The sequence below is a fragment of the Sphaerospermopsis reniformis genome (genome assembly GCF_005402885.1).
GTDB lineage: Bacteria > Cyanobacteriota > Cyanobacteriia > Cyanobacteriales > Nostocaceae > Sphaerospermopsis > Sphaerospermopsis kisseleviana.
The window spans coordinates 1-56,941 of sequence record NZ_BJCE01000001.1; the positions used below are offsets into that span (position 1 = coordinate 1).

At 39.5% G+C, this 56,941-nt stretch carries 64 protein-coding genes (1 of these 64 cut by a window edge); 20 read left to right on the plus strand and 44 right to left on the minus strand.

What is annotated here, in order from left to right:
- Window positions 1–252: 252 nt before the first annotated feature.
- Window positions 253–1,389, plus strand: a complete 1,137-nt coding sequence (locus tag FFR48_RS00005) for a glycosyltransferase family 4 protein (RefSeq protein ID WP_096570439.1) — start codon at window positions 253–255, stop codon at window positions 1,387–1,389.
- 314 nt (window positions 1,390–1,703) lie between these two features.
- Here FFR48_RS00005 and FFR48_RS00010 read toward each other — a convergent pair whose 3' ends face one another.
- On the minus strand, window positions 1,704–1,976 hold the full coding sequence (locus tag FFR48_RS00010) for a DUF7219 family protein (RefSeq protein WP_187041193.1): 273 nt from the start codon (window positions 1,974–1,976) through the stop codon (window positions 1,704–1,706).
- A 1,259-nt stretch (window positions 1,977–3,235) separates the two neighbouring features.
- On the opposite strand from FFR48_RS00010, the gene purC reads away from it, so the two are divergent.
- The 9 genes from purC to FFR48_RS00055 all read left to right on the plus strand — a co-directional run bounded on the left by purC (window position 3,236) and on the right by FFR48_RS00055 (window position 13,520).
- Window positions 3,236–3,973, plus strand: coding sequence for a phosphoribosylaminoimidazolesuccinocarboxamide synthase (gene purC / locus FFR48_RS00015; RefSeq protein ID WP_137665956.1), 738 nt, complete (start codon window positions 3,236–3,238; stop codon window positions 3,971–3,973).
- A 102-nt stretch (window positions 3,974–4,075) separates the two neighbouring features.
- Window positions 4,076–6,457: a BamA/TamA family outer membrane protein gene (locus tag FFR48_RS00020; protein ID WP_137665957.1), complete on the plus strand. Its 2,382-nt coding sequence runs from the start codon at window positions 4,076–4,078 to the stop codon at window positions 6,455–6,457.
- A gap of 130 nt (window positions 6,458–6,587) precedes the next feature.
- The gene (gene lpxC / locus FFR48_RS00025) at window positions 6,588–7,436 is read left to right on the plus strand and encodes a UDP-3-O-acyl-N-acetylglucosamine deacetylase (RefSeq protein WP_137665958.1); all 849 of its coding nucleotides are present in this window, start codon (window positions 6,588–6,590) and stop codon (window positions 7,434–7,436) included.
- 89 nt (window positions 7,437–7,525) lie between these two features.
- Window positions 7,526–8,041, plus strand: coding sequence for a 3-hydroxyacyl-ACP dehydratase FabZ (fabZ, locus tag FFR48_RS00030; protein WP_096570431.1), 516 nt, complete (start codon window positions 7,526–7,528; stop codon window positions 8,039–8,041).
- Window positions 8,042–8,387: 346 nt separating this feature from the next.
- Window positions 8,388–9,203, plus strand: coding sequence for an acyl-ACP--UDP-N-acetylglucosamine O-acyltransferase (lpxA, locus tag FFR48_RS00035; protein ID WP_096570429.1), 816 nt, complete (start codon window positions 8,388–8,390; stop codon window positions 9,201–9,203).
- Between the two features lie 323 nt (window positions 9,204–9,526).
- The gene (lpxB, locus tag FFR48_RS00040; RefSeq protein ID WP_096570427.1) at window positions 9,527–10,681 is read left to right on the plus strand and encodes a lipid-A-disaccharide synthase; all 1,155 of its coding nucleotides are present in this window, start codon (window positions 9,527–9,529) and stop codon (window positions 10,679–10,681) included.
- A 161-nt stretch (window positions 10,682–10,842) separates the two neighbouring features.
- Window positions 10,843–12,126, plus strand: coding sequence for a DNA cytosine methyltransferase (locus tag FFR48_RS00045; RefSeq protein WP_137665959.1), 1,284 nt, complete (start codon window positions 10,843–10,845; stop codon window positions 12,124–12,126).
- Between the two features lie 39 nt (window positions 12,127–12,165).
- Window positions 12,166–12,954, plus strand: coding sequence for an endonuclease (locus FFR48_RS00050; protein WP_137665960.1), 789 nt, complete (start codon window positions 12,166–12,168; stop codon window positions 12,952–12,954).
- A 2-nt stretch (window positions 12,955–12,956) separates the two neighbouring features.
- Window positions 12,957–13,520 (plus strand): Uma2 family endonuclease, encoded by a 564-nt coding sequence (locus tag FFR48_RS00055; protein WP_137665961.1) that lies wholly within the window; start codon window positions 12,957–12,959, stop codon window positions 13,518–13,520.
- A gap of 52 nt (window positions 13,521–13,572) precedes the next feature.
- Here FFR48_RS00055 and FFR48_RS00060 read toward each other — a convergent pair whose 3' ends face one another.
- Window positions 13,573–14,415 carry a prohibitin family protein gene (locus FFR48_RS00060; RefSeq protein WP_137665962.1) on the minus strand — a complete coding sequence of 281 codons (843 nt, stop codon included), beginning with the start codon at window positions 14,413–14,415 and terminating at the stop codon, window positions 13,573–13,575.
- Between the two features lie 190 nt (window positions 14,416–14,605).
- On the opposite strand from FFR48_RS00060, the gene nfi reads away from it, so the two are divergent.
- A complete protein-coding gene (nfi, locus tag FFR48_RS00065) occupies window positions 14,606–15,271 on the plus strand; it encodes a deoxyribonuclease V (RefSeq protein ID WP_137665963.1) in 666 nt (221 codons plus the stop codon).
- A gap of 136 nt (window positions 15,272–15,407) precedes the next feature.
- Complete coding sequence (locus FFR48_RS00070; RefSeq protein ID WP_137665964.1) at window positions 15,408–15,944, plus strand: FHA domain-containing protein; 537 nt, start codon at window positions 15,408–15,410, stop codon at window positions 15,942–15,944.
- On the opposite strand, the gene FFR48_RS29930 is transcribed toward FFR48_RS00070, so the two are convergent.
- Complete coding sequence (locus FFR48_RS29930) at window positions 15,912–16,034, minus strand: hypothetical protein (RefSeq protein WP_265586216.1); 123 nt, start codon at window positions 16,032–16,034, stop codon at window positions 15,912–15,914. The two genes, FFR48_RS00070 and FFR48_RS29930, sit on opposite strands and share 33 nt — an antisense overlap.
- A 45-nt stretch (window positions 16,035–16,079) precedes the next feature.
- Between FFR48_RS29930 and FFR48_RS00075 the strand changes: the two genes are divergently transcribed.
- Window positions 16,080–18,050 carry an FHA domain-containing protein gene (locus FFR48_RS00075; RefSeq protein ID WP_137665965.1) on the plus strand — a complete coding sequence of 657 codons (1,971 nt, stop codon included), beginning with the start codon at window positions 16,080–16,082 and terminating at the stop codon, window positions 18,048–18,050.
- 129 nt (window positions 18,051–18,179) lie between these two features.
- On the opposite strand, the gene FFR48_RS00080 is transcribed toward FFR48_RS00075, so the two are convergent.
- Window positions 18,180–19,358 carry a glycoside hydrolase family 10-like protein gene (locus FFR48_RS00080; protein ID WP_236103946.1) on the minus strand — a complete coding sequence of 393 codons (1,179 nt, stop codon included), beginning with the start codon at window positions 19,356–19,358 and terminating at the stop codon, window positions 18,180–18,182.
- 463 nt (window positions 19,359–19,821) lie between these two features.
- On the opposite strand from FFR48_RS00080, the gene FFR48_RS00085 reads away from it, so the two are divergent.
- Together FFR48_RS00085 and FFR48_RS00090 are read left to right on the plus strand one after the other, a co-directional pair.
- The gene (locus FFR48_RS00085) at window positions 19,822–20,550 is read left to right on the plus strand and encodes a GDSL-type esterase/lipase family protein (protein ID WP_096570417.1); all 729 of its coding nucleotides are present in this window, start codon (window positions 19,822–19,824) and stop codon (window positions 20,548–20,550) included.
- 111 nt (window positions 20,551–20,661) lie between these two features.
- Entirely contained in the window at window positions 20,662–21,096 is a 435-nt protein-coding gene (locus FFR48_RS00090) for a hypothetical protein (protein ID WP_096570415.1), read from the plus strand.
- Window positions 21,097–21,307: 211 nt separating this feature from the next.
- Here the strand turns inward: FFR48_RS00090 and FFR48_RS00095 are convergent, their stop codons facing one another.
- The 3 genes from FFR48_RS00095 to FFR48_RS29190 form a co-directional block, all read right to left on the minus strand.
- Window positions 21,308–21,874, minus strand: coding sequence for a DNA cytosine methyltransferase (locus FFR48_RS00095; protein WP_236103947.1), 567 nt, complete (start codon window positions 21,872–21,874; stop codon window positions 21,308–21,310).
- A gap of 31 nt (window positions 21,875–21,905) precedes the next feature.
- Entirely contained in the window at window positions 21,906–22,010 is a 105-nt protein-coding gene (locus FFR48_RS30460; protein ID WP_371851411.1) for a HindVP family restriction endonuclease, read from the minus strand.
- A 415-nt stretch (window positions 22,011–22,425) separates the two neighbouring features.
- A complete protein-coding gene (locus tag FFR48_RS29190; RefSeq protein WP_162501818.1) occupies window positions 22,426–22,779 on the minus strand; it encodes a hypothetical protein in 354 nt (117 codons plus the stop codon).
- 272 nt (window positions 22,780–23,051) lie between these two features.
- Between FFR48_RS29190 and FFR48_RS00110 the strand changes: the two genes are divergently transcribed.
- A complete protein-coding gene (locus FFR48_RS00110; RefSeq protein ID WP_137665967.1) occupies window positions 23,052–27,359 on the plus strand; it encodes a WD40 repeat domain-containing protein in 4,308 nt (1,435 codons plus the stop codon).
- 72 nt (window positions 27,360–27,431) lie between these two features.
- Here the strand turns inward: FFR48_RS00110 and FFR48_RS00115 are convergent, their stop codons facing one another.
- The gene (locus FFR48_RS00115; protein WP_096570409.1) at window positions 27,432–27,755 is read right to left on the minus strand and encodes a helix-turn-helix domain-containing transcriptional regulator; all 324 of its coding nucleotides are present in this window, start codon (window positions 27,753–27,755) and stop codon (window positions 27,432–27,434) included.
- Between the two features lie 5 nt (window positions 27,756–27,760).
- A complete protein-coding gene (locus tag FFR48_RS00120; RefSeq protein WP_137665968.1) occupies window positions 27,761–28,132 on the minus strand; it encodes a type II toxin-antitoxin system RelE/ParE family toxin in 372 nt (123 codons plus the stop codon).
- Window positions 28,133–28,213: 81 nt separating this feature from the next.
- Between FFR48_RS00120 and FFR48_RS00125 the strand changes: the two genes are divergently transcribed.
- Entirely contained in the window at window positions 28,214–28,597 is a 384-nt protein-coding gene (locus tag FFR48_RS00125) for a hypothetical protein (protein ID WP_137665969.1), read from the plus strand.
- A 39-nt stretch (window positions 28,598–28,636) separates the two neighbouring features.
- On the opposite strand, the gene FFR48_RS00130 is transcribed toward FFR48_RS00125, so the two are convergent.
- The 32 genes from FFR48_RS00130 to rplC form a co-directional block, all read right to left on the minus strand.
- Window positions 28,637–29,170: a hypothetical protein gene (locus FFR48_RS00130; RefSeq protein WP_137665970.1), complete on the minus strand. Its 534-nt coding sequence runs from the start codon at window positions 29,168–29,170 to the stop codon at window positions 28,637–28,639.
- Window positions 29,171–29,315: 145 nt separating this feature from the next.
- Complete coding sequence (gene prfA / locus FFR48_RS00135) at window positions 29,316–30,410, minus strand: peptide chain release factor 1 (protein ID WP_096572769.1); 1,095 nt, start codon at window positions 30,408–30,410, stop codon at window positions 29,316–29,318.
- Window positions 30,411–30,533: 123 nt separating this feature from the next.
- Window positions 30,534–30,767: a 50S ribosomal protein L31 gene (gene rpmE, locus FFR48_RS00140; RefSeq protein WP_096570404.1), complete on the minus strand. Its 234-nt coding sequence runs from the start codon at window positions 30,765–30,767 to the stop codon at window positions 30,534–30,536.
- A gap of 126 nt (window positions 30,768–30,893) precedes the next feature.
- On the minus strand, window positions 30,894–31,313 hold the full coding sequence (gene rpsI / locus FFR48_RS00145; RefSeq protein ID WP_096570402.1) for a 30S ribosomal protein S9: 420 nt from the start codon (window positions 31,311–31,313) through the stop codon (window positions 30,894–30,896).
- 2 nt (window positions 31,314–31,315) lie between these two features.
- On the minus strand, window positions 31,316–31,771 hold the full coding sequence (gene rplM, locus FFR48_RS00150; RefSeq protein ID WP_096570400.1) for a 50S ribosomal protein L13: 456 nt from the start codon (window positions 31,769–31,771) through the stop codon (window positions 31,316–31,318).
- A gap of 117 nt (window positions 31,772–31,888) precedes the next feature.
- A complete protein-coding gene (gene truA / locus FFR48_RS00155) occupies window positions 31,889–32,722 on the minus strand; it encodes a tRNA pseudouridine(38-40) synthase TruA (protein ID WP_137665971.1) in 834 nt (277 codons plus the stop codon).
- Window positions 32,723–32,832: 110 nt separating this feature from the next.
- Window positions 32,833–33,183 carry a 50S ribosomal protein L17 gene (rplQ, locus tag FFR48_RS00160; protein ID WP_137665972.1) on the minus strand — a complete coding sequence of 117 codons (351 nt, stop codon included), beginning with the start codon at window positions 33,181–33,183 and terminating at the stop codon, window positions 32,833–32,835.
- 32 nt (window positions 33,184–33,215) lie between these two features.
- Window positions 33,216–34,160: a DNA-directed RNA polymerase subunit alpha gene (locus FFR48_RS00165; RefSeq protein WP_096570394.1), complete on the minus strand. Its 945-nt coding sequence runs from the start codon at window positions 34,158–34,160 to the stop codon at window positions 33,216–33,218.
- A 470-nt stretch (window positions 34,161–34,630) separates the two neighbouring features.
- Entirely contained in the window at window positions 34,631–35,026 is a 396-nt protein-coding gene (rpsK, locus tag FFR48_RS00170) for a 30S ribosomal protein S11 (RefSeq protein ID WP_096570392.1), read from the minus strand.
- A 58-nt stretch (window positions 35,027–35,084) separates the two neighbouring features.
- Window positions 35,085–35,465 carry a 30S ribosomal protein S13 gene (gene rpsM / locus FFR48_RS00175; RefSeq protein WP_096570390.1) on the minus strand — a complete coding sequence of 127 codons (381 nt, stop codon included), beginning with the start codon at window positions 35,463–35,465 and terminating at the stop codon, window positions 35,085–35,087.
- Between the two features lie 115 nt (window positions 35,466–35,580).
- The gene (rpmJ, locus tag FFR48_RS00180) at window positions 35,581–35,694 is read right to left on the minus strand and encodes a 50S ribosomal protein L36 (RefSeq protein WP_013191489.1); all 114 of its coding nucleotides are present in this window, start codon (window positions 35,692–35,694) and stop codon (window positions 35,581–35,583) included.
- A 116-nt stretch (window positions 35,695–35,810) separates the two neighbouring features.
- Window positions 35,811–36,035 (minus strand): translation initiation factor IF-1, encoded by a 225-nt coding sequence (gene infA / locus FFR48_RS00185; RefSeq protein WP_006276978.1) that lies wholly within the window; start codon window positions 36,033–36,035, stop codon window positions 35,811–35,813.
- A gap of 171 nt (window positions 36,036–36,206) precedes the next feature.
- Window positions 36,207–36,761, minus strand: coding sequence for an adenylate kinase (locus tag FFR48_RS00190; protein WP_096570388.1), 555 nt, complete (start codon window positions 36,759–36,761; stop codon window positions 36,207–36,209).
- Window positions 36,761–38,074, minus strand: a complete 1,314-nt coding sequence (gene secY / locus FFR48_RS00195) for a preprotein translocase subunit SecY (protein WP_137665973.1) — start codon at window positions 38,072–38,074, stop codon at window positions 36,761–36,763. Before secY ends, FFR48_RS00190 begins: the two co-directional genes overlap by 1 nt.
- Window positions 38,075–38,143: 69 nt before the next feature.
- A complete protein-coding gene (gene rplO / locus FFR48_RS00200) occupies window positions 38,144–38,590 on the minus strand; it encodes a 50S ribosomal protein L15 (RefSeq protein ID WP_096570384.1) in 447 nt (148 codons plus the stop codon).
- Window positions 38,591–38,673: 83 nt separating this feature from the next.
- Window positions 38,674–39,198, minus strand: coding sequence for a 30S ribosomal protein S5 (gene rpsE / locus FFR48_RS00205; protein ID WP_096570382.1), 525 nt, complete (start codon window positions 39,196–39,198; stop codon window positions 38,674–38,676).
- Window positions 39,199–39,310: 112 nt separating this feature from the next.
- On the minus strand, window positions 39,311–39,673 hold the full coding sequence (gene rplR, locus FFR48_RS00210; protein WP_096570380.1) for a 50S ribosomal protein L18: 363 nt from the start codon (window positions 39,671–39,673) through the stop codon (window positions 39,311–39,313).
- 2 nt (window positions 39,674–39,675) lie between these two features.
- Window positions 39,676–40,224, minus strand: coding sequence for a 50S ribosomal protein L6 (rplF, locus tag FFR48_RS00215; RefSeq protein ID WP_096570378.1), 549 nt, complete (start codon window positions 40,222–40,224; stop codon window positions 39,676–39,678).
- Window positions 40,225–40,359: 135 nt separating this feature from the next.
- Complete coding sequence (gene rpsH / locus FFR48_RS00220) at window positions 40,360–40,761, minus strand: 30S ribosomal protein S8 (protein WP_096570376.1); 402 nt, start codon at window positions 40,759–40,761, stop codon at window positions 40,360–40,362.
- 20 nt (window positions 40,762–40,781) lie between these two features.
- On the minus strand, window positions 40,782–41,330 hold the full coding sequence (rplE, locus tag FFR48_RS00225) for a 50S ribosomal protein L5 (RefSeq protein ID WP_096570375.1): 549 nt from the start codon (window positions 41,328–41,330) through the stop codon (window positions 40,782–40,784).
- 118 nt (window positions 41,331–41,448) lie between these two features.
- Window positions 41,449–41,796: a 50S ribosomal protein L24 gene (gene rplX / locus FFR48_RS00230; RefSeq protein WP_096570373.1), complete on the minus strand. Its 348-nt coding sequence runs from the start codon at window positions 41,794–41,796 to the stop codon at window positions 41,449–41,451.
- Window positions 41,796–42,164, minus strand: a complete 369-nt coding sequence (gene rplN, locus FFR48_RS00235) for a 50S ribosomal protein L14 (protein WP_096570371.1) — start codon at window positions 42,162–42,164, stop codon at window positions 41,796–41,798. Before rplN ends, rplX begins: the two co-directional genes overlap by 1 nt.
- Window positions 42,165–42,207: 43 nt before the next feature.
- The gene (gene rpsQ / locus FFR48_RS00240; RefSeq protein WP_096570369.1) at window positions 42,208–42,459 is read right to left on the minus strand and encodes a 30S ribosomal protein S17; all 252 of its coding nucleotides are present in this window, start codon (window positions 42,457–42,459) and stop codon (window positions 42,208–42,210) included.
- Window positions 42,460–42,465: 6 nt separating this feature from the next.
- The gene (gene rpmC, locus FFR48_RS00245; RefSeq protein ID WP_096570367.1) at window positions 42,466–42,693 is read right to left on the minus strand and encodes a 50S ribosomal protein L29; all 228 of its coding nucleotides are present in this window, start codon (window positions 42,691–42,693) and stop codon (window positions 42,466–42,468) included.
- A gap of 3 nt (window positions 42,694–42,696) precedes the next feature.
- A complete protein-coding gene (gene rplP, locus FFR48_RS00250) occupies window positions 42,697–43,122 on the minus strand; it encodes a 50S ribosomal protein L16 (RefSeq protein WP_096570365.1) in 426 nt (141 codons plus the stop codon).
- Between the two features lie 108 nt (window positions 43,123–43,230).
- Complete coding sequence (gene rpsC, locus FFR48_RS00255) at window positions 43,231–43,983, minus strand: 30S ribosomal protein S3 (protein ID WP_096570363.1); 753 nt, start codon at window positions 43,981–43,983, stop codon at window positions 43,231–43,233.
- A gap of 68 nt (window positions 43,984–44,051) precedes the next feature.
- The gene (gene rplV / locus FFR48_RS00260) at window positions 44,052–44,414 is read right to left on the minus strand and encodes a 50S ribosomal protein L22 (RefSeq protein WP_096570361.1); all 363 of its coding nucleotides are present in this window, start codon (window positions 44,412–44,414) and stop codon (window positions 44,052–44,054) included.
- A 158-nt stretch (window positions 44,415–44,572) separates the two neighbouring features.
- The gene (rpsS, locus tag FFR48_RS00265) at window positions 44,573–44,851 is read right to left on the minus strand and encodes a 30S ribosomal protein S19 (RefSeq protein ID WP_096570360.1); all 279 of its coding nucleotides are present in this window, start codon (window positions 44,849–44,851) and stop codon (window positions 44,573–44,575) included.
- Between the two features lie 201 nt (window positions 44,852–45,052).
- The gene (gene rplB / locus FFR48_RS00270) at window positions 45,053–45,916 is read right to left on the minus strand and encodes a 50S ribosomal protein L2 (RefSeq protein WP_137665974.1); all 864 of its coding nucleotides are present in this window, start codon (window positions 45,914–45,916) and stop codon (window positions 45,053–45,055) included.
- Window positions 45,917–46,025: 109 nt separating this feature from the next.
- Window positions 46,026–46,340, minus strand: a complete 315-nt coding sequence (locus tag FFR48_RS00275; RefSeq protein ID WP_096570355.1) for a 50S ribosomal protein L23 — start codon at window positions 46,338–46,340, stop codon at window positions 46,026–46,028.
- Complete coding sequence (rplD, locus tag FFR48_RS00280) at window positions 46,333–46,965, minus strand: 50S ribosomal protein L4 (protein ID WP_137665975.1); 633 nt, start codon at window positions 46,963–46,965, stop codon at window positions 46,333–46,335. The genes FFR48_RS00275 and rplD overlap by 8 nt, the downstream gene beginning before the upstream one ends.
- A 59-nt stretch (window positions 46,966–47,024) precedes the next feature.
- Window positions 47,025–47,663, minus strand: coding sequence for a 50S ribosomal protein L3 (rplC, locus tag FFR48_RS00285; protein ID WP_137665976.1), 639 nt, complete (start codon window positions 47,661–47,663; stop codon window positions 47,025–47,027).
- Window positions 47,664–48,482: 819 nt separating this feature from the next.
- On the opposite strand from rplC, the gene FFR48_RS00290 reads away from it, so the two are divergent.
- Window positions 48,483–48,959: an NAD(P)H-quinone oxidoreductase subunit N gene (locus tag FFR48_RS00290; protein WP_096570348.1), complete on the plus strand. Its 477-nt coding sequence runs from the start codon at window positions 48,483–48,485 to the stop codon at window positions 48,957–48,959.
- Window positions 48,960–49,158: 199 nt separating this feature from the next.
- Window positions 49,159–49,698 (plus strand): DUF3172 domain-containing protein, encoded by a 540-nt coding sequence (locus tag FFR48_RS00295; protein WP_096570346.1) that lies wholly within the window; start codon window positions 49,159–49,161, stop codon window positions 49,696–49,698.
- 136 nt (window positions 49,699–49,834) lie between these two features.
- Here the strand turns inward: FFR48_RS00295 and FFR48_RS00300 are convergent, their stop codons facing one another.
- Window positions 49,835–50,599: an AMIN domain-containing protein gene (locus FFR48_RS00300; protein ID WP_137665977.1), complete on the minus strand. Its 765-nt coding sequence runs from the start codon at window positions 50,597–50,599 to the stop codon at window positions 49,835–49,837.
- 71 nt (window positions 50,600–50,670) lie between these two features.
- Window positions 50,671–52,890: a cation:proton antiporter gene (locus tag FFR48_RS00305; RefSeq protein WP_137665978.1), complete on the minus strand. Its 2,220-nt coding sequence runs from the start codon at window positions 52,888–52,890 to the stop codon at window positions 50,671–50,673.
- Window positions 52,891–53,458: 568 nt separating this feature from the next.
- Here FFR48_RS00305 and FFR48_RS00310 point away from each other — a divergent pair.
- On the plus strand, window positions 53,459–55,153 hold the full coding sequence (locus tag FFR48_RS00310; protein ID WP_096570340.1) for an ABC-F family ATP-binding cassette domain-containing protein: 1,695 nt from the start codon (window positions 53,459–53,461) through the stop codon (window positions 55,151–55,153).
- 343 nt (window positions 55,154–55,496) lie between these two features.
- On the opposite strand, the gene FFR48_RS00315 is transcribed toward FFR48_RS00310, so the two are convergent.
- On the minus strand, window positions 55,497–56,941 hold the 3' portion of the coding sequence (locus tag FFR48_RS00315; RefSeq protein WP_268932382.1) for a hypothetical protein. 355 nt of this gene lie beyond the right edge of the window; the window shows 1,445 of its 1,800 coding nt (coding positions 356–1,800); its start codon lies off the right edge, out of view; its stop codon occupies window positions 55,497–55,499.

The following is a 56,941-nucleotide window of genomic DNA, read 5'->3' on the forward strand; positions in this document are numbered from 1 at the left end:
CACACGAAGATGTTGCGATGTCTAGTGTCACAGATCAGTGGGTAACGGGCTGTAGGTGAATGGAGACAGATGGAAGGTGATGGGGGGATAGTGATGGGAGCTAGGGGACAGAGGTAAGAGACAAGAGGTCAGGTTCCAATAGCTCCTGGCCACTACCTCCGGCCGCCTGCCTCCTGCCCCCTGCCTCCTGCCCCCTGCCTCCTGCCCCCTGCCTCCTGCCCCCTGCCTCCTGACTCCTTGATCTCCTTTCTTATGAAAATTGCCCTATTCACTGAAACTTTTTTACCCAAGGTTGATGGTATTGTCACCCGTCTTCGTCACACCGTTGATCATCTGCAACGGGACGGAAATCAAGTTATGGTATTTTGCCCAGAAGGTGGCATCACAGAACACAAAGGAGCGAAAGTTTACGGTGTGACGGGGTTTCCACTGCCTTTGTATCCAGAGTTAAAATTAGCACTGCCTCGTCCTGCTATCGGTCACGCTTTAGAACAGTTTCAGCCGGATATTATTCATGTTGTTAATCCCGCCGTTCTGGGATTATCAGGTATTTTTTATAGTAAGGTTCTGAAAATTCCCCTGGTGGCTTCTTACCATACCCACTTACCTCAATATCTGCAACATTACGGTTTGGGAATGTTAGAAGGTTTACTTTGGGAATTACTCAAAGGCGCTCATAATCAAGCTGCATTAAATTTGTGTACCTCCACAGCAATGGTCGAGGAATTGGCAGCACATGGCATAGAAAGATTAGATTTGTGGCAACGAGGAGTAGATACAGAATTATTTCATCCTGATTTAGCAAGTGTGGAAATGCGATCGCACTTATCCCAAGGTCATCCAAAAAGCCCCTTATTGTTGTATGTAGGTCGTCTTTCGGCAGAAAAGGAAATTGAACGCATTAAACCGATTTTAGAAGCCATTCCTGATGCTCGTTTAGCCTTGGTTGGAGATGGACCAAACCGACAAAATTTAGAGAAACATTTTGCTGGTACAAATACCCATTTTGTTGGTTATCTGATGGGTAAAGAATTAGGTTCTGCCTTTGCTAGTGCAGATGTGTTTATTTTTCCTTCTCGGACAGAGACACTAGGATTAGTATTATTAGAAGCAATGGCCGCCGGATGTCCAGTAGTAGCAGCCCGTTCTGGTGGTATTCCTGATATTGTGACAGATGGTGTAAATGGTTATCTTTTTGACCCTAAAGCGGACATTCAAGAGGCAATTGATGTTACTATAAAGTTGTTACAACAACAACATGAAATAAATATTATCCGTGAAAATGCTCGTCAGGAAGCAGAAAAATGGGGATGGTCTGCTGCTACACGACAATTACAAGATTATTACAAAAAGGTGATTGGTGATGCAATTTTGGATTTTGGATTTTAGATTTTAGATGAAAAAATTTGGTACAAGCCTCGTCCTTCAGGACGGAAACAATCGTAGTTCCCCTATCCAACTCTTGAAACTGTCACCTGTCACCTGTCACCTAGCCTTCACAGATAACTTTTTCAGCAAACCCTATCTATCCACCTGGAACGTGCCTACAATTACCAAAAAACACCACCTCCAAATTCTTGGGATGGTGTTTGGACAATGGTTACAAAGTAGGGAATGGTGACTGGTGACTGGGAAGATGGGGAGAAAATTCTTTACCTGTTCTCTGTTCCCTATTCACTGTTCACTGTTCCCTTCTTTCCCTATCAACTATCATCAGCATCGTTATTTTGAAAGGGTTCTTCACCTATCCTAAGTTGTTTTTTTGATCGTTTTAATTGTTTCCACAAAGCCTTGATTTGTTCGTAAGCTTCCTCTGGTGGAAGTTTACCACCTGTTTCTAAGTTACAAATATAACTAACTCGCTGGGCAAATTCCTGTAAATTTGCGTTGAAAACTAAGTTTTCAGGCTGGACATGACCGTAGTAGCGACCACGAGGATAGAGAAAATCATCTTTGCTCACTATATTTTTCTCCATGTATTGAATTCTCCTCCTGATTTTCTTGTTTATAGTAAAACCACTAGTACAACACGGCGTAAATAAAGCTACTATTTAAAATAGGCAAAAACCTACCCCATCAGCTTTTGGACTTTTGAATGCGTGATTTCCGCAAAGCGGTAATAGGCAATCTTATTTCTAATTTATTAAGTCAGGAGAACGCTTAAGATTAAACCGTGATTATGGAAAAGTGTTGCAGCGATTGGTCAATTTCAACTTTGACAAAATAATCAAGTTGTAAGTTATTAAGCATCAGGCTGTCAAAAAAAGTTTATGTCAAAGTGACCAAAGCCATTCACGAGCGAACACCCGTTCTATATCTTTATATATCTTTTGTAAAGATTAATTGCAATTTCTTGGATGAATGTTTTACTACTTCTCCTATTTTTCTCAATTATTTCATCTTATTCCTAATTTGCAAAAAATGGGTTTTAATTAAATTCAACAAACTAAATTAGCTGATAAAGAATTAATATATATTTTTCTATAATTTTTAAAGAATTTGTTCACAAAAAATTACAAAAATTTTAAAAAAAACATAAAACTTTTATGCAGAGTTGACCAGTTTAACATCTAAATTAGGGGAATAGGGGGGTAGGGTCATTTTTTGACACTCTCCTGCCTAAAGGCGAGGAGATTCTTGGTTCAACGAGTCCACTTAGATTAGATCCCTTGCGGTGTCTAACAAGCGAGGTGGTTCTCTCCCCAAGCGTTAACTTAGGGAATGCCCTTCCCTAGTTGGATTACTCCAAATTTTGTTTGAGTTTAAATTCTGTGTCGTGTTTCGACTGCGCTCAACACAAGTCTAGCACCTGTAAATTTTTTACCTACTTCCAGGAGGCACTAGAACTACGAAGTAGAACCCGATAGATTTAGTTGTCAAGGTACAGATTGCCGTTAGGCAGTTAGGTTTTTATACAGGTTGATTACCGTTCCTGTGAGAATGATTATAGCACAGGTGACTGAGGCGTAAACGCCTCCTTATGCTTTCATCCCTTGCCTCAAGGACGGTTAAGTTTTTCCGCTACCCTCCAAAACTCAACCTCAAGGGTTTTCAGCCCATTTTCTTATAAGTTATAGGTTATGGGTTACCAGTTACATCACGTTGCGAGTGAATGAAGTACACATATTCATGTTATAAATCTTGCGGTATGGACAGGAAAGCCAGCCCTTGTGTAGCGTTCGGCTGATAAAATGGTTAAGCTGGAAACCATTGCCCTGCAAATGTATCTACCACCATGTCTGTTAATACCAAACTATACGAAGGCAAAGCCAAAATTCTCTACACCACAGACGAGCCTGAAGTCTTGTTGGCTGATTTTAAAGATGATGCAACTGCGTTTAATGCTCAAAAGCGGGGTAGCATCCAGGGAAAAGGTAGCATAAACTGCACCATTTCCAGCAAGTTGTTTGAACAGTTGGCAGCGCATGGCATCAAGACACATTATATTGATTGTCCAGCGCCCAATCAAATGCTGGTGAAAGCAGTTAAGATTGTGCCATTGGAAGTTGTGGTCAGAAATATAGCTGCTGGTAGTCTTTGTCAACAAACAGGATTGCCACTAGGTACAATTCTGGAACAGCCTTTGGTAGATTTTTATTACAAAGATGACCAATTGGGAGATCCTCTCCTCACACGCGATCGCTTACTGCTCCTGCAATTAGCAACTGAGGAACAAGTTGACAGTATTGCCCATCTGGCATTACAAATCAATGACTTTCTCAAAAGCTTTTGGCAAAAGTGCGGCATAACCCTAGTAGATTTTAAACTCGAATTTGGTTTGGACTCACAACAGCAGTTGTTGTTGGCCGATGAAATAAGTCCTGATACCTGTCGTTTATGGGATATGACAGAAAATGATCCTAACCGTCGAGTAATGGATAAAGATCGGTTTCGTAGGGATTTAGGAAATGTAGAAAATGCCTACCAGGAGGTTTTACAAAGGGTATTACAAGTAGTAGAGAGCAAAAATTAACTGTGTGTACATAGTCATTTTTCTGATATGACTAATGACTAATGACCAGTGACTCATGACGAATGACGAATGACTTAATTGTGTGTGGTAGTGAAGAGGAATATGAGTAAAAAGCATTTATCTCCTGTATTTCTGGCAGTTGTAGCCATCGCTGTCCCTGTTGACAACTCACTCAGTGCGACTGCACAAACTCCTGATAAAACCCAGCAAGTAACAGAGGTTGCCACGGTAGAAACCAACCAGCCACTACCACAGGAAACTGGTCAAAATGATGTTAGCGCAAATCAAGAAACTCCCGTCTTGGCAAAGGCAGTAGTTATAAAACCCGAATCTGACTCATCGACACCTGCTGTCAAAGTCTCACCAACGGCTAACTCAGCATCAATAGCAACACCAGAAGTAATCATAACAACGGCAACAACACCCTCAAAAACGGCTCAAATTCTCAAAGCTGCATCATCTCGCAACTCAGAACAGAAAGCAAAATCAGAAGTAATTAGATCAACGGCAACAACACCAGCAAAAACAGCACAAGTTCTAGAGCCAGAAGTAAATCCTGATACCAATTCTACCCAGGAAAATGCCGAGCCACCCACAGCACAACCGACTTTCCCTAGTAATTCAGAAACAACGGAACTCCGTGTACTAGTGTCAGAAGTAGCAGTAACATCACCAGATGGAGCAATCTCACCAGAACTAGAAAACCAAGTTTACCGAGTGATTCGTACCCAACCAGGACAAACAACCACCCGTTCCCAATTACAAGAAGATATTAATGCTATATTTGCCACAGGTTTCTTCTCTAACGTGCGAGCCGTACCAGAAGATACACCTGTGGGTGTAAGGGTGAGTTTCGTGGTTGATCCTAATCCTGTCCTGAGTAAAGTAGAAGTCGAAGCTAACCCTGGAACTGATGTTCCTTCTGTACTCCCAACTAACACAGTAGATAAAATCTTCAGTGAACAGTATGGTAGAATCCTCAACTTGCGTGACTTGCAAGAAGGAATTAAACAGTTAACCAAAGAGTATCAAGACAGAGGTTATGTACTGGCCAACCTCATTGGAGCGCCAAAAGTCTCAGAAACCGGAGTTGTCACCCTACAAGTAGCAGAAGGGGTAGTAGAAGATGTCAAAGTTCGCTTCCGTAATAAAGAAGGACAGGAAGTAGACGAAAAAGGAGAACCCATTCGGGGACGCACAAAAGAATATGTAATTAAACGGGAATTAGAATTAAAGTCTGGTCAAGTATTTAACCGTAATACAGTCCAAAAAGACTTACAAAGAGTATTTGGGCTGGGATTGTTTGAAGATGTGAATGTGTCCCTTGACCCTGGTACAGACCCCAGTAAAGTTGATGTAGTGGTGAATGTAGCTGAACGCAGCAGTGGTTCAATAGCTGCTGGTGCTGGTATTAGTTCTGCCAGTGGATTATTTGGTACAATTAGCTATCAACAGCAAAACCTGGGAGGTAGAAACCAGAAACTAGGGGCAGAAGTGCAGCTAGGTGAAAGAGAACTGCTGTTTGATCTGCGGTTGACAGATCCGTGGATTGCGGGTGATCCTTACCGCACTTCTTATACAGCTAATATTTTCCGTCGTCGTTCAATTTCTCTGATTTTTGAAGGTAAGGATGACAACATTGAAACCTATAACCCCAATAATCCCACTAATACAAATGATCAAGATCGTCCCCGGATTACCCGTTTAGGTGGTGGCGTTTCTTTTACTCGTCCTCTTTCTCCTAATCCTTATGAAAAGTCAGAGTGGGTGGCTTCAGCTGGGTTGCAGTATCAACGAGTTTCTAGCCGTGATGCTGATGGTAATGTGAGAAGAGAAGGGGCAAGATTTAATGATAATGGTCAACCAATTAGCGATAGGATTCCCCTAACCCAATCGGGAACAGGTGAAGACGATTTACTACTATTACAACTGGGCGCACAACGCGATCGCCGTAATAATCCCTTACAACCTACCAACGGTTCTTATCTCCGTGTCGGAGTTGATCAATCTGTACCCATAGGCTCAGGTAATATTTTCCTGACCAGAGTTAGGGGTAACTACAGCCAATATTTGCCTGTGAACTTTTTGAGTTTTGGCAAAGGTCCACAAACTCTGGCGTTTAACCTTCAAGGTGGTACAATTCTCGGAGACTTACCCCCCTACGAAGCTTTTACCCTTGGCGGTAGTAATTCTGTGCGTGGTTACGATGAAGGTAGATTAGCCACTGGACGTAGTTATGTACAAGCATCTGTTGAATATCGTTTTCCTGTCTTCTCTGTAGTCAGTGGCGCACTATTTTTTGATTATGGTAGTGATTTGGGAAGTAGTACCAGAGCAGCAGAAATTCTTAACAAAAATGGTAGCGGCTACGGTTATGGTTTAGGTGTGCGTGTACAGTCTCCACTTGGACCTATTCGCATAGATTATGGTTTAAGTGATGATGGTGATAGCCGCATCAACTTTGGGATTGGGGAAAGGTTTTAAGAGGTGACTGGTGACTGGTGACTGGGGATAAATATTTACCTCCTGACTCCTGACTTCTACTTTCAGGGTGTTTACTACATACAGAACAAATGAGTAACAAAAAGCAAAATCATATATTGGTTTTTAGGCTATGCACCAACACACATTAGCTGGGGAAATTATCCACAAAGGTGTGGGACTGCATAGCGGTGTAAATACCAGGGTGCGGATACTACCAGGAGAACCGGGAAGCGATCGCTATTTTGTGCGGGTGGATTTGCCCAATTCGCCGATAATTCCTGCTAAAATTGCAACAGTTAATCAAACTGTTCTCTCGACTCAGTTGGGGACAGATGAGATTTATGTTCGCACGGTAGAGCATTTGTTAGCGTCTTTGTCCGCTATGGGTGTGGATAGTGCGCGGATTGAAATTGATGGACCAGAAGTACCGCTGTTAGATGGTTCTGCTCAAATTTGGACTGATAGTATTGCTGCTGTGGGTTTGGTATCACAGTCTGTTGGTGATGAATCAGCGCCTATAGTTATCAAAGAACCTATTTCGGTTCATCAAGGTGATACTTTTGTCTGCGCTTTTCCCGCACCAGAAACCCGTTTTAGCTATGGGATTGATTTTGATGTACCTGCAATTGGTAATCAATGGTACAGTTTCTCATTATCTAGTAATCTAGAAAATACGGAAAATTCCTTTGTGACAGAAATTGCACCGGCTCGTACTTTTGGGTTATTACATCAAATTGAATATCTGCAAAAATCAGGATTGATCAAAGGTGGCAGCTTGGATAATGCTCTTGTTTGTGGTGCTGATGGTTGGCTAAATCCACCGTTAAGATTTGCAAATGAGCCAGTACGTCATAAAATCTTGGATTTAGTGGGAGATATTAGCTTATTAGGTAAATTTCCTGTTGCTCACTTCTTGGCTTACAAAGCTAGTCACAATCTCCATATTCAGTTGGCAAAGAAGATTTTAGAATTTTGCTGAGGAATTTGGCTAAAAATTAACTAAAATTTAAGATTGTACGCTATTTTCTAGCCTACTTAATTTCCAGATTCTTATAAAATATAGTACCAATGTCAACTCTCACCCAAGCTAATTCTACTCAAGTGACTACATCTGAAGGAGAACATCAGGAAACCAATACACCGGCAATTAAAACAACCTTCACGGTGGAAGAGATTCAGCAACTGCTACCGCACCGTTATCCTTTTTTGCTTGTCGATAAAATTATTGACTATGTTCCTGGAAAATTGGCTGTGGGTGTAAAAAACGTTACCTTTAATGAACCTCAGTTCCAAGGTCATTTCCCCGGACGCTCATTGATGCCTGGTGTACTCATTGTAGAAGCGATGGCGCAGGTTGGAGGGGTTATTATGACCCAAATGCCTGATATACCAAAAGGACTGTTTGTGTTTGTGGGTATTGATAAAGTCCGTTTCCGTCGCCAAGTCGTACCTGGTGATCAGTTAATTATGACAGTGGAACTGTTGTCTATTAAGCAGCGTCGTTTTGGTAAAATGCAAGGACGAGCCGAAGTTGATGGACAACTGGCTGCTGAAGGGGAGCTAATGTTTTCTTTGGTTAGCTAAGTTTAGCTAAGTTTAGCTACAACTAAGCTGAATTTGGCTTTTTAGATTTGGGGCATAGCCGTAAACTGCCCTAAGTCAATTATAAGTAAGAATAACTGTAAACACGAAAAATCACAAGCGTATTTACTGTTGGCTGGACTTTGATCAGACAATTTTGGATTTAAGGTTTAAGATTTGTTTCAATAATAAATTTAGGTACTTGTACCCTTTTGTTATTTTTAGATAGCTATCTTCAATCCAAAATCTAAAATCTAAAATCCAAAATTCGTTATCCTCACACATAACACACATAACTTATTTTGCCCGACACTTTTTTTTCAATGAACTCAGTTCTGGAGAGTCACCCTTGAAGACACTTATTCATCCAACTGCTGTAATACATCCTGATGCGGAACTCCACTCAACGGTGCAAGTCGGTGCTTATGCTGTGATTGGAGCGAATGTCAAAGTCGGACCGGAAACTGTAATTGGCGCTCATGCAGTTTTAGATGGTCTTTGTGAAATCGGGGCGGGAAATCATATTTTTCCCGGTGCTGTTATTGGTATGGAACCCCAGGATCTCAAGTATGTGGGAGAACCTACTTGGGTAAAAATTGGTGATAATAATGCTATTCGTGAGTATGTAACTATTAACCGCGCTACTGGCCGGGGTGAGGCGACGATCATCGGTAACGGGAATTTACTGATGGCTTATGTTCATGTTGGACATAATTGCGTGATTGAGGACTCGGTGGTTATTGCTAATTCTGTGGCTTTAGCGGGTCATGTTCACATCGAGTCAAGAGCCAGATTAAGCGGGGTTTTAGGTGTTCATCAGTTTGTACATATCGGTGGTATGTCTATGATTGGTGGGATGACTCGCATTGATCGAGATGTTCCTCCTTATATGTTGGTTGAGGGCAATCCATCACGGGTGCGATCGCTCAATTTGGTGGGGTTAAAACGCTCAGGAATGCCCGCTAAAGATTTCCAATTGCTGAAAAAAGCTTTTCGCATTCTCTACCGTTCTGATTTGCTGTTTAAAGAGGCTTTGGCAGAGTTGGAATTGTTGGGAGATACCGCACAGTTGCAACATCTCCGCCGTTTTCTGCTATTGTCGCAAATGCCAGGAAGACGCGGTTTAATTCCTGGAAAGGGAAAGAGTACCGCGAGTGATGAATGATGAATCATATCTAGAACAGAAGTCACTCGATTTTGGATTGAAGATTTTGGATTTTGGATTGACGTTAGCGAAGCGTACACAGCGCAGCGAGTATTTCTCCGTTTTGAAGGACTCAGACCTGTATCAAATTTTTTAATCTAAAATCTAAAATCTAAAATCTAAAATTCCCAGTCAGGAGTCAGGAGTCAGAATATTTGGTAAAACAGTAGATTATAATTGGGATGATTTTTGGCTTAACCTGGAAAAGCTAATTGCTTATAAATCTAAAATCTAAAATCTAAACTCTAAAATCTAAAATCTAAACTCTAAAATCTAAAATTCAAATGCGGATATTTATCAGCACTGGGGAAGTTTCTGGCGATTTACAAGGGGCGTTATTAATTACGGCGCTACAAAATCAAGCTCAAGCTTTGGGGTTAAATTTAGACATTGTGGCCTTGGGTGGTGAGAAGATGGCCGCAGCAGGGGCGACAATTTTAGGGGATACTAGCGGTATTGGTTCGATGGGTATAATTGAAGCTTTGCCGTATTTTATTCCTACTATTCAGGTACAAAAAAGGGCGATCGCCTATTTACAAAAAAATCCCCCTGATATCATAGTTTTGATTGATTATATGACTCCTAATATCGGGATTGGTAGTTATATGAATGAACATTTTCCCGATGTTCCTGTGGTGTATTACATCGCGCCTCAAGAATGGGTGTGGTCGATGAGTTTGGAGAGAACTAAAAAAATTGTTAGTTTTACAGATAAACTATTAGCAATTTTCCCAGAAGAAGCTCGTTATTATCAAGAAAAAGGGGCTAAAGTTAATTGGGTGGGTCATCCTTTAGTTGATAAAATGGCTAATGCACCGAGTCGGGAAACTGCACGGGAGATGTTAGGAATTAAAGAGGGAGAAATAGCGATCGCTCTTTTACCTGCTTCTCGTAGCCAAGAATTAAAATATTTATTACCTGTCATTTTTCAAGCTGCTCAAAATATTCAATCTAAGTTACCAACAGCGCGGTTTTTTATTCCTTTATCTTTGGAAAAATTTAGAGATAAAATTGAAAAATCTATTCAAAATTATGGTTTAAAAGCAACAATATTATCTGGTAAACAACAGGAAATTTTTGCTGCTGTAGATTTGGCAATTACTAAATCTGGAACAGCAAATTTAGAGTTAGCTTTAGCTAATGTTCCCCAGGTAGTAGTTTACAGTCTTAGTCCTTTTACTGCTTGGGTTGCGCGGAAAATTCTTAAAGGTTCAATTCCCTTTGCTTCACCTGTAAATTTAGTTGTGATGCGGGAAATTGTTCCAGAATTTTTACAGGAACAAGCAACAGTAGAGAATATTACTCAAGCAGGAATGGAATTATTATTAAATACTGAAAAGCGGGAAAGAACTTTATTAGATTATCAAGAAATGCGGCAATGTCTGGGAGATTTGGGAGTGTGCGATCGCGCTGCTAAGGAAATTTTAGAAATGCGGTGATTGGTAATTGGTAATTGGTAATTGGTAATTGGTGATAAGATTTATTATATTGTTCCCTATTCCCTATTCTCTAATTAAATAGAAAAAATAAGTCTGTAGGGGTTTAGCACTACTCAACCCTTACAATTTATAATGTTATATTGATAAACAATAACTAATCAATGATGAAAAAAAGACCCATAGCAGTTGATTTGTTTGCAGGTGCAGGAGGAATGACCCTGGGTTTTGAACAAGCTGGTTTTGATGTCCTTGCTGCTGTAGAATTAGACCCTATACATTGTGCAATTCATCAATTTAATTTTCCTTTTTGGAAGGTGTTATGTAAAAGTGTAGAAGATACCACAGGATTAGAAATTAGAAATAGTAGCGAAATTGAAAATCAAGAAATTGATGTTGTTTTTGGTGGTCCACCGTGTCAAGGGTTTTCATTAATTGGTAAACGGTCTTTTGATGACCCCAGAAATTCTTTAGTGTTTCATTTTATTAGGTTGGTTTTAGAATTACAACCTAAATATTTTGTCATGGAAAATGTTAAAGGAATGACAGTAGGTAAACACAAAGAATTTATTGCCGAAATTATTGATACTTTTGAAAATAACGGTTATAAAGTAAATCATAATTATCAAGTTTTAAATGCTGCTAATTATGGAGTACCGCAAAATCGAGAAAGATTGTTTTTACTAGGTTGTCGTCGAGATTTAGAATTACCAAATTATCCTGATAAAATCACCCATCCAGCTAAATTAAATACTAACTCAAAAAAAGCTGTTAAACTACCTGCAACCCCTACGGTGTGGGAAGCATTACAAGATTTACCAACAATTGAAAATTACCCAGAATTATTACAACAAGATTGGGTTTTAGCTGAATTTGGTAAACCCAGTAAATACGGGATGAAAATGCGTAATCTGTGCATTGCTAATAATAATTATTCCTACTCCCGTAAATTTGATCATCACATTTTAACATCGAGTTTAAGAACAAAACATAGTCCTGCATCTGAAGAAAGATTTGCGTCAACTCCTCATGGTAAAAATGAACCAATTAGCCGTTTTTATAAACTCGATCCTGACGGTTTATGTAATACATTAAGAGCAGGAACAGCTAGTAATAAAGGTGCTTTTACCTCTCCTCGTCCTATACATCCATTTACACCAAGATGTATCACTGTTAGGGAAGCTGCGCGTTTACACTCCTTTCCTGACTGGTTTAGATTTCATCCCACAAAATGGCATGGTTTTAGACAAATTGGTAATTCTGTTCCTCCACTTTTAGCGCAAGCAGTAGCAGCGGAAATTATTAAGGTTTTGAATGTGGAAGTTGAACAACCCACAAGTGTTAAAATTTTAGATGAACTTAGTTTATTAACACTTGATATGTCAGATGCAGCTAAATATTTTGGAGTGAACCCTCATGTTATAGAACCTAGAACAAGAAAAAAATGATTATCACTCAACGATGTTTTTTACCAAGGAATAAGTACCATGAAAGAAGGTTTATATAACTCGGTTATTATCGGAATTTTCCAACGTTATTACACAAGTGGATTGGAATATTTTGAATTTAATCGGAATGAACTACCTGAAATTGCTCAAGAGTTAGGTATTCAATCAGCTAAAAATTTAGGAGATATTCTCTATTCTTTTAGATTTAGAAAACCACTACCTAAAGTAATTACAGATACTGCTCCCGAAGGGTTAGAATGGATTATTGAATTAAATGGTACTGGTAACTATTGCTTTCGACTGGTAAAGATTAATCGGATTATTCCCAATCAAAATTTAATACCAATTAAAATACCGGATGCAACACCTGAAATTATTAATCAATATATGTCAGGTGATGAACAAGCTCTTTTAACTAAAATCCGATATAATCGTTTAATAGATATATTTCTGAGCATTACAGCATACTCTTTACAAAATCACCTCAGAACTAATGTTAAGGGTATTGGACAAATAGAAATAGATGAGGTTTATGTTGGTGTGAATAACAATGGTATGCAGTTTATCATACCTGTTCAAGCAAAAGCAGGAAGTGATCAACTTTCTGTGGTACAAACCAAACAAGATATTAGTTATTGTTTTGATAAATTCTCTAGCTTAGTTTGTCGTTCGATATCAGCACAATTTATGAACAATGGACTTATTACTATGTTTGAACTTTCAATATATGAAGGTGAAGTAAAAATAGTCCAGGAGAAGCATTATAAACTTGTCCCAGCAGATCAAATTACAGAAAATGATTTGCAAAATTATAGGAATTTTACATAATTATGACTGTCACCAAATCTTTATCACTAACACTAGAACAGTTTCTCAAATTACCAGAAACTAAACCACCAAGTGAGTATATCAACGGCGAAATTATTCAAAAACCCATGCCAAAAACTCGCCATTCTCGACTTCAAAGTAAAATCATTAATACCGTAAATCAAGTCACAGAACCAAATAAAATTGCTTATGCTTTCCCAGAGTTAAGGTGTACATTTGCAGGTAGATCAATTATTCCAGATATAGCCATTATTCGCTGGGAAAATATCGCCTTTGATGATAATGGTGAACCAGTAGATGATGTTGTGATCGCACCAGATTGGACTATAGAAATTTTGTCTCCAGAACAAAGTTCTAATAGAGTGACTGGCAATATTTTACATTGTATTAAATATGGTTGTCAACTTGGATGGTTAATTGATCCAGATGATAGATCAATTTTGATGTTTCAACCTCAAAAAGAACCAGAATTAAAATATGCAAAAGATGATTTAATTATCTTGACGGGAGTTGAATTAAATTTAACAGTAGAAGAAGTATTTGGTTGGTTAAAAATGAGTGAGTAATCAAATACCCAGATCCCCGACTTCTTCAAGAAGTCGGGGATCTTAATAAAAACTAATTTCTCTTCTGTCCAGTAGCTAAATCATTAGGATTAATATTAATCAAAGGAACAGCACCATTACCACCCATCACCATCGGGAAACGACCATCCCATTTTTCTATTGCTTGCTTTTGCAATAATTCCGGTGTTAAAGTCAATCTTTGTAATCTTTGTGCTTCAGCTTGACCTTTAGCACGGTTAACTTCTGCTTGTGCTTCTTGGGTCGCTTTTTGGGCAATAAAACTTGCTTGTTTTGCTTCTTGTTCCGCTATTTGTTTCGCTTCGATCGCTCTACTAAACTCTGGAGAAAAGGAAAAATTGACTAAAGATACATCATCTACAATTACACCGTAAGGTTCTAAACGACCTTTTAAATTTGCGTCGATTTCTTCTTTTAATTCTGTGCGTTTTGTGATGATTTCTTCAGCAGTTTTTTTAGCTGTAGCTGCTTTCAAAACTTCGGAAACTGCGGGTGTCATAATCCCATTAACAATTAATTCTTCATCTCCAACTTGTTGAAAAACTCGGTTCACTTTCAACGGATCAATGTGCCAGTTTACCGCTAATTCTGTGGTAATTTTTTGCAAATCTTTAGAAGCAGCACCAGCATTAAAACTATTTTGTTGCACGCGCACATTGAGCTTTTTAACTGTTGTGACAATGGGAATAATTGGGTGTAATCCTTCATCTAAAACTGTATCTTGCACCTTTCCAAATTGCATGACAACACCCCTTTCACCAGCATTGACAATGGCAAAAGGACGCAGCATCATCGCTAAAAACAAGAATAATAATCCTCCACCTAAATAAAATACAATTTGTGAATTGTGAAGGACATTGATGTTATTATTTCTCATGGCTGTATGTTCCTTAAATCAACTGTATGTGAGAGTAGCTATCAGATAAAAAAATCAAGATTTATACAGAAAACTTAGCAAAAAGTTACATGGGGTTGAATGTTTAGTCTATATATAGATAAGATACAAAATTAAAATTAGGCATTTCGGAAAATCAAGATTTTGATCACAATTTAAATAGACAAACAATATGCAAATTCCACAAATTCATCCTTGGCCATCTACCGTTGAAGAAGCGATCGAAATTCAAGAAACTTTACGAAATCAAGTTATTACCACAGATCAACTCAACACACCTATTCAATACGTTGCAGGTGTGGATATGGGTTTTCTAGAAGATGGTACAATGTGCCGTGCAGCGGTAGCAGTGTTAAGTTTTCCTGACTTGAAAGTTGTGGAAACAAGCCTAGCATACCGTCCTACATCGTTTCCTTATATACCTGGATTTTTATCTTTTCGGGAAATACCCGCTATTCTTGATGCCTTGGAAAAAATTAAAAATATACCTAATATAATATTATGTGATGGTCAAGGAATTGCCCATCCACGCAGATTTGGAATAGCTTGCCATTTAGGTGTTTTAGTGGATATACCAACCATAGGTGTAGCAAAATCTTTACTTATTGGCAAATATGAAGAATTACCAGCAGTTAGAGGAAGTTGGCAACCATTAATACATACAAATGAAACAGTAGGCGCAGTTTTACGGACTCGTACTGGAGTTAAACCTTTATATATCTCCACAGGCCATCGTATTAGCTTACCTACAGCAATTGACTATGTATTACGGTGTACACCTAAATATCGGTTGCCAGAAACTACCCGCATTGCTGATAAACTAGCATCTAACAGATAAAGTATAAAAAGTATACATGGTGAAGATAATCATTCTTTAATTTTAATTCTCAAGACTTGCTAAATGGCTACCAATCATGTTAGGAATCCCACAGCATAAAGTTGAATTCATTAAATATTAACGTTATCTAAAAATCATGAATGTACTAACTTTACAGTGGCAAGAAGCAGGTCAAAATAAAATTCAACAAATTTATGAAAAACATAACAGCAAAAACGCTGGTACTTGTCGCATTGGACGTGATCCAGCAAAGTGTGATATTGTTTTAACTCATCCAACAGTATCCGGTTTACATATTGAAATATTTTTTGATTCTCAAAAGCAACGTTTTTATATTAGAAATTTACGGGAAATAAACCCCCCACAAATAGATGGTAAATCTTTAGTTAAAGGGGAAATAGCTTTAAATGAAAAAAGCATTATTTATTTAGGACAACAACAACTACAAGTTACGGCAATTTCTGTTAGTAGTATTCCCTCTACCATCATAGTCCAACCACCAAAACAACCCGTACATCATCATCATAAACCGTCAATTCCAACACAACCAAATCCGGTGTATGGTTTAGACTGTCCTAAATGTCATAAAGTTTCCCCACCAGAAAATTTACAAATAGGTTGTCCTTGGTGTGGTACATCTTTAGCTGCTGCTGTTAGTGTACTTATTGGGTGATTGGTGATTGGTGATTGGTGACTGGTGACTGGTGACTGGTGATTGGTGACTGGTGATTGGTGACTGGGAAAAACCACTAATAACTAACAACTAATAACTAACAACTAATAACTAACAACTAATAACTAATAACTAATGACTAATTTACAAATTCAATTAAGTTGGGAAGATCCAACAACGGGAGAAAGACGAGAACCTAAATTAAATGTCCCTATTGCTTTTGGTCGAGAATTTGCCAAGTTACCAACAGAAATTAGGGGTCAGCGTGTTTCGCGGATGTTATTAAATAGTAATGAAGTTTCTCGTTATCATGCTTTAATTGATTGGGAACAAGATTGGGAACAAAATAATTTTGTAGTTATTGATCAAAATAGTGCTAATGGTGTTTATGTTAATGGACAAAAACAAACACGCTGTCAGTTAGCTAATGGTGATACTTTGCAAATTGGACCTTATATGATTACTGTCCAGTTTGGATTAAATACTGTTATTCCTACACCTAATAATCCTTCGACTATTCAATTTAATCCTAATACTAATCTTCCAGATCCTAATAGATCTCCAGTTCGTCCAGTTACACCTTTAGGAAGTAATTTTCCACCTTCGGAATTTCATAATCACAAAGTTGATTTACAAGCTATTCATGCTACTGGTTTACCTATTGATGAATGTGATTATTTAGCCGTTGGTGCTGGTTTGGGTAGTTTTATTTGGGTTGATTTATTAAGAATTAGTGGTGTTAAATCTGAAAAAATTATTGCTGTAGGATTAGAATCAAAACCTTATGCACGTTATCAGCGTTTATGTTTAAATTCTCAAATTCCTTTACATGAAAGATTGCGTTCTAATTCTGATTCTTGTCCTGATAATATTTGGGGATGGCCTAGTTATGCTTTGCGAGAATCTTGGCATGATTTAACAAAAGGTCAGATCAATTCAGCTTTTCAATATTTATGGCAAGTTTTTAATGAACCAACTTTTACAGAAACTTATACGCCCCGTGCGGGTAATGTTTTTGATTCTATAGATCGGGAAGCTAAACGTATTGGTTGGGATAAAATTTATCGTTATGGTAGAGTGAGAGCAATTAGAAAAACGGAAGATGGTAGATATTGTGTTGCTTATTCTCGTAGTCCGGGAAATTATGCTTTTTTAGTTTGTCGTTATTTACATTTAGCTACGGGATATCCCGCTATTCAATTTTTACCAGATTTACAAGCATATCGGGAAAAATATCAAGATTTTAAATCTGTAGTTAATGCCTATGAAGACCATAATCATGTCTATGAACAGTTAGAAAAACAAGGTGGTACTGTTTTAATTAGAGGAAGGGGTATTGTAGCTTCACGAATTTTACAACGTATTTATGAGGTGAGAAAACAAAATAGAAATATTACAGTTTTACATTTAATGCGATCGCCTAAACCCCACGGTAACAAATTTCAAAAAGCCCAACGTCCGGTTAAAAATCACTACGAGTTGCAACCTTTTAACTGGCCAAAAGCTTGTTGGGGTGGTGAACTACGAGTGATGTTAGAAAAAGCCACCCCAGAAGAACGTCAAAGGTTATTATCTGACTGGGGAGGAACTACTACCGCAGATCGTGGAGATTGGCAAAGAATCACAGAAGCAGGTATTAAAGAAGGTTGGTATCAAATTACTTTTGGTCAAGTTGTTAGTGTAGAAAGAGATGCCCAAAACCACACTATTACCCATATTCAAGAACAGGGTTTTGGGGAAATGAAATTAACTGCTGATTTTATTATTGATGCTACCGGACTTGATGCCAAAGTTAAAACTAATCCCTTATTAAAAGATTTAGTTGAACATTACAAACTACCTTTAAATCATTTAGAAAGATTAGTAGTAGCCAACAATTTTGAATTAGTAGAAATGCGAAATACTCAAGGTCAAATGTATGTATCTGGGGCAATAACTTTAGGTGGACACTATGCAGCAGTTGATAGTTTTTTAGGGTTACAATATGCGGCTTTAGTTGCTGTGGATGGGATGTATATTGCCCGTGCGCCTGGTGTGAAAAGGTTAAATACTTTTAGTTCTTTAAATCAGTGGATAAAATGGGTTTTTAATCAAGCACCATCATAGGTGACTGGTGACTGGTGACTGGTGACTGGTGACTGGGTAATCAATTTTATGTTTCCCAATAAACTATCAACTATCACTAATCACCTATCACTAATCACCTATCACTAATCACCAATATCCAATCAACAATTATTCTGCTGCTAATCGTAAAGCAGGATAGGGAAAAAGTTGTTTAAATCCTGCAAGACGGTCTTTGAATGACTCCGAAGCATTATTCCAAAGAGTTTCATAATAAAAGAAAACCACACCTAATCCTTGTCTTTGGGCAGTTCTCACTTGATTTGTAATTTGTTGCATTGATACGGGGCTAGTTCTTAAACCTGCCATTATTCCCACTCCAGTTGGGATTAGTTGTTGTGCTTCTTGCATTTCTGGACGGGAAATTTTAGCAGAAAAACTGTTTAAATCAGAACGATAAACTTGTACAATTAGTTCATCTACGATGTTTAATCTTACCCAATTTAACCAGTCTTGCAATTGTAATTTATATGCAAAATCGTAGTAATTAGGTGAAACTGAAAAAATTACTTTTGGTTTGATTTGCTTAATTCTTTGATTAAGTCTCACCATGAAATCTGTAATTTTATCTGCCCTCCATTTTACCCATTCTGGGTCTTGAGAATCTGCTGGGGGATCTTTTTCCATTTCTTGGCGATATAAATCAACTGTATATTGATCGTAACCAAATTCATGGGGTAAACTTGTATGATCATCAAACTGGATACCATCAATATCATAATTTGATGTTAGTTCTACCAAGAGATCGGTAATAAATTGTTGTACTTCTGGATGAAAGGGATTTAACCATGTCACTTCACCGGCTGCACTAACAGAAGTTTCGCTACCATCCCGCTTTTTTGTTAACCATTCTGGTTTATTTAATGCTAGTTCTGAAGTTTGGGGAGTCATAAAACCAAATTCAAACCAAGGAACTACCAGTAAATTTTGACGATGGGCTTGATTAATTACATCGGCAAGAATATCATGGCCATCTGAACCACGAAATACAAAAGGTTGAATTTCTAAATCTTTGGCTATCTTACTGGGATACATGACATAACCAGAATTCCAAACTACGGGATAAATAGTATTGAAATTGAGCCGACGCAATTTAGTAACAGCATCGTTAACTTTGGTGCGATCTTTAAAGACGTTAAGATCATTGTTGGTAATCCATACACCTCTAATTTCTTGTCTTGGTATTTGGGCGTTAACGGGTGTAAAGGTATTTGTTAATAAAACAGTGACAAAAGAAATTAAAACCAAAAAGGGAAACAACCTTTTAAAAAATTTGTGATGCCCACTCATTGTTTTTATATGTTGCCAATATGAAGAAAAAAAATTGAATTTCACTCTTGGGTAAGAGGTTTGAATTAACCATTTATGCAGCTGTCTAAAATTGCGAAGTAATTTATGATTCATATTTTCTGAGGGTGTGTAAAATGTAAGTATTCAGCTATCAGCAATCAGGAAACAGCTAATAGCCAGGATTCAGAGGTTTTAATTTCAGGTTAATTTCAGGAATGTTATTTATCTGCATCTGTGTCTTTTCATTCTTTGTATTTCATATTTCAGGTACTGACGGAAACCGACGGTTGAATGCTTACGTTTTTGACGTAACTACTTCAAATTAGTGCCTGGTTTAATAGTCCTAATTTGAAATTTTGGATTTTGGGTTCTAACTTTGTGCATAAAAGATAAAAAATATACCATACAATAGTGTAATAATGTCTAGAATATTGTAGAGATATCAATTACATTCTTGTTTAAGATGCAAACTGTAAAACCTTCCTCCTCAATGCTGTCTATTACGCCAAAACTATGTCAACCTTTAAAAATAGTCGCCTTGGGGGATAGTTTAGTATATGGATATGGAGACTATGAAAAAGGTGGTTGGGTAGAACAACTGCGCCGATGGTGGATGTTACCGGATAGTGTGGGTCATGTGCTTTATAATTTAGGGGTCAGGGGCGATCGCATTCAGCAAGTTTCACAACGGTTAGAAGTGGAATTTCGTCACCGGGGAGAAATTAGAAACCGAGTTCCTGATTTAATTATCCTCTCTGTTGGCGTTAACGACTCACCCCGTTTAGGTCGTCCCACTGGCAAAAATTATACAGATTTTGCGGAATTTGAAACAGCGATCGCCACATTATTAGATCAAGCACAACAACTTTGTCCAGTCCTCTTTGTCGGTATGGTCCCGGTTGATGAAAGCAAAATGCCTTTTCTCGATTGTTTATATTACAATCATGCTGACCAATATCGCTACAAAGAAGCTACCCGTCAAGCTTGTGAACAACGAAAGATTCCCTATTTAGACATATTTGATCAATGGATATCACACAGTCAAATCTGGAGAAGTGAACGCATGACAGCAGATGGACTTCACCCTAACACTCTTGGTTATCAAGACTTATTAGAAGCTGTCCTTAACTGGTCAGAACTATCTCAATATCATTGTCAAGTAGATTATCACTTGAAATTAGAACACACTTAATATTTAGATTCCTGACTTCTTAAACAAGTCGGGTATCTATTTTCAATCAACAAATTTATGATTTTATATATTCTGACTCCTGACTCCTGACTCCTGACTCCTTGAAATATTATGACTCCTACTTTATTTGGTCGTTGGCAAACTCGATTATTATTATTAGCAACTGTTGGTGTATTAGTATCTTTACCTTTTACACTGGGGTTAATAGGTTCTGGTGCAAATATTGTTTATTTTTTCATTCTTGCTTATGTTGCTATCTTTGGTTTAGGTTGGGATGTTGTTTATAATTATCTGCAAAAATCACGCTGGGATAGAGACTGGCCAGCAGCTTATCAATTTTTTGCAGGTATTTGGGAGATGATATTTGTGTTTTGTGGAGTAAAGATTTTTGGTTTTTTACCTATACCTATACCAAAAGAGGAATTATCAATAGGGGCGTTTTTATTACATTATTCTGTAGTTTGGTTGGCGGTTTTTATGAGTTCGCAAAGTTTAATGAGAATTATTTTTCCCCGTTGGCGTTTTCGTGGTGGACAGTGGTTATAAAAGATAGAGTTTTTTTTCACGCAGAGGCGCAGAGGAGTACGCAAAGTTTAATGGTTAAATGTTTATGTGGGTTATCTCAAATTTTATCTTCTAGATTATGATCTACCGACAAGTTAACAAAGAAACATGATAATTTTTGTGTTTATCCTGTTCTTGAATATACATCAGGAGACAATTAGCAACATATTCCGCTAACTTAACAGGTACAGCATTACCAATCTTTAATAGTTGTCGGTTTTTTAGATAAATTTGTTTCTAAATAAGGTTGTAGATTATTATCTTGACCACCAAGTTCTCCTATACAGAAAAATCTTTTTCTCTTCTGAGGAACACCACATAAACTAGCATCTAAAACTTTTTCTGTTAAACCATAACCAGCAGATGTGATAATTTGTCTAAATTCTTCATATTTCTTGGATTTTCTAAATAAATCTACATTTTCTATCACAAACCATTGACTACCAATATTAGCTACTATTGTCGCAAATGTAATACTTAAATCTCCTCTACCTAAATCTTCATTACGCTTACCAGCACTAGAAAAATCTTGATATGGTGGGCCCCCCATAATGATATCTGGTGAGAATTTTTTGAAAGGAGAATAATTATTATTTACCTGGCTCAAATCATAGTCAATAACTGGATGTTTAAAATTTTGTTGATAAACATTGATTGCTGGTTTCCAGTTATCAAATGCAGCAACAATTTCAAATCCACAGTTTTGAAAACCTAATGATAACCCACCACATCCAGAGAATAAATCTATAACTTTTAACATAATCTACTTGATGTATTCATTCATTATGTTTCTATAATATATCATCAAAAATATCAGGATTACTCAAGATAATAGCGTCAAATCTACGCTCAGGACTTAAAAAGTTTTGCCCTCCTCCCAAATTTGGCAGTATCAAAAGTTAAATCTCTAATAAATCGCATGATTGTTCCTACTTACTACTGTTCATAAGATACTTTATCACTTTATATTTCTAATGTACAATTTATTTTGCACGACTACTTAGTTTGTGTTTTGAGTTGGGACTTACTTGAGGTTTTAGTTGAGGTTTTGGTTGAGGTTTTGGTTTGAGGTTTAGTTGGAGATTTACTAACACGAAGCTGAGATATTTCCTCTTCTTCGTCTAAGTTATCTAGGTCATCTAGTTCATTGTTGAAATCGTCGTTTAATAGGTCGTCTAGCTCGTCGTCAATTTCATCTATATCTTCATTTTCCTCATCTAAATCAAGTAAATCATCGTCTAATTCATCATCTAAATCATCCAGTTCTGTTTCTGCAAAACCACAGATTTCGGCAATGTTGGAAGGGGTGAACTAGTTTTCGTCTTTGTCGGTGATTCCTTCTAGGTTTTTGAGCAGGTATTTACCACTGGTTCTGTGACTGGGGTCACTGGTAAGGTAGAAGCGATAGCCTCTAATTTCTTCATCATCATCTCCTCCTACGCATAGTTCTACGGTGATGGGTGCTTTGCCTGATGCTTGGCTGTAATTTTCTACACAGGCTTTAAAGTCTTCATGGAATTGAATAGAACCGTTTTCTAGTGATTGAGTAATGGCTTTATCGAGTGTGTTTTCTATATGGCGGAGTTTGCGGCGGTCTGTCAGGTTTTCCCAGGAGCGAGTTTGTGTCTGTTTTCGCTTTGGTTTGGTTGGTGTTTTGGTAGCCATAGTGACGATGACGCTGGTTGCCTTAGTTGGTAAGGTAACAGGGCTTTGTTTTTGATGGCATTGACCTTTTGGCTATTTCTTTTTTGTCCACTTGGCTATTTTTGATATTCGGTGTTACTAATGTTCACCAAGCTACTTTCTAAACACTCAGATACAAACAATTTTATTTGTATATTTGTAAAGATAATTTTATTACTATTGGCACTCTAGAAAACACAGAATAATATTGACTCAGAATCTTTTAACGAGTCATTATAAATATTTGTAAATATATGAACACAAAACTTAATCAAATTCAACATCGTTTAGCAATTGGAAATGAGCAAGAAAGACTGGCTGCTTTAGCAGAATTATTGGAATGTGGGCAACAAGGCTTTGACTGTTTCATGGAACATTCTCTAAAAGATAAATCAGAGAAAGTACAACAATCAGCGTACTGGATTTTACATGACTATAATCCTTATTTAAAAGGTTTTACAGAAGAAGGTAGGAAAATTCATCCTACAGATACTATTACTTGTTTGGCTATCAGTCCTAATAACAAAATTATTGTCGGAGGAACTTGGCAGAAAATCTGGGTATGGGATTTACAAACTGGCGAAATATTATATAGCCTCTTTGGACATTATCATTGGGTTTTATCTGTTGCAATTAGTCCTGATGGAAATACTCTTGTGAGTGGCAGTGCAGACCAGACAATTAAAATATGGAATCTGACAAACGGAAAGCTAACTAAAACATTAAATGGTCATTCTAGCTGGGTGAATGCTGTTAGTATTAGCAAGGATGGAAATACTCTTGTTAGTGGTAGTTCTGATAAAACTATTAAAACTTGGAATTTACAATCAGGTCAGTTAAAGAAAACCATTCAAGAAGACAGTAATTTGTCATCTGTTTTATGTTTGGCAATTAGCCATGATAATAAAGTCATAGTGGGAGGGTGTACAAATAATAAAATTGTTTTATGTGATTTAGAAACTGGTAATATAATTAGGTATTTAGATGGACATAATAGTTGGATTCAAGGAATTATTATTACTTCAGATAATCAACAATTAATTAGTGCTAGTCGCAATGGAGAGATAAAATTTTGGCAAGTGGTTTCAAGTTCAAAAGATAATTCTTATAAATTAAATCGGCGTACATTTTTCATACAAGGTGTGATAGATATAGTCAGTATCGGACTTTGTATTCTAATGGCAAGTAAAGCACGTACATTTTTTGACTATAGTCCTTATAGTTCCAATCAGTTACTCTCTATCCTAGTAAGAAGTATTGCAGATATATTAGCATCTGGACTATTTATTTTCGTAGCATTTCTAGGACGTGGAATATTTGGGATTATTGATGATAGCTCTTCTAATCAATTACCCATACAAAGTTTAGAATCTATTAAAACTGATAAATATGAACTGCCAATTTATGCTTTAAATGATTACCCACTCAATAGTCATATATTTATTTTTTGTAATGGTACAACGATCAAAGTTTATTCACGAAATGAAAAGAAAATTATTTATACATTGTTTGAAGAATCTAGTTTTATTGGTGCTTTAAAAATTAGTTTTGATGGACAAATTATAGCTAGTGCTGGAAATAATTGGTTAAGATTGTGGAATTTTAACACAGGAAAGCCACTACATCCATTAAAAGGACTTTCTTATCCAAGGCTAAGTGAAATTATTATTATTCAGTCTCCTCCAGAAATATTTTTTGGAGAGTCTCATTTATTCACTGTTAAGGGATTAGACCAAAACAAAAGAGAAATTGATATAGATATGAATCAGGTAAAATGGGAAGCTACAGGAGGTTATATTGAAAAAGGATTGTTTACTGCAAGACGACAAGAAGGAAATTTTGAAATTAAAGCAATCTTTGGGATTTTTGAAGCCTATTTGCCTATTAAAATTATTGAACCGCCTAGAATTACACACCTGATATTGTATACTACTAGCTTAACTCTAGAATTTGGTCAATCACAAAAAATTATAGGTCAAATATTAGATCAAAATGGTAATATAATGCCAAACGAGACTATACCTTGGACAGAAATTGCTGGTGGTGAAATAGATAAAGATGGATATTTTAAAGCTGGATATGTTGTAGGAAATTTTGAGCTTATTGCTGTTGTTGGTTCAATACGTAATATTGTAAATGTCCAAATAATTGAGCCTCCTAAACTCAGCCAATTAGTTATGGTTTCTTCAACTTTTAATTTATTTGTTAAAGAAAGTTTTTATTTTGTAGTTAAAGGTATAGATCAATATGGCAATGATATCACAATAAGTCAAGTTAGTTGGAAGGCAAGTCAAGGAATAATTGATAACCAAGGTTTATACACGGCAGGAAATCAAGAAGAAAAAGTAATAATTCAAGCATCCGTAGGAGATATCAGTACATCTATAGAAGTTGAAATTCGAGAACTTTCTCGACTAACAAGAATAGAAATTTCACCATCATCTATGATTTTATTACCAGGGAAAAGTTGTTATTTTTCTATCAAAGGTTATGATCAACGTGATGAAGAAATGTCTGTGAATAATATTACATGGAGAACAACAGATGGTTCAATTGATAAATATGGAAATTTTTCCACTTTTGACTATCAAAAAGGTATCTGTCAAGTCAGTGCTAAGGTAGGTAATTTAACTGCTATTGCTGAAGTGAATGTATCTGTTGTTTTAAAAGGTTTAGCAATTTCTCCACAAGAAATAGAACTTAAACCAGAAGAAGAATATCAATTTACTCTCATTGCATTTGATCAAACAGGTGAACTTTTAAATACTGAAAATGTTATTTGGAAAAGTACAAAAGGTGGAAACATTAATGATAGTGGTTTACTGGAGGTTGATTATAATACAGAGCTAGAAATTACCGTAAGTGCTACCATAGATAATATAAGTGTTAATGCTAAAGTAATTATTTTACCTGTTTTAAGACGTTTAGAAATTACTCCCGCTTTTGTGTATCTAAACCCTGGTGAAGAAAGATTATTTATTGTTAACGGAATAGACCAATTTGGTCAAGAAATTGATCCTGGAGAAGTCTATTGGCAAACAACAGGGGGTAAAATTGACCAGAATGGTAATTTTATTATAATTGCAGAAAATAATGAAGTTATTCTTGATAGTAAAGTAATCGTTTACTCAAAATCGGTATTTAAATATAGTCGTAAAAAAAGAGACTTTTTCCTATTTCTAGGTATTATAAATTTAATATTATTTAAATTAATTTCTTATGAAGAACTTATAAGTGATGTATTAAATCCTAATATAGAATCACCTGGACTAGAAGCAATAGACGTAGATTCTACAGATTACGACTCTCCAACATCCAATACAGAATCAAATGATAAAATAGCAAATATTAGGGAAATTATATTAATATTTTTTAGAGAAATTAGTGATTTTTTAGAAGGATGGATAGTTAAAAAGTCGAAAAGAATTTTAGCTAAGTTCTTTAAATCTTTGAGTATGTTCTTTTTCAACGAAGCATCTGCAAAATTATCAGCTTATGCTAATGTAATTGTTTTGCAAGCTGCCGAAAATCCCTATAAAGATTTTGAATGTCTTCAAATTCTTGAGCATCATTCACATTGGGTAGGTTCAGTTGACGAAAATCCCTATAAAGATTTTGAATGTCTCCAAATTCTTGAGTATCATTCACATTGGGTAGGTTCTTTAGCTATTACTCCTGATGGACAGAAACTTATTAGTGCTAGTTGGGACAAAACAATCGGAATTTTTAACTTAAATACATATCAAGTGATTGATGTATTAAAAAATCATACAGATGATGTTGAATGTATTGCTATTACTCCAGATGGACAAGAAATTATTAGTGCAGGTTGGGATGATACTATTACGTTTTGGGATCTTAATACAGGTTGTTTAATTAATACCTATGATTTTTCACATAGAGTTGTATTGGTAGCAGTTACACCAGATGGACAATACTTGATTAGTGGTGAGTTTTCACAGACTCTAAAAATATGGTGTTTGAAAAATAAACAAATAATTAATGTAATAAAACCTCGTTCGGTTGATAATGATCATCCTTTTTATTGGCATAAATGTATTACTATAACTCCTGATTCACAAAGAGTAATAGTGGCCAGAAAGAAAATCGAAGTCTATGATATATACACTGGCAAATTACAGAATATTGTAGGAGGAGATTTAGGATGGGTTTATGCTTTAGCTATTACACCAGATGGAGGTAAACTCATCAGTAGCTATGATAAAAAAATTATAGTGTGGGATTTAACAACAAAGTCTCAAGAAATAATGCTAGTTTTAAATAGTTATGCTGACAGAAATATTGATCTCGCAATTACTCCAGATGGACAAAGACTTGTATCATGTGGATTGAGAAATCATAACACCCCTGAATTAGATAATAAATCATTCATTGAAATCTGGGATTTAAACAATGGTGAACGCATTCATTACATCCAAGAGTATACCACAGAACATAATTTGATTTATTGTTTAGCAATTACTCCAGATGGAAAAAGAATTGTTACTGGTTATCAGAATGGAATTATTAAAGTATGGGGAAATCCAATTCTCAATTCATAACTGTAGTTCAACACTAATAGTAAATTCATAGAATCTCAATTTTTGAATACAATGCTGATAACAAACTTCTTATCAGGAAATAACCGTCGTCTTCACTTGAATATCAACATTCAGTTTTTTCCGCAAAACTTTGAAAATAGCAGTCAAATTATCCATCGTTGGATTACCTTTTGCTGATAACATCCGATGTAAACTCTTACTCGGTTTAGAAGTTTCAATTGCCAATTGTTCAAAACCTACCGTTGCATTGACAATATCTCTCAAAATCAATCTTGCTGTTTCTGGTTCACCATTCAGGAAAAGAGAAATAGCTTCATCAAGTAAAGCGATCGCAAACTCAGAATCTCTTTGCACTCGTGCATTAACGGTTTCTTTAAAGTCTCTAGTTAGTGCCATAATAACTACCTCTTCTCTCTATTATCGTTGTCAGTTGCTTGCTCTTTGCTAATTTCTTTTTTTCGTCTTTTGTACTCTTGGTATAATTCTTTAGCACGATTAATATCAGATTGCTGATTTTTCTTTGTTCCCCCACCAAATAAAACTATAAGCTGTTTACCATCTTGAGCTAGATAAATCCGATATCCAGGACCCCAATCAATCTTATATTCACCAATTCCATCAAACCATTTAACTTTTGATGTATTGCCTAATTCCAAACGAGACTTAGCAACTGTTACCTTCGCAGCTGCTTGGGCATCCAAGCTATCAAACCATTCTTGGTAAGGACTTGAACCATCTTCTTTAAGATATTCTTGAACTCTTATAATAGACATACTGCTATAGTAACTTATGTGTTACCATAAGTCAAGCAGTATGATTTTAAATAAACTTGTAGTAGTGTAAATTATCAAAAAATGAGTCAGATTCAAGAGTTACATAAACAGGCTATGGATTTAGCCGAAATGGCACAAGTTGCTAAACTTAGAAATAACTCAGATTTAGCTGCTCAATTATCCCGACAAGCATTTGAAAAAGAACGATTAGCAGCAGAATTAATAACCAATGATTTAACAGCAGAACCAACCCGTTCAATATTGTATCGTAGTGCAGCAACCCTAGCAATTGACTGTGGAGAAATTCACAGCGCAGAACGTTTAATTGCAGTTGCTTTATCAGGAAATCCGCCAACTGAAATCGCAGAAGAACTCAAGGATTTATTTGTGCAAATCAATATTCATAAATATTTTGCCCGTCGTGGTTTAGTATTTGATGAAGCTAAACTTCAGATTCTTAGCTAGAAATTAACTTAAATCAAAAAACCTCACTTTTATTTATCACTAGGCTGAAATTTTGTAAGTTAGAACTTGATTTATAATTTGCTGCTTTAACGAATCCGCCGCAACTGAAGCAATAATTTCCCAATCGTTTTCTGTCAACATTACTCCAAGCAGTTCGCGTAACACCTGATGATTAGAAATAAACTCCTCTCCAAAAAGTTCATCTCTCTGCAATACAGCTTGAATATGTTCTCTAACATCAGGTGTAGGTAATCTTAATCTTTCCAATAACTTCTCCCTTGCAGTAGCAGATGCTATAGAAGTTGCAGTTCCCAAATTCCAATCTTTGAGCAATAAGCGCACTTCCCGATTCAAAGAAATCCGCAAAGTTTTTAAACGATAAAACAATTCAGGATTCAGCAACAGTTGTTCAAAACTAGAACCCCAATCTAAACCAGCACCAATATTACCACTTACTTCTTCCTCACCTCGAATGCTTTTTCTCAACCATTCTTTATTCAGCAATAAATCCATCGGGTTAGCTAACTCTTGGTTAGAGGTGAACAGAATATAATTAAATTCTTGCTGACTCATTACTCACCCTCATTGCTTTTGCTATAAGAACGCCATACACCGTACTCAAAATAAACTAGATTATCTTAATCATAAAAAAAACCGCCTATTCCTGTAAAAAACAACAACAAAATAAGCGGTTTTAGCAAATATTTAAAGCTAAAAATTAATTATTAGCAGCAGCTAATTCTGCTAAACGTTCCTGTTGATCTTGAGAAATACAAGATTGAATCAAGGTTTCAATATCACCTTCCAAAACAGGATTCAAAGTGAAATTCTGTCCCAAACGATGATCAGTCACCCGACTATCTTTATAATTGTAAGTGCGGATTTTTTCTGAACGAGAACCAGTACCAACTTGCGATCGCCTCATCGAAGTTACAGCTTCCTGTTGTTCCCGCAACTTCATTTCATAGAGTTTCGCCCGCAAAATTTGCATCGCCCGTTCCTTGTTCTGTAACTGACTCCGTTCTTCAGTACAGAAAATGCGGATACCAGTCGGTTTGTGCATCAAGTCAACCGCCGTTTCCACCTTGTTCACGTTTTGTCCACCCGCACCACCAGAACGCGCAGTAGTCATTTCAATATCTTTCGGATCAATATGCACCTCTACATCATCCACTTCTGGCATAATAGCCACAGTAGCGGTAGAAGTATGCACCCTACCCCCCGCCTCCGTTGCTGGAACACGCTGCACACGATGAACACCAGCTTCAAACTTCAGCTTACTGTAAACACTATCACCTTGAATTTCCAGAATTACTTCCTTAAAACCGCCCATCTCACCCAGAGACTCGCTGACTAGCTTCACTCTCCAACCTTGAGTATCAGCATAGCGAGAATACATTCTCAGCAGATCACCCGCCCAAATACTCGCTTCATCACCACCAGTCCCAGCGCGAATTTCCAACATGATGTTTTTATCATCATTCGGATCACGAGGTAGCAGCAATATCTTCAACCTGTCTTCCAGATGTTCTATCTTATCTTCTAATTCCTTCACCTCCAAAGCTGCCATTTCTTGCAACTCTGGATCCCCATTAGACTCTTTAAGAATTTGACGCGCCCCAATTAATTCTTCCTGGGCAGTTTTCCAAGTTTCGTAAGTATTAACAACCTCTTCTAAAGAAGAACGAGACTTAGCAATTTTTTGATACTCATCAGGATTTTTCGCCGTATCTGGGTCTGCCAAACGGCGAGTTAATTCATGAAAAGTTTGTTCAACAGATTTTAGTTTCTCCAGTAAATATGATTCTGCCATAACGACTATACAAGCTCCTAAAAAATAACAAGTTGGCTCAAGCATAAAATGACAAGTGACCCCACAACCATGCAGGGTCCTTGTGGTGCGGGCATCATGCCAGCACAAGCTATAGCCAACCAGCTACTTTTTCTTTTTACTGCCTTGTTCGCCAGACATACCATATTTGCGGAGGAAGCGTTCCACACGACCCTCAGCGTCAATAATTTTCTGAGTACCAGTGTAATAGGGATGGTTTCCAGACCAAACATCTACGTGCAATTCCGGTTTTGTAGAACCAACAGTCATCACAACTTGACCGTTACAGTAGACCTTAGCCTCTGGATACCACTGGGGATGAATATCAGGTTTAGCCATTTTTCCTTTTGTGGTGTTTCTCTATCAAAATTATAACTAGGATTGGTGACTGGGGACTGAGGACTGGGGACTGGGTAAAATTTGGTATACCTCCTGCCTCCTGCCTTCTGCCTCCTGCCTCCAGCTTTATCGTTTGGAGTATTGAGGAGCTTTGCGAGCTTTGTGTAAACCGTATTTTTTCCGTTCTTTAGCTCGTGGATCACGAGTTAAATAACCTTCGATTTTCAAAGGTGAACGGTTATCAGGATCTAACTGACACAAAGCACGAGCGACACCCAAGCGAATAGAGTCAGCTTGACCGGTTAAACCACCGCCTTCAGCTTTTACTAAAATGTCATATTCGCTTTCTAGTCCCAAAGTCTCTAAAGGTGCTTTGATCGCTCCTAAGTAGTTGGCATTGAATTGGAAGTATAATTCTCCATCTTTGCCGTTAACGGTAAATTTACCTTCACCGGGAACTAAACGTACTTGTGCGACTGCGGACTTACGGCGGCCAGTACCCCAGTACACAGCGCGACCGCTATTAGCTTCTGCTACTGTTGCCATTATTAATTTTCTCCAGGAATTGTGTTAACAATTAGTTCTTTGGGTTTTTGTGCTGCGTGGGGATGGGTAGGACCAGCGTAAACTTTCAACTTTGTGAATAATTGTTTACCCAAGCTGTTTTTAGGTAACATCCCTTTCACAGCGTGTTCTACAATCCGTTCTGGTAAACGTTGTTGTAATTTAGCAAAGGTTTCTGTTTTCATTCCACCAGGACGGCCAGAATGACGACGGTAAACTTTTTGAGTGCGTTTTTTACCGGTAACTGCTACTTTTTCGGCGTTGATGACAACTACGAAATCACCAGTGTCTAAGTGGGGTGTATATTCAGCTTTTCTTTTGCCTCTGAGAACCATAGCAATTTCGCTTGCTAGTCTACCCAGGCGTTTATCGGTGGCATCTACTACATACCACTCGCGCTCAAGTTTTTCTTGAGGAGGAAGGTAAGTTTTACTACTCATTGTTATTTTTCCTTTGTCGGTTTTGAGTGGTCAGTAATCAGCTTTCAGTAATCAGCTTTCAGTAATTAGTGGTTAGTTTTGATCTTTCACTGTCACCTGTCACCTGTCACCTGTCACCTATTTATCCTGACCAAACACTAAATATGGTTGGGTGTCGTACCAAATTTCCTGGGGAAAGGGAAAATCAGGATATCCTACCCTTAACAAGCATAAGCCTTGAGGTGGTGCGGCGTATTTCACTTTTTCCCGGTTTTCTGTTTGCCAGATGTTGGTGAAATCTTCGAGCGATCGCACTCCAGAACCAACTTCTACCAGCATCCCTACTAATAACCGCACCATGCCATATAAAAATCCATTGGCCTGAATTTCAATATGGAGTAATGAACCTTTTCGATAACATTCTGCTGCTTGTACTTCAACCCAGGAATGCGATCGCGCCGATCCTGCACGATGAAAAGCCGCTAAATGATGTTTTCCCAGCAGAGGTTTCAGGGCAGCTTGAATTAAATTTTCGTCCAAGGGAGCATAATAATAATGCCAACTGAAGGAGTTCACAAACAAGTTTGGTAGAGCTTCAGTATAGATTGTGTATCTGTACCGACGATACACTGCATTAAAGCGAGCGTGCCAACGGTCATCTACACCCGCCGAAGCCCTGATTAATATATCTGGAGGTAGGTAACTGTTCAAAACTGTTGCCCACTTGTGTGCGGGTATATAACCTGTAGCATCAAAATGCGCGACTTGAGCAGCTGCATGAACTCCGGCATCAGTTCGCCCTGCGCCGTGAAGTGTCACGTGATACCCCAGAACAGTAGCTATAGCTGTTTCTATCTCTTCTTGGACTGTTCGCTGCGCCTTTTGCCGTTGCCAGCCGTGAAAATTAGTACCTAGATACTGAATGACCAAGGCTACTCGATAAGTTGGTGTTGGCTGGCGGCTTTCTAACATACTGGGTTTGGTAAAAGGCAAGAGGCAAAAGGCAAAAGGCAATAGCTCTATAATGTTTATATCTTCCCTATTCCCTGTTCCCTATTCCCTATTTCCTGTTCCCTTTGACTTTAAACTAATTCAATAATCGCCATTTCTGCATTATCACCGCGACGGGGTACGGTGTGCAGAATGCGAGTATAACCACCTTGACGGTTAGCATACCGAGTAGGTGCTTGCTCAAACAAAGCATGAACTAGGGATTTATCGTAGATATAACCCAAAGCTTCCCGACGTGCTGCCAAAGAACCATCTTTAGCTAGGGTGATCATCTTTTCCGCTTCACTCCGCAATACTTTAGCACGGATTACAGTTGTGGTAATACGACCATGACGGATAAGCTCAGTGGTGAGCGATCGCAATAAAGCACGACGCTGGTCTGTGGGTTTACCAAGTTTTTTGACTTTACAACGGTGACGCATAATAATGCACTTGAAATTATTACAAAATAAAATTAGTTTGGTTTAGAACCTCTTTCCTGCGGTAAAGTAATGCCTAAACGACGCTGTAAAGCTTCCACTACTTCTTCCGCCGACTTTTGACCAAAGTTTTTGATTTCCAAGAGGTCTTCTTGGGTATAATCCAGCAAATCTGCCACGGAATTAACTTGCGCTCGTTTGAGACAGTTATAAGCACGGACAGACAACTGCAATTCTTCAATGGGAATTTGAGCAGTTGGATCGTCTGGGATATCTGAACCCATATCTGTAGGTTCTAAGGAGATATCTTTTAACGGGTTAAATAAATCTACCAAAATTCCCGCCGCTGAAGATAGTGCTTCTTGAGGTGAAACGCTGCCATTAGTCCAAACTTCTAATAACAGTCGATCTTTAAGAGTACCATCACCACGGGCTTCTTCAACGCTATAATTTACTTTTCGCACCGGCATAAATACCGAGTCAATTTGCAAAAAGTCCAGGGAAGTGGCTTCTTCTCTACCCCGTTCTACAGTACGATAACCTTTACCTCTTTCAATGCGAAATTCCATTTCCAGTTTGCCACCTTCAGCCAAAGTAGCTACATACTGGGTAGGATCAATCACATCTACTTCACTAGGCAAATCAAAATGTGCCGCAGTGACTGTTGCAGGACCATTAACCAATAACCGACCGATCTGGGGTTGAGAAGAATAGCTTTTGAGGATCACTTCCTTCATGCGCATGAGAATTTCCAGCACATCTTCCCTGACACCAGGAACTGTGGCAAACTCATGACTAACCCCAGCTATCCTTACTGCTGTAACTGCCGTCCCTTCTAAATTGGACAACAAAACCCGCCGCAATGCGTTACCTACAGTTGTCCCTTGACCACGTTCTAAGGGTTCGAGGACAAATTTACTGTAATGGCTGCGACTTTCCTCTGTATTAGACTCTACACATTCAATTTGGAACTGCGCCACGGAGTAGCCTCCCTTTCAAGGTGCTGCTATCAGGCAATTAATTTGCCTATCAAATTCACTTTATGCTCTGATCTATGACTGTGGTGGATCAAACTGCCAACATATAAAATTAGTGATAGTTTGGTTTGCCAATTCAATCCGCAGGCATGTTAATATTCTGTTTTTCTGTTTTTTGAAAGTTGAGCAGCCTTCCCATTGGGAGGGCTGATATGCTTTTTAATCACCAATTGCTTCTGAAGTTTACTTTATATTTCCCAGATTGCCTTGGCGGTGATTTCCCTGAGCATGAACTTTCTGCCTGAGCGTGTTTAACAGTTAATGCTTAGTAAGCATTCAGCTATCAGCGGTCAGCTTCTTAACAGTTACGCCAAAAATTACTATTTGATCATCTACGGATTTCTCAAACTTTCTGACTCCTGTACAGACGTTCCGGTGGAACGTCTCTACTGACTCCTGAATTCTGACAGTGTTTAAACTCGACGGCGCTTAGGTGGACGGCAGCCATTGTGAGGAATAGGGGTAATATCACGGATTAGGGTAATTTCTAATCCTGCTCCTTGCAACGCCCGGATCGCAGTTTCTCGACCGGCTCCAGGTCCACTTACCATCACCTCAATTTGACGCATTCCTTGGTCCATAGCGCGACGGCCTGCACTTTCAGCGGCGGTTTGTGCTGCGAAGGGAGTTCCTTTTTTTGCCCCTTTAAATCCACTTGAACCAGCACTTGCCCAGGAGATGACATCTCCATTTTGATCGGTAATGGTGACAATGCTATTGTTGAAAGTAGACTGAATGTAGGCAATGCCGTTAGGTACGTTCCGTTTCTGCTTTTTGCTCCCGGTTTTTTTAGTTGGTTGTCTTGCCATATTTGTTTGGTGAATTTAAGGTAAAACTTGCTGTCATGAGCAAGCCTAGAAAGTTTATTTATTTACCAGGGGCTTTCTTCTTACCAGCCACTGTTTGTCTTCTGCCGCGTCGGGTTCTGGCATTGGTGCGGGTTCTTTGTCCTCTGACGGGTAAGCCCATGCGATGACGACGGCCACGATAACAGCCAATATCCACTAGACGCTTGATGCTCATCGCCTCCAAACGGCGTAAGTCACCTTCTACCTGATAATTACTTTCTATTTCGGCTCTCAAAGCCGCTACATCAGCATCACTCAGGTCTTTAACGCGGGTGTCTGGGTTCACACCAGTAGCCGCTAGGATTTCTTGCGACCTTGTTAACCCAATTCCATAAATGTAAGTTAGACCAATCTCTACGCGCTTATCGCGGGGTAGGTCTACTCCCGAAATCCTTGCCACAATGAATGTCTCCCTCTTTTGTTCTTGCTCGCATTTAGCAGATCGTGATAATTAATCACATTCTTGGTTTTTGATGGTGATTTTTTGCTGCACCAAAGCTCTGGTAATCAGAGTTTTATCCTTGACGTTGCTTGTGTTTGGGGTTTTCACAAATCACCATAACGCGACCACGGCGCTTGATCACGTTGCATTTTTCACAGATTTTTTTGACTGAGGCTCTGACTTTCATGCCTGTTCTAATTGACTCCAAATAGTAAATTATAGCATTTCTAGGGAAATTATTTCAGTTAAGCAAGTGGGTAAATCCCAAATTGGCTGATTTATGGTAAGATTCTCTACATAGTTTTATTTCTTCCGTAGTCGATAGGTGATTCGGCCTTTTGTCAGGTCGTAGGGAGTTAACTCCACCTTGACCCGATCACCAGGTAAAATTTTGATGTAATTACGGCGAATTTTACCGGAAATGTGTGCTAGAACATTAAAACCATTGTCCAAGTCCACACGAAACATTGCATTGGGCAATGATTCGGTGACAGTCCCTTCCATTTCAATCAAATCTTGTTTAGACAAATTTTTTCCTCAACTCGACAATTTTCTGTTCCGTTGCCACAAATGCAATCGGTAAGAATACACAAATTGCGAAATATATCAACAGTTTATTAATATATCTTAGCTAAAAGGAATTGGGGACTGGGGATTGAGGATTGGGATATTTGCTCCTCTATTTCCCCTGTTCATCCCCTAAACAGCTATGACCTTTTTTAATTCGGCGGTAACTTCTTCTTGGGACTGATTACCGTTAACAGTTAAAAGTTTATGGCGATCGCCATAATATTTAATGAGTGGTGCAGTATCTCGGCGATAAACATCCAGACGATGACGAATTACATCTTCAGCATCATCTTTACGTCCTCGTCCCAACAACCGATCTATAACAATGTCATCGGGTGCATCCAGGTTAACCACCTTTTCCTCGTCCTTCTCCATTTTTGCCAACAGTTCTCCCAAGAAAATTGCTTGGGCAACTGTGCGAGGAAAGCCATCAAGAATCCAACCATGTTCTGCATCTGGTTTTTGGAGTCGTTCCTCAACCATATCTTCTACAAGTTTGTCAGGAACTAAATCACCCTTATCCATGTATTCTTGGGCTTTTTTCCCCAAATCTGTTTGGTCTGTAATGGCTTGGCGTAAAATGTCCCCAGTGGAAATATGAGGAATATTTAAAAAATCAGCCAAGGCTTTAGCCTGAGTTCCTTTACCCGCACCCGGTGGTCCCAAGAAGATTAATCGCGTCACTATTGTTTCACCATTCCTTCATAGCGTTGAGAGATAACGTAGGTCTGAATTTGCCTTGCCGTATCAATTGCCACGCCCACTAAAATTAATAAAGAGGTAGCACCCAACCCTCTAAAAGTTGGCACGTTTAAAGTGCTTTCTACAGCCGTGGGAATAATAGCCACTAAGCCCAAAAAGAGTGCGCCTAAAAAAGTCAATCTGTTACTGACACGCTCAATATACTCACTGGTAGCCTTACCGGGACGAATACCGGGAATACTAGAACCCATTTTCTTCAAGTTTTGCGCCACATCTACAGGGTTGAGAATCAACGAAGAATAGAAGTAGCTAAAGAAGATAATGGAAACCATGTACACCAAAGCGTAAACCCAAGAACCAGAACCACTGGGACTTAGATAAGTATTAACGATATTTGCCAATTCAGCATTTTTAGTGAAATTGGCTATTAGCAGTGGCAAACTGAGAATAGCAGCGGCAAAAATAATTGGCATCACACCACCTTGGTTGAGGCGCAGAGGTAGAAAACTCCTCTGTTCTGCCAAAACTCGCCGACCTACCTGACGACGTGCAGAAATAATGGGAATGCGCCGCATTCCTTCCTGCACGAACACAATACCGATAATGGTAGCTATAAAAACCAGTACGAGGACAATCACACGACCGACTATTTCCCGGCCGCCAACTTGTACCAAGTCAATGGTATCGCCTAAAGATTTAGGTAAAGAAGCAACAATGTTGACAAAAATCAACAAAGATGCACCATTGCCAATACCTCTTTCTGTGATCAGTTCCGATGCCCACATGACAAACATTGAACCAGCAGTGAGAGCGATCGCCGTTTCTGCCACAAAAACTGGTCCAGGATTAACGGCAAATTGTTGTAAGAACAATGCTGAAAAAGCCGTACTTTGAACAACTGCCCAACCAACAGTCACATAGCGGGTAATTTGCGATATTTTCCGCCGTCCTGCCTCCCCTTCATTTTTCTGTAAGTTTTCTAAAGAAGGTATGGCGGCAGTCAGCAATTGGATGATAATAGACGCATTGATAAAGGGCAAAATCCCCAGAGCAAATACCCCCAGTGTAGAGAGTCCCCGTCCCGAAAATATATCCAATAAACCGAAAATGGAATTATTGCCGGATATAGCTTCTGCAAATCTCTCCCGATTAATTCCTGGAACTGGTAAAAAGATGCCCAGGCGAACCAAAATTAAAATACCGACTGTGACCAGCAGCCTTCCTCTCAGTCCAGCTGCTTGCGCCATCTGCATAAAAGTTTCTTGAGCCGTTGGGGCTTTGTCTCGACTGATCATAGAGTGCTACCTTTATAGTTAACCAGGCGCTGGAAGCGAGTTGACTAGCTGGGAGTGCTGTTTCCTGGCTCAGTCTAAGACTTCACAACTTCCGCCAGCTGCCTCAATTTTGCTACGAGCTTGGCCTGTGAAAGCTGCCGCTTGCACCTTGAGCGGAATGCCCAATTCCCCATTACCCAAGATTTTCAAGGGTCCTTTAACAGATGTAAGAATCCCAGCTTCCTTCAAAGAAGCCAAAGTTACTTCTGAATTAGCAGGTAGGGAGGCCAACTTCTCTACATTTATCGTAGTGTAAACTTTACGATTAACGACGGGAAACCCCTTGAGTTTAGGTATCCGACGGTACAACGGCTGTTGACCACCTTCAAAACCTGGTCTAGTGCTACTACCAGAGCGAGATTTTTGACCCCGCATACCTAGACCTGCACTAGCACCTTGACCGGCAGAAATACCTCTACCTACACGCTTACGGCGTTTTTTTGAGCCTTTTTGGGGCTTAACATCGTTGAGTCTCATTTTGATTTGGGATTTTAGATTTGGGATTGATAATCTCGTTGTGCTTATGGATTTTATATGAAAAATCCAATCTCAAAGCGTTACTAAATATAGAGATTCTCTACAGCAATACCCCTATCTTCAGCGACTTCCGCGAATGTCCGCAGTGTAGATAGAGCATTAACAGCGGCTCTAGCATTATTCAGAGGATTACTAGAGCCTAATTGTTTAGCGAGAACATTACGTACTCCTGCCAACTCTAATACAGTCCGTACTGCACCCCCGGCGATTACACCTGTACCGGGTGCGGCTGGACGCATGATAACTTTAGCACCACCGCCGATACCATCAATAGGATGAGGAATAGAGTTAGATTTGGTGATAGGAATTTCAATCAGATGTTTTTTGCCATCTGCCACACCTTTTTTAACTGCCCCGATCACATCAGAAGCTTTACCCACTCCTACACCAACTTGCCCGCGTTCGTTACCAACGATGACAATTGCCCGGAAGCTAAGTTTTTTACCACCTTTAACCACTTTACTAACACGACGGATTTGAATTACCCGTTCTTGCCAGTTGGTTTCTTCTTTTTTTGCTTTACTTGCTTTACGACGACCCGTTGCCATAATTCATGCTCTCTCAACGTTAGCTGTCATTGGTCATTAGTCAATTGCCAGTTGCCAGTTTTCAGTTTTCAGTTATTACTGTTACCTGTTCCCTGTTCCCTGACAGATGACTTTAGAAATCTAAACCTGCTTCGCGTGCTGCTTCAGCTAGTGCTTTGATGCGACCATGATAGAGGTTACCACCGCGATCAAAAACGACTTTGGTAATACCTTTTTCTAAGGAACGCACTGCTATCAACTTACCAACTTGCGCTGAGGCATCACAGTTAGCACCAGAAGCTAAGTTAGATTTCAACTCTGGTTCTACAGTTGATGCTGCGACAATGGTTTGATGTTGTGTATCATCAATGACTTGAGCATAAATATGCTCATTAGACCGGAATACAGCTAACCGTGGGCGTTCTTGGGAACCGCTAACTTTACCACGCACGCGCCGATGACGACGCTGTTTTGATTCTCTGCGAGTGAGTTTCATATTTACTTCTTACCTTTACCACCAGTCTTACCAGCTTTGCGTCTGACCACTTCACCGGCGTAGCGAATACCTTTACCTTTGTAGGGTTCAGGTGGACGGACAGCACGAATTTTAGCTGCTGTGTTACCTACCACTTCTTTGTCATAGCCACTGACGATGACATTGGTGTTATTTTCTACAGCAAACTGAATTCCGTCTGGTGGTTCAATTTGTACCTGATGGCTATAACCGATATTCAATACAAGGTTACGGCCTTGAACTTGGGCGCGATAACCAACCCCTTGAATTTCCAAGCGCCGTTGAAAACCTTGGGATACTCCTTCAACCATGTTGGCAACCAGGGTACGGCTTAGACCGTGCATTTGTCTGGAAGTACGGGTTTCATCCCGACGAGTTACCAACAAAGTTTCGCCTTCCTGAGAAACTATGACATTGGCGGGTAGATCACGGGAAAGTTCTCCCTTTGGACCTTTTACCACTACCTTTGTGCCATCTATCGCCACTTGTACTTTGGCGGGAACAGTAATTGGACGTTTACCAATACGAGACATGACTTAATTTTGTCCTTTGTCAGTTATGAGTTGTGAGTACGAGAATGAGTCGTGGTTAATAACCCTGAAAAAATTCTGAACTCCTGAACTCCTGATAGCGAAGCGTGGCGTTAGCCATACTCCTGATCTTCTTGATTACCAAACGTAGCAAAGCACTTCACCACCCAAGTTCTGACGACGCGCTTCACGGTCGGTCATAATCCCACTGGATGTAGAAATAATGGCAATACCGATGCCACCTAGCACTCTTGGTAATTCTTTTCTGTTGGAGTAAACCCGCAAACCAGGTTTACTTACACGCTTCAGTGCTGTAATTAAGGGTTGGCGATTTTTACCTTTGTATTTCAGGGAAATTACTAAGTTACGCTTGACCCCTTCTCCGGCTTCTGAAACTTCAGAAATAAAGCCTTCTTGTTGTAGTACCTTGGCAATACTACGAGTCATTTTTGTTGCTGGCACTTGTGTTGTTTGATGCCTTGCCAGGTTAGCATTGCGGATGCGCGTCAGCATATCTGCAATTGTGTCGTTAGCCGCCATCGTTCCCTCTTTAGATGAACTTATTGATCGCGAAAGGGCATTCCCATTTCTTTAAGTAAGGCACGACCCTCTTCGTCGTTTTTCGCTGTGGTAATGATAGAGATATCTAAACCACGGATTTGATCGATGCTGTCGTACTCGACTTCTGGAAAAATTAGCTGTTCTCGTACACCTAGAGTATAGTTACCTCGCCCATCAAAGCTTTTGGGGCTAACACCACGAAAGTCGCGGATTCTAGGTAATGCGAGGCTGATCAGACGGTCGAGAAAGGCATACATCCGTTCGCCTCTGAGAGTCACCATGATGCCAACAGGCATACCTTGACGAATTTTGAAGCCAGCAATCGCCTTTTTTGCTCTTGTCACTACTGGTTTTTGACCAGTAATCAGGGCAATTTCGTTTAAAGATGCTTCTAATGCTTTAGCATTTTGAGCAGCTTCACCCAAACCCCGGTTAACAGTGATTTTCACCACTTTAGGTACTTGATGTACGTTAGTGTACTGAAACTGTTGGGTTAGTTTGGGGACAATTGTCTCTTGATATACAGTTTTGAGTCTAGTTGTCGCCATAGTTATTTGTCCTGATTATCCCTGGGCTTGGTCAGGGAATTTTAGATTTTGGATTTTAGATTTTGGATTGAATATCTTTAAATCTACTCAAATCTAAAATCTCAACCTGGTTACAGGCTTATTTATCTAAAATCTCACCTGTTTTTTTCAACATTCTCACTTTCTTCCCTTCAGCGGTGAAAGTGTAGCAGACACGACTAGCGACGTTTTGCTTGGTGGAGTAGAGCATCACATTGGAACTATGAACAGGATACTCTTGGTTAACAATCTGACCAGACTCACCTTCTTGCTGAGGTTTAACGTGCTTGGTCTTAATGTTGACACCTTTAACAATAACTTTGCTGTCTTGGGGTAGTGCTTTAATCACTTCTCCCACTTTGCCTTTATCTTTACCGGCTATCACTTGTACAGTGTCGCCGGTTTTGACGTGCATTTTATGAAACACTTTAGGTTTTGGCTTTGCCATTACAGCACCTCCGGCGCGAGAGAAACTATTTTGGTAAAGTTTTTATCGCGTAATTCCCGTGCCACTGGTCCAAACACCCGTGTACCTCTGGGATTGCCATCTTTGTTGATGATGACTGCGGCATTATCATCAAAACGAATGCTCATACCACTGTCACGATTAATACTTTTCTTGGTGCGAACAATTACTGCTTCCACAACATCAGACTTTTTAACAGCCATGTTGGGGTTAGACTCTTTCACAACAGCGATAATTTTATCGCCTACGCCACCATAGCGACGATTACCTGCGCCTAATACGCGGATGCACATGAGTTTTTTGGCACCGCTATTATCTGCGACATTCAGATAAGTTTGGGGTTGAATCACAACTTAGTCTCCCGGTTAGAGTTGTTAATTTTATAACAACCATTTATGTTGTAGCTTTAGCGTTAAGGATTTCTGTAACTTGCCAACGCTTAGTTTTGCTCAGGGGTCGAGTTTCCTGAATCCGCACGCGATCGCCCACTTTGCAGTTATTATCTTCATCGTGAGCCTTATAGCGCCGGGTTTGAACTACGATTTTGCCGTACTTGGGGTGAGGAGCTCGGTTTTCTACAGCGACAACCACGGTTTTTTGCATTTTATCGCTCACTACCAAGCCAACTCGTTCTTTGACTGCCATAATCTCCTACTTTGCTTCTTGAGTCGATTGACTTGCTGCCCGTTTCCGTTCTCCCTCTACTGTCAACAGTTGAGCTAGGCGATGGCGGGCGTGTCTAAACTGGTGAGGTTTTTCTAGCTGTCTGGTGGCTTTTTGCAAGCGTAATTGAAATAGTTGTTTCTTAACAGCGACTATTTCCTCAGCTAGTTTTTCATCACTTAATTCTCTAGCTTCTGAAATCTTGGGAAGAGCCATAACCTATTCTTGCTCCTGTGGTTGAGAGCGCACAATAAACTTAGTTTTGATGGGCAACTTATAAGCCGCCAATCTCATAGCTTCACGAGCTATTTCTTCGGATACACCAGCGATTTCAAACAAAATCCGACCTGGTTTAACTACAGCTACCCAAAATTCGGGATTACCTTTACCGGAACCCATCCGGGTTTCTGCAGGCCGCATGGTAACGGGTTTATCTGGGAAAATGCGAATCCAGATTTTACCACCCCGGCGAATGTAACGAGTCATTGCCCGACGAGAAGCTTCGATTTGCCGGGAAGTAATCCAACATGGCTCTTGGGCTTGCAGAGCAAAATCCCCAAAGTTCAGGGTACTGCCACGGTGTGCTAGACCCTCCATGCGTCCGCGTTGTTGTTTGCGGAATTTCGTTCTTTTAGGACTTAACATGGTTTGCTAATTGGTAATTGGTAATCGGTAGTCGGTGATTGGTAATCGGTAATTGGTAATCGGTAATTGGCTTTTTACTGTCACCTGTCACCTCTCACCTGTCACCTATTACGCTTCATTTGAACGGTCTTCAAATTGTTGGCGACGGCGTTTTTGGTCACGACGACGGGGTTCGCGCTCCCTTCCTGATGGTTGTGGTGCTTCTTCTTGTCCAGGGATAATCTCGCCCTTGAATACCCAAACCTTGATACCCAAAATTCCGTAAATTGTTTGGGCTGTGCAGTAGGAATAATCAATGTCAGCACGCAGTGTATGTAAAGGTACTCTACCTTCACGAGTCCACTCTGTCCGGGCAATTTCCGCACCATTGAGGCGACCACCCACTTGAACTTTAATTCCTTGTACTCCGGCTCTTTGGGCGCGTTGAATCGCTTGGCGCACTACCCGACGGAAGGAAACACGGCGTTCTAATTGTTGAGCGATGTATTCGGCAATTAAATAAGCATCAGCATCAACTTTTTGCACTTCCACAACGTTAATGCGAATTTGCCGTTGACCACCTAACAAGTCTTGCAGTCCGGTACGCAGTGATTCTATACCTTGTCCACCCCGACCTACTACCACACCTGGTCTAGCTGTCCGTAACTCTAAGTCGATTTGGTCAGCTTTGCGCTCAATACGTATTTCGGAAATACCAGCGTTATTTTGAGCGGTTCTTCCCAGTTTTTTTTCTATGTATTGACGGAGTTTGTGGTCTTCTTGCAGCAGTGCTGGATAACGGTCAGGAACTGCGAACCAACGGGATTGATGTTCTTGTGTAATACCCAGACGAAAACCGACTGGATGAATTTTCTGTCCCACAAATGCTTCCTCTAAAATTTCTTACTGTACGCAATTAGTTGTGGCTGTATGAGTGCTTATTTGGCTGCTTATTTAGCAGCAGTAGCACCTGCACCGACAGCAACAGTAATATGACAGGTCGGTTTGCGGATTTGATAAGCTCTTCCTTGCGCTCTGGGTTGGAACCGTTTTAAAACTGGACCTTGGTCAGCATAAGCTTGAGTAATTACCAATTCTGCCCGATCTAAACCTGCATTGTGTTCAGCATTAGCGGCCGCACTTCTTAACACCTTTAATACTGGTTCACAGGCGCGGTAGGGCATAAATTCCAGGATGATTAGTGCTTCCCGATATGAACGCCCCCGGATTTGATCCAGTACACGACGCACTTTGTAGGGAGAAATGCGGATATAACGAGCGATCGCTTTAACTTCTGTAGTATCAGTTGCCATAATTTTCTCTGTTTTGGTCAGTGGGAATAGGAGTTCAGGAGTATGGCTTACGCCACGCTTCGCTATCAGGAGTTCAGAATTCCACGCATCAATTATTCTTTAACTTCCGCATTTTTTCTGTCACCTGTCACCTGTCACCTGTCACCTTTTACCAATGACTATCTCCCCGATTTTTTATCACTCTTACCATGACCTCTGTAGGTGCGGGTTGGAGCAAATTCTCCCAACTTATGTCCTACCATTTGTTCGTTCACAAATACGGGAACGTGCTGTTTACCATTGTGTACAGCGATGGTATGACCCACCATAACGGGTATGATTGTTGAAGCTCTCGACCAAGTTTTGATGACTTGCTTTTCGTTTTTCTCGTTCAGCTTTTCGATTTTGCTGAGTAAGTGATCAGCAACGAAAGGACCTTTTTTTAAAGAACGACCCATAGTTCAATTTTGGATTTTTGATTTTGCGGAAAGTCGGAGCGGCGGTTTCCGCCGATCAGAACTTTTCAAGACAGATTTTGGATTGATAATTTCGGATTTTGGATGATTCAAGCTACTTGTCAAGACTTCTGTTATTTTCATAATTTTGCAGATGCCCACAAGTTAACTGAATCTAAAATCCAAAATTTAAAATCTAAAATTCTAAGACTGACGACCGCCACGACCCCGTTTAGAGGACTTACGGCGACGACGGACAATTAATTTAGTGCTGGCTTTTTTGCGCTTGCGGGTCTTAGCACCTAAAGCTGGTTTACCCCAAGGTGTCACAGGACCTGATCTACCAATGGGCGCTCTACCTTCACCACCACCATGTGGGTGGTCTACTGGGTTCATGACGCTACCTCTAACCTTAGGACGGCGACCTTTCCAGCGATTCCGTCCGGCTTTACCAGCACTCAGGTTTCTCGCGTCGGTGTTGCCTACTTGTCCGATGGTGGCGTAACATTCTTTACGTATCATGCGAACTTCACCAGAAGGTAATTTCAATGTCACATAGTTACCTTCTTTAGCCACAACTTGGGCTGTTGCACCAGCAGCACGGACAATTTGACCGCCTTTACCTGCTGTCAGTTCTACGTTGTGAACGTTAGTACCCAAGGGAATGTTAGACAGAGGCAGGGCATTACCATCTTCAAAAGGTGCTTCAGGTCCAGCAATAATTTTTGCGCCTACTTTCAAGCCATTGGGATGTAATATATATCGCTTTTCGCCATCTTCGTACTGAACTAAGGCGATTCGCGCATTCCGGTTAGGATCATATTCAATTGCTGTAACTGTAGCTGCTATATTCCGTTTATCTCTCTTAAAGTCGATAATCCGGTATAGTTTCTTGTGTCCGCCTCCCCGACGACGGCTGGTTATCCGCCCTTGATTATTCCGACCTTTGGCACGATGTACTGATTCAGTTAGTGATTTTTCTGGCTCAGTTTTGGTGATTTCCGCAAAGTCGGAGATTGTAACTTGGCGAGTACTGGGGGTATAAGGGCGATAAGAACGAGTACCCATAAACGATTTGCTTTGCTAATTGGTAATTGGTGATTGGTGATTGGTGATTGGTGATTGGTGATTGGTAATCAATACCTTTCTCAATTCCTGATCCGCCATTCGCCAATTTTTAAACATCTGGGAAGAGAACTTGTCTGATTTTGTCTTCGTCCCCAGCGGCGACGGTAACAATCGCTTTTTTGTACTGAGGCTTGAAGCCGATAAATTTACCTACACGGCGTTTTTTACGTGGTGGTAAGGTGGTGTTAACCTTAACAACTTTGACTGCAAATAAGTCTTCAATTGCCGCTTTAATCTGTGTCTTGGTTGATTTAGGAGTTACTTCAAATGTGTATTTGTTTTGCTCCATGAGGATGGTCGCTTTCTCGGTGAGAATAGGACGACGCACTAAGTCGGGTAGGTTGCGGGGGTCAAAGTTAGGCACTGTAGACCTCCTGAATTTTTGTTAAAGCTGAGGATGTAACTACAATTTTGTCGGCGTGCAGTAAATCAAATACATTTAACTGATCAGCTGCAATTACTTTTAAATTTTCTACATTGCGGGCTGATAAATTCACGTTTTCTGCGATCTCAGACAAAATTAACAAGGTTTTTTGCTCTGGGACTGCTCCCCAACGGGCTAATGCTGCTACCAATTCTTTGGTTTTGGGGCGTTGTAGTTCGTTGCTAAATTCTTCTACAACTATTAAATCTTCTGCACGACTAACAAAGGCTGTCCTCAGTGCTAAACGTCTTTCTTTACGGTTGAGTTTGATGTTGAAATCTCTGGGTTTAGGTCCAAAGATCACACCACCACCACGCCATAATGGTGAACGAATAGAACCTGCACGGGCGCGACCGGTGCCTTTTTGTCTCCAAGGTTTGCGTCCTCCACCTCGTACTTCTGAACGGGTTTTGGTGCTGACTGTACCTTGGCGAGAATTAGTCATTTGTCTGACGAGGGCGCGGTGTACTATGTGCGCCGCTGTTTCTTCTTTGGCAACTCGCAACTCGAAGCTGGTCTGACCAACTTCTTCGCCTTGCCAATTTTTAACTACACTCTCAACCATGTTTGTATCCTTTGTTAGTGGTCAGTTGTCAGTTAATGCTGACAGCTAATCAACTAAAACTATTTATTACCAACTTTGTTTGTGGGTACTACGTTCACTAAGCCGCCTGGTTTGCCAGGAATCGCGCCTTTAACCAGGATCAGGTTGCGTTCTGCATCTACTTTGACTACGGTCAGTTTACGAATTGTAACGCGAGTTCCGCCTAGTCTGCCTGCCATCCGTTTTCCAGGATAAACACGACCAGGGGTTGTACCTGCACCGATAGAACCGGGCGCTCTATGGTTTTTGGAACCGTGTGACATGGGTCCGCGTCCGAAGTTGTTACGCTTCTGGTTGCCGGCAAAACCACGACCGATACTTGTACCGATTACGTCTACAATTTGACCTTCACTAAAAATATCTGCTTTAATTTCTTGTCCTAAAGCATATTCACTGGCTGTATCAGTACGATACTCGTTCAAATGCCGCAATGCTGGGGCAGATGATTTTGCCAAGTGTCCTAGTTTCGGTTGATTCAATGCCTTGGGTTTAACTTCGCCATAGCCAACTTGAATGGCGGAGTAACCGTCGGTCTGTTGTGTTTTAACTTGTGTGACAGTGCATGGACCTGCTTTGATTACGGTGACAGGAATGGCTACTCCTGCTTCATCAAAGATTTGGGTCATGCCCAGCTTGGTGCCGAGAATACCTACAGACACAGTAACTGGTTCTCCTTATCTAGTTGCTGACCTGGAAATCGGATTTCTAAGAGACAAGTTTCTTAACGTCATTGTGAAGATTCTATCTCCGCAAATTTGGACTGGCATTTGACAGTGCAAATTCTTGATGACGCAACAAACTGTTTGTCTACTGTTAGGTGAATCCGTCTATTTTTTCACTTTCTTGTCCACCAGAACAGTGATAATTACCTTTTTTATGGGAAGGTATTATTTCTGGTATCAATGCAAGACGCTATTGCTTTGCGTTTTTGTGCAGCAATGCTTTCGTCTAAGCCATTGCTCTGGCACTCTCCGTTGGTAGTAGGACTTAAATGGATGTTTCCATTCAGTATCCATTTCCTGAAAACTGCTGTTCAGGCTCTACTGCTTTTAATACCTTAAACTATTGTTTGAGGATTTGCCTTGTTTTAGGGGCTGCGGGAGTGAACTCGGACTGAAGCTTGGTTTTGGCTGTGGGTTATGAGCCTCTAGCTTCTTGTTTTGACCTAAATGCTTTTCTAGTTTACCAGTCTCTTGCTCTTTTCTACCAGATATTGCTGGAAGATTGTTTTTCAGTCATCAATCACTGATGCTGTTTTTGCTTGAGGTTGCTAATTTAGAAAGTTACCTGATTTTACAGTTTGGTCACAATCTAACAATATAATATATTAAGTTGTGTTTGTCCAGTGGTTTATGGGGAAGATTTTTTTTGAGAGGGGTTGATGCTGGATGTTGATAAAATTCTATAACTTAACTTAACTTAATCTACCATCCAAAGGTAAATAATAGAAATATCTAAGTGAAATAAGACGAAAATCTATGGCACTAATTACCACTGGCAGGGGTTTCATCCGGGATTTGGAGAAATTTGGCTCTTTAGGTGTATTTGTTCCGTTGGAGGGAGGCCACGAAGGTCGCTATCGCCGTCGTTTACGCGCTGCGGGCTATGTTAACCTCCATATTACAGCTAGAGGTTTGGGAGATGTGGCGGCCTATTTGATGGGAGTTCATGGTGTGAGACCTCCCCATCTAGGTAAAAAAAGCACTGGTAGCGGTGCAGCAGTGGGTGATGTGTATTATCTACCACCTTTGATTGGTTCTCATTTGGAACAACTACCTCCTAAGTCTAAGGGTTTATTGCTGTGGATTATTGAGGGCAATATTCTTTCTGATCAGGAAGTGGAATATTTAGCGAACTTGCCGAAATTAGAACCACGGGTGAAAGTGGTAATTGAACGGGGTGGCGATCGCTATTTCCGTTGGACTTCACTGGAAAAAACTCTGTTAGCTAGTTAGTTAATGGTTAATGGTCAGTGGTCAGTTGTTTTTTGGCTGACTGCTGACTCTAAATACACTTCTAGGAGTTCAGTGAGCGTAGTCGAACTGGTGAAACAGGAAGAAAAAGCCAACTTTTGTTAGCATTAGTTAGCTTTTTTGTATCGGAGATAAGAAACCACTCCCTCCTCAAAATTGGCGTGAAGGTGATCAAGCAAAAATGAGACGTAAATCAACTGTTAGGTCAGCTACTACTACTAAACCCTCTATTTTCCAATCTCCTATCTTTAATTTCACCACTATTGCCGTTTTGGGAGGGGTGTTGATTTTAGGTATTGGGATTGGTATTGCTTTTAGTTCTACAACTACTTTAACTCCATCCAATGTGGCTTCCCGTGAATTTATTGATACTAAAGCACCAAACCCGGAAATTTGTGTGCAATATGGGGCTAGTGCGATGGTGATGGATGCGAGATTGTTTGTCACTCTGAACCCCTTTAATGTCTATGTTGCCCAGCCTAGTATTCGTCCTGGATGTGTAATCCGTCAAAATAACTGGGCTATTTTAGAAAATAAAAGACTTGTGACTTCTGATCAGGTGAGAGAGTGTAAAAATCGCCTGAATACTTTTGGCTTTACTGGTGACTTGGATAGTGAGAAGCCAGATATTAGGTGTATATATCAAAACGAATCTGCTCAGAATTTCTTCTTATCTCAACCGGGTGCTGTTGCACCAACGCAGGAAACAGAAAGATTTTAGGAGAAGGAGTTCAAGGAGTCAGGAGGCAGAATAATTTTAGATTTTAGATTTTAGATTGAAGTTGACAAAAACAATCCAAAATCCAAAATCCAAAATCTTTTCATTGTATCCCCAGTCACCAGTCACCAGTCACCAGTCACCAGTTAGTGGTTGGTATGGGTTGGCCAAATTCGATAATAGGAACGCTAAAATTTTGATTTGAATAATTCTGTGAATTAGGAATATTTGCAGAAGAATTAGGAATTGTAATCATATTGGTGTTTTCTGAAGAGTTGGCAGAATTGGCGGGGATGATGGTTAAGTTGGATAATCGAGAGGGGTTTTGAGAATTTAGGGGTGGTGCTGTAACTAAAGGTTGTTGGTTGGTGGGTAAGTTGGTGGTTGGTGGTGGGAGAGTCATTAAAGATGATGGAGATGGTTGATTGCTGTTAGTGGTGTTATGATGGGAGAATATAGGTCGTAATACCCAGCGCGTGGGGTTTTTTGGGAAAGCGGGTTGCAGTTTTACTTTGCTGACATCGACAAAAGTTCCTGGTTTTAAGTCAATGACTAGGCGGGTGATGTGTGGGCTAAATTGGGAAACGCGAATTTTCTGGATTGTTCCAGAATAGCTTTTTTGGGTGTTGACATTGCCTAATTGGGTGTTAGGCAAATCTACAACTAGACGGGGGGGTTGATCCAGGTAGAAATACTCTGGTTTTGTATTTGCGGAAAGGGTAATTTCTAGCTGTTGGGATTTGGGGTTAAGTTGCCATTTGTTGAGTGTTACTTTTGGTTTTGGTAAATTGGCAATTGCCAGATTAATGCAAGTATTTAGGGTTATTGTTGTAGATAATAACAATAAGCTGATCTTCAAAAGATTGGATGGTAAAACTTGCCTGGTTTTGAGTAGACTTTTCATATTTTAGATGTTGTTGATGATTGGTGATTACGAATTACGTTCGCGCAGCGTGCCGGAGGCACTATTACGAATTACGAATTATGTATTGTTTCTTGGTAGCTAGTTTCTAGTAGTAGGGAACTCAGATGAGAGGTAACTTGACTATAACGACGGGTGATAAGTAGGGAAGAACGACATTGAATAGCAAGTTCATCTGTGTATCTTCCTAAAGTTTGTCTTTCAATACCCCAAGCGCGACTAGTACCAGCAATGGTTAAGTCAATATTTTCTGAGGCTGCAAGTACGGCTGACATGGGTTCTGGATCGCTGATGGTTTTGATTTCTATGCGATCGCGTACATTGGCTGGTAGTTGGGAAATCATTCCGTTTAATTCATAACTTAATTCATCTTGGGTTTGATTTGCTGTTAAGACTTGTAAAATCTGCAACATACAGGTATCACGGTTGATGAGTAGTCGCAGGGCAAGGATCAGGGCTAAGTCATCATGGATATTTGCAGAGTAGGGAACTAGCAAATTTTCCAGGCGATCGCCGCCTCTATCTATGAATACTGCTACATCTACTGGTGCGGTGCTGAGAATTTGTCCAACTCTACCACCTAAGCGATTATTACTAAAGGCTGGACGATGCCATCCTACCAGTATTAAGTCAGGCTGTTCTATTTGGGCTATTTGGGCTGTTTCTCTAGCGACATTGCTAGATATGCGAACGATAGGATGGATATAAGAGCGAATGATTGACGGTTCTAGAGTATCAATTAATTCTTCTAGTTGGTGACGACGCTCGGTAATTAAGCGGTTAGCTTCTGTGGGTGTATTTTCAAAACCGTAGTCTTCCTCTAATTCGATTAAACTGAGAGGATTGATCACAGCAGGTTGTCGATAGTTGAGGGCGATCGCTACTGCTAATTGCACTAAACCTTTCTGGGTGCTGGGGTTGGCTACAGGTACTAAAATCCGATATGGAGTAACAAAAGATTCTATTGTTTCTATTGTTTCTATTGTTTCTATTATTTCTGTGTTTGTATTTGTCTCTTGTTTTGGTTCTGGTTCAACAACATCTAATTTAATTAACTGTTTGGGATAAGTCCATTCTAATAATGGTGATGTCATAAATGTTGTTACCAAAGCCATCACTACCAACATGGTAAATAGCAAAGGTGATATTACTCCTAATTCCAAACCAATATTTAAAACAATTAATTCTGTTAAACCGCGAGTATTCATTAACCAACCCAGGGCTGATGCTTCGCGGTTATTAATGCCACTGAGACGGGCTGCAAAATAAGTACCAAAATACTTTCCTGCTATGGCTACTCCTAAAACTAATGCACATAGTAACCATAATTGTGGACTGTTGAGTAAACCGATTTGTGTTCTTAAACCACTATAGGCAAAAAACACAGGGAGAAGAAAAATTAAGACGAAATCTTCAGTTTTTACAGCTAATTCTCTGACTAATTCGGCATTTTTGGGCATGACTGCACCTAATAAAAATGCGCCGAAAATCAGGTGAATACCAATAAATTCAGTCATGAGAGCAGATGCAACTACTCCCATATAAATTAACGCTAGAAGAAGTTGGCTTAACTTTCCTGTGCGGCGATAATGGGTAAGAAGATGTTTGAGAAACCACCGCCCTATGGTGAACATAAAACCAATGTAGATGAGGCTTTCAAAAATGGTGAGGATAGCGTTTTGATTGATGCTACCATTACGAGCGACTGCGATCGCTATTGCTAAAATACACCACGCTGTTACATCATCAACGGCGGCGCAAGTTAAAGCTAATGTTCCTAATTTTGTCCCTTGTAAATTATTTTCGGTGATAATTCTGGCCAATACAGGAAAAGCTGTGATTGACATTGCTGCACCTAAAAATAAAGCGAAGGCGTTAAAAGATACACTAGCATTAGAAATGAGTGGATACAACAGCAAAGATAAAACCGCAGCTAGGGAAAACGGCACAATTATGCTGATATTGGAAATAATAATCGCTGATTTTAAATTACCGCTGAGATATTTAGGATTTAGCTCTAAACCTATCAAAAACATGAAAAATATTAGTCCTACCTGAGATAAAACATTCAGGAAAGGTAAGGTTTCTGGAGGAAACAGTGTAGCTGCTGCATGGGGAGCAATGAAACCAAATAATGATGGTCCCAACATGATACCAGCGACAATTTCACCGATGACTAATGGTTGTTTAATTGATTTAAATACCAATCCTAGTAACCTTGACATTCCAATTACAATTAACACCTCAACCAGAACGAGAATAACTGTGTGCATAGTTTCCTCTTGATTCTTCGGGTTCCCTAAGATGATTCTTTAAAGGATGGCAAAATGTCAACCTTGTTAGACACAATACAGGTGTATTCTATTAATTTTGATGTAAATTATTGTTAAGTAACAAAAAGCTGTCAGGAGTCAGGAGATTGGCTTCGCCACGCTTCGCGAACAAGGAGTCAGAAGTCAGTAATGAGCTATCAGTAATTAATAATTAATAATTAATAATTAATAATTAATAATTATTAATCAGCTAATAGCAAGAATTGAAAAGTTTTAATTTCGTGAAGTTTTAATTTCCTAAAGTTTTAATTGCGTGCATTTTATCTGCATCTGTTTCTTTTCATTCTTTGTATTTAAATATTTCAGGTACTGACGGAAACCGACGGAAACCGACGGCTAAATGCTGACAAAAAATCAATTCTTTCTCCTGACTCCTGATAGCGAAGCGTGGCGAAGCCATACTCCTGAACTCCTGACTCCTAAATTCTTGTAAATATGTCGTTAAATTTTGTTAAGATTGAGTATGGCGTTAGCTTTACCCTTATATCCCCTATCTGAGAGATATTTCATGTTGCGACTGGAACACATTAGTAAAATTTACCCTACAGGCGAAGTTTTAAAGGATATCAACTGGGAAGTTAAACCAGGTGATCGCATTGGTTTGGTTGGTGTTAACGGTGCGGGAAAGTCTACCCAACTGAAAATTATCTCTGGGGAAATAGAACCCACTGCGGGGGAAATTATCCGCCCTGCTAGTTTACACATAGCATACCTGAACCAAGAATTTGAAGTTGATCCGACGCGGACAGTTAATGAAGAATTTTGGACAGTTTTCAAGGAAGCTAACGCAGTTCAGTTAGCTTTGCACGAAGTACAACGGGAAATGGAAACCGCCACCCTAGAGGAATTAGATAAACTGATTCATAAGTTAGATAAATTACAGCGTCAGTTTGAAGCCTTGGATGGTTATGGTTTAGATGCTCGCATTGGTAAGATTTTACCGGAAATGGGCTTTCAAGTAGAAGATGGCGATCGCCTAGTGAGTGCTTTTTCTGGTGGTTGGCAAATGCGGATGAGTTTGGGTAAAATTCTCCTACAAGAACCAGATTTATTACTACTAGACGAACCGACAAACCATTTAGATTTAGAAACTATTGAATGGTTAGAAAATTACCTGAAAAAGTTACTGACACCAATGGTCATAGTTTCCCATGATCGGGAATTTTTGGATCGTCTTTGTACACAAATTGTGGAAACTGAAAGAGGAGTTTCTAGCACTTACCTGGGTAATTATTCATCATATCTGCAACAAAAAGCAGAAAATGAATCTGCACAATTGAGCGCCTTTGAACGCCAACAAAAGGAATTAGAAAAACAACAAGCATTTGTAGATAGATTCCGCGCTAGTGCAACTCGTAGTACCCAAGCAAAAAGCCGAGAAAAGCAACTAGAAAAAATTGAAAGAATTGAAGCACCAACCGCAGGAGTTAGAACCTTACATTTTCGCTTTCCCCCCGCACCTCGTAGCGGTAGAGAAGTAGTAGAAATTAAGGATTTAACCCATACTTATGGTGATAAAATTTTGTTTTTAGGTGCTAATTTGTTGATTGAAAGAGGTGATAGAATCGCCTTTTTAGGTCCCAATGGTGCTGGAAAATCTACACTTTTGAAAATGATTATGGGTGTAGAACCATACACAGAAGGAACTGTGAAACTAGGAGATCATAATGTTATCCCTGGTTATTTTGAACAAAACCAAGCGGAAGCATTAGATTTAAATAAAACTGTCATGGAAACCATACATGATGAAGTTCCCGACTGGAAAAATGAAGAAGTCCGCACTTTGTTAGGAAGATTTCTATTTGCTGGTGATACAGTATTTAAACAAGTGGGTGCTTTAAGTGGAGGAGAAAAAGCTAGGTTAGCATTAGCGAAAATGCTGTTAACACCTGCTAATTTAATCATTTTAGATGAACCTACCAACCATTTGGATATTCCCGCTAAGGAAATGTTGGAGGAAGCATTACAAAATTATGATGGTACTGCCATTGTAGTATCTCACGACCGTTATTTTATCTCCCAAGTTGCAAATAAAATTGTGGAAATTCGGGACGGAGAATTTCGGGTTTATTTGGGAGATTACCATTATTATTTGCGGAAGATTGAGGAAGAAAAGGAACAAGCAAAGTTAGCTGCAATAGAAGCGGAAAAAGCAGCGAAGAAAGCAGCAAAATCAGCAAAATCCGCAGCAAAGAAGAAGTAGATTTGTTTTTAAAAACAAGTAAATAACTAATATTTAGCAATCCTCAACTATCAATAAGTTGGGGATTTTTTTGTCAGAATCAGGATGTCCAGGATTTGAGGATTTACAGGATTGTTATTGTTTAATTTTCTGTTGTTATCAGGATTTAAAGATAAGAGAAAATCGCACGCAATCTCCGTCAGGAGATCCCGCAGAGTAGACGCAAAGGAAAACCAGAAATTTAAAAATCACATCCTGTAAATCCTTTAATCCTGGTTATCCTGATATGGCTTGCGCCACGCTGCGCTATCAGAGAAAATAAATCATTTGGGCTGAATTATATCTCTATAAGTTCGTAAGCTGATTAACTAAACAAGAAATTAGCACCAAACAGGTTAACATTCACATCAGCAGCAATAAATCCTGTTGTACCAGATAAAGTAGCCAATAACTGACCAGTACCAAAACCAGCATTACCAGCAATATCATCAGCAACGCGCAGTTGTGTACTTGTTCCTGATGTGAAAACGTCAATATTAGTTATACCCGTAAATTTGATTTGATCACCAGATGCACCCCGCACAAATTGATAAACCGTATCTACACCATCACCCAACACATAGTTAACAACATCAACTAGAGTATCAGCACCAACATAGAGGGTATCATTACTTAAACCACCTGTGAGAGTATCAGCACCGGTACCACCTGTAAGAGTATTAACTCCGGCATTACCTATGATACTATTATTCAGTTCATTACCAGTGCCGTTAATTGCTGTTGTACCTTGTAAAGTCAGGTTTTCCACATTGGCAGTTAAGGTATAAGTAACCGTACTATAAACAAGATCAGTTCCTTCATTCAGGTTTTCAGTAATGCTATCTGCTGTGCTATTGACATAGTAATAATCATTACCTAAACCACCTTTGAGGGTATCTGCACCAGCACCACCTTTAATCAAATCATTACCAGCAGTACCAGTAAAGTTGACTGCACCTGCAAACTGACTCAAATCAAAGTATTCAAACCCCAATACCGTTGTACCTGTGATATTGGCAATTTGATTTGTGGTACTATTAGCATTAATAGTCAGGCTATTAGTAGCTGTTCCCCCAGTGATAATGAGGGTATCTGTACTAATACCACCGTTAAGGCTGTCACTTTGTTGTAAATTAGCAAATGTACTGGTAACGGTGTCATTACCTGCTTGGGTATTAATCGTGTCTTTTTGGCTGGTAGTGGTGAAGTAATTCTCAAACTGACTCACATTAATAATCTTTAAGCCACCTGTGTCATCAGCCACATAAGCGTAATTACCTGATATTTGCAAACCTCTAGCAGAGCCAGAAGTATTATAACTGGCCTTGAGAGTTGGCACTGCGGGATTACTGATGTTAATGATTTCTAGTCCAGAATCACCAGCAGCAACATAAGCGTAATTACCGACTAGTTTCACACCATAAGCAATACCGGATGTTTGATAACTACCCTTGAGGGTGGGAGCAGCTGGGTTGCTAATATTAATGATTTGCAGTCCTGCATCACTAGCAGCAACATAAGCATAGCTCCCTACTACTGCCACACCAAAAGCATAACCCGATGTTTCATAACTTCCTGTCTTTGTCAATGAAGAGGGGTTGCTAATATTGATAATTGTCAAACCTCTGAAGTCACTAGCAACATAAGCATAGTTACCAACAACTTGTACAGCCCTAGCCAAAGCAAGTGTATTATAAGACCCTATACGAGTTGGGGAATTAGGGTTGCTAATGTTAATTATTTCCAATCCTAACAAGCCATCAGCACCAT

Excerpts from the sequence above, each read along its gene's own strand:
- FFR48_RS00005 (WP_096570439.1), top strand. The coding sequence starts at position 253 with ATGAAAATTGCCCTATTCACTGAAACTTTTTTACCCAAGGTTGATGGT.
- FFR48_RS00010 (WP_187041193.1), bottom strand. The coding sequence starts at position 1,976 with ATGGAGAAAAATATAGTGAGCAAAGATGATTTTCTCTATCCTCGTGGT.
- purC (WP_137665956.1), top strand. The coding sequence starts at position 3,236 with ATGTCTGTTAATACCAAACTATACGAAGGCAAAGCCAAAATTCTCTAC.
- FFR48_RS00020 (WP_137665957.1), top strand. The coding sequence starts at position 4,076 with ATGAGTAAAAAGCATTTATCTCCTGTATTTCTGGCAGTTGTAGCCATC.
- lpxC (WP_137665958.1), top strand. The coding sequence starts at position 6,588 with ATGCACCAACACACATTAGCTGGGGAAATTATCCACAAAGGTGTGGGA.
- fabZ (WP_096570431.1), top strand. The coding sequence starts at position 7,526 with ATGTCAACTCTCACCCAAGCTAATTCTACTCAAGTGACTACATCTGAA.
- lpxB (WP_096570427.1), top strand. The coding sequence starts at position 9,527 with ATGCGGATATTTATCAGCACTGGGGAAGTTTCTGGCGATTTACAAGGG.
- FFR48_RS00045 (WP_137665959.1), top strand. The coding sequence starts at position 10,843 with ATGATGAAAAAAAGACCCATAGCAGTTGATTTGTTTGCAGGTGCAGGA.
- FFR48_RS00050 (WP_137665960.1), top strand. The coding sequence starts at position 12,166 with ATGAAAGAAGGTTTATATAACTCGGTTATTATCGGAATTTTCCAACGT.
- FFR48_RS00055 (WP_137665961.1), top strand. The coding sequence starts at position 12,957 with ATGACTGTCACCAAATCTTTATCACTAACACTAGAACAGTTTCTCAAA.
- FFR48_RS00060 (WP_137665962.1), bottom strand. The coding sequence starts at position 14,415 with ATGAGAAATAATAACATCAATGTCCTTCACAATTCACAAATTGTATTT.
- nfi (WP_137665963.1), top strand. The coding sequence starts at position 14,606 with ATGCAAATTCCACAAATTCATCCTTGGCCATCTACCGTTGAAGAAGCG.
- FFR48_RS00070 (WP_137665964.1), top strand. The coding sequence starts at position 15,408 with ATGAATGTACTAACTTTACAGTGGCAAGAAGCAGGTCAAAATAAAATT.
- FFR48_RS00075 (WP_137665965.1), top strand. The coding sequence starts at position 16,080 with ATGACTAATTTACAAATTCAATTAAGTTGGGAAGATCCAACAACGGGA.
- FFR48_RS00080 (WP_236103946.1), bottom strand. The coding sequence starts at position 19,358 with ATGAGTGGGCATCACAAATTTTTTAAAAGGTTGTTTCCCTTTTTGGTT.
- FFR48_RS00085 (WP_096570417.1), top strand. The coding sequence starts at position 19,822 with ATGCAAACTGTAAAACCTTCCTCCTCAATGCTGTCTATTACGCCAAAA.
- FFR48_RS00090 (WP_096570415.1), top strand. The coding sequence starts at position 20,662 with ATGACTCCTACTTTATTTGGTCGTTGGCAAACTCGATTATTATTATTA.
- FFR48_RS00095 (WP_236103947.1), bottom strand. The coding sequence starts at position 21,874 with ATGTTAAAAGTTATAGATTTATTCTCTGGATGTGGTGGGTTATCATTA.
- FFR48_RS29190 (WP_162501818.1), bottom strand. The coding sequence starts at position 22,779 with ATGGCTACCAAAACACCAACCAAACCAAAGCGAAAACAGACACAAACT.
- FFR48_RS00110 (WP_137665967.1), top strand. The coding sequence starts at position 23,052 with ATGAACACAAAACTTAATCAAATTCAACATCGTTTAGCAATTGGAAAT.
- FFR48_RS00115 (WP_096570409.1), bottom strand. The coding sequence starts at position 27,755 with ATGGCACTAACTAGAGACTTTAAAGAAACCGTTAATGCACGAGTGCAA.
- FFR48_RS00120 (WP_137665968.1), bottom strand. The coding sequence starts at position 28,132 with ATGTCTATTATAAGAGTTCAAGAATATCTTAAAGAAGATGGTTCAAGT.
- FFR48_RS00125 (WP_137665969.1), top strand. The coding sequence starts at position 28,214 with ATGAGTCAGATTCAAGAGTTACATAAACAGGCTATGGATTTAGCCGAA.
- FFR48_RS00130 (WP_137665970.1), bottom strand. The coding sequence starts at position 29,170 with ATGAGTCAGCAAGAATTTAATTATATTCTGTTCACCTCTAACCAAGAG.
- prfA (WP_096572769.1), bottom strand. The coding sequence starts at position 30,410 with ATGGCAGAATCATATTTACTGGAGAAACTAAAATCTGTTGAACAAACT.
- rpmE (WP_096570404.1), bottom strand. The coding sequence starts at position 30,767 with ATGGCTAAACCTGATATTCATCCCCAGTGGTATCCAGAGGCTAAGGTC.
- rpsI (WP_096570402.1), bottom strand. The coding sequence starts at position 31,313 with ATGGCAACAGTAGCAGAAGCTAATAGCGGTCGCGCTGTGTACTGGGGT.
- rplM (WP_096570400.1), bottom strand. The coding sequence starts at position 31,771 with ATGAGTAGTAAAACTTACCTTCCTCCTCAAGAAAAACTTGAGCGCGAG.
- truA (WP_137665971.1), bottom strand. The coding sequence starts at position 32,722 with ATGTTAGAAAGCCGCCAGCCAACACCAACTTATCGAGTAGCCTTGGTC.
- rplQ (WP_137665972.1), bottom strand. The coding sequence starts at position 33,183 with ATGCGTCACCGTTGTAAAGTCAAAAAACTTGGTAAACCCACAGACCAG.
- rpsK (WP_096570392.1), bottom strand. The coding sequence starts at position 35,026 with ATGGCAAGACAACCAACTAAAAAAACCGGGAGCAAAAAGCAGAAACGG.
- rpmJ (WP_013191489.1), bottom strand. The coding sequence starts at position 35,694 with ATGAAAGTCAGAGCCTCAGTCAAAAAAATCTGTGAAAAATGCAACGTG.
- secY (WP_137665973.1), bottom strand. The coding sequence starts at position 38,074 with ATGATCAGTCGAGACAAAGCCCCAACGGCTCAAGAAACTTTTATGCAG.
- rplO (WP_096570384.1), bottom strand. The coding sequence starts at position 38,590 with ATGAGACTCAACGATGTTAAGCCCCAAAAAGGCTCAAAAAAACGCCGT.
- rpsE (WP_096570382.1), bottom strand. The coding sequence starts at position 39,198 with ATGGCAACGGGTCGTCGTAAAGCAAGTAAAGCAAAAAAAGAAGAAACC.
- rplR (WP_096570380.1), bottom strand. The coding sequence starts at position 39,673 with ATGAAACTCACTCGCAGAGAATCAAAACAGCGTCGTCATCGGCGCGTG.
- rplF (WP_096570378.1), bottom strand. The coding sequence starts at position 40,224 with ATGTCTCGTATTGGTAAACGTCCAATTACTGTTCCCGCCAAAGTACAA.
- rpsH (WP_096570376.1), bottom strand. The coding sequence starts at position 40,761 with ATGGCGGCTAACGACACAATTGCAGATATGCTGACGCGCATCCGCAAT.
- rplE (WP_096570375.1), bottom strand. The coding sequence starts at position 41,330 with ATGGCGACAACTAGACTCAAAACTGTATATCAAGAGACAATTGTCCCC.
- rplX (WP_096570373.1), bottom strand. The coding sequence starts at position 41,796 with ATGGCAAAGCCAAAACCTAAAGTGTTTCATAAAATGCACGTCAAAACC.
- rpsQ (WP_096570369.1), bottom strand. The coding sequence starts at position 42,459 with ATGGCAGTCAAAGAACGAGTTGGCTTGGTAGTGAGCGATAAAATGCAA.
- rpmC (WP_096570367.1), bottom strand. The coding sequence starts at position 42,693 with ATGGCTCTTCCCAAGATTTCAGAAGCTAGAGAATTAAGTGATGAAAAA.
- rplP (WP_096570365.1), bottom strand. The coding sequence starts at position 43,122 with ATGTTAAGTCCTAAAAGAACGAAATTCCGCAAACAACAACGCGGACGC.
- rplV (WP_096570361.1), bottom strand. The coding sequence starts at position 44,414 with ATGGCAACTGATACTACAGAAGTTAAAGCGATCGCTCGTTATATCCGC.
- rpsS (WP_096570360.1), bottom strand. The coding sequence starts at position 44,851 with ATGGGTCGTTCTTTAAAAAAAGGTCCTTTCGTTGCTGATCACTTACTC.
- rplB (WP_137665974.1), bottom strand. The coding sequence starts at position 45,916 with ATGGGTACTCGTTCTTATCGCCCTTATACCCCCAGTACTCGCCAAGTT.
- rplD (WP_137665975.1), bottom strand. The coding sequence starts at position 46,965 with ATGGTTGAGAGTGTAGTTAAAAATTGGCAAGGCGAAGAAGTTGGTCAG.
- FFR48_RS00290 (WP_096570348.1), top strand. The coding sequence starts at position 48,483 with ATGGCACTAATTACCACTGGCAGGGGTTTCATCCGGGATTTGGAGAAA.
- FFR48_RS00295 (WP_096570346.1), top strand. The coding sequence starts at position 49,159 with ATGAGACGTAAATCAACTGTTAGGTCAGCTACTACTACTAAACCCTCT.
- FFR48_RS00300 (WP_137665977.1), bottom strand. The coding sequence starts at position 50,599 with ATGAAAAGTCTACTCAAAACCAGGCAAGTTTTACCATCCAATCTTTTG.
- FFR48_RS00305 (WP_137665978.1), bottom strand. The coding sequence starts at position 52,890 with ATGCACACAGTTATTCTCGTTCTGGTTGAGGTGTTAATTGTAATTGGA.
- FFR48_RS00310 (WP_096570340.1), top strand. The coding sequence starts at position 53,459 with ATGTTGCGACTGGAACACATTAGTAAAATTTACCCTACAGGCGAAGTT.